The sequence below is a fragment of the Paenibacillus sp. PDC88 genome (assembly GCF_900106725.1).
GTDB classification, from domain to species: Bacteria; Bacillota; Bacilli; order Paenibacillales; family Paenibacillaceae; genus Paenibacillus; species Paenibacillus shunpengii.
Window position 1 is genome coordinate 1 of the sequence record NZ_FNNT01000013.1, and the last position, 57,671, is coordinate 57,671.

General features: G+C 37.9%; 47 protein-coding genes and 4 pseudogenes (1 of these 51 running past the window's edge). 16 read left to right on the top strand and 35 right to left on the bottom strand.

Annotated elements, in window-relative coordinates:
• Positions 1 to 46: 46 nt before the first annotated feature.
• Positions 47 to 262, bottom strand: a complete 216-nt coding sequence (locus BLW49_RS25360; protein ID WP_090727719.1) for a DUF3238 domain-containing protein — start codon at positions 260 to 262, stop codon at positions 47 to 49.
• A 485-nt stretch (positions 263 to 747) separates the two neighbouring features.
• On the opposite strand from BLW49_RS25360, the gene BLW49_RS25365 reads away from it, so the two are divergent.
• Positions 748 to 993, top strand: a complete 246-nt coding sequence (locus BLW49_RS25365; RefSeq protein WP_090727720.1) for a hypothetical protein — start codon at positions 748 to 750, stop codon at positions 991 to 993.
• Positions 994 to 1,803: 810 nt separating this feature from the next.
• Here the strand turns inward: BLW49_RS25365 and BLW49_RS25370 are convergent.
• From BLW49_RS25370 to BLW49_RS25380, 3 genes and pseudogenes are all read right to left on the bottom strand, one after another.
• Entirely contained in the window at positions 1,804 to 2,364 is a 561-nt protein-coding gene (locus BLW49_RS25370; protein WP_090727722.1) for a hypothetical protein, read from the bottom strand.
• 79 nt (positions 2,365 to 2,443) lie between these two features.
• Positions 2,444 to 2,714, bottom strand: a pseudogene (locus BLW49_RS25375) (DUF2243 domain-containing protein); the annotation flags it as partial.
• Between the two features lie 367 nt (positions 2,715 to 3,081).
• A complete protein-coding gene (locus BLW49_RS25380) occupies positions 3,082 to 3,906 on the bottom strand; it encodes an AbrB/MazE/SpoVT family DNA-binding domain-containing protein (protein WP_090727724.1) in 825 nt (274 codons plus the stop codon).
• Between the two features lie 214 nt (positions 3,907 to 4,120).
• On the opposite strand from BLW49_RS25380, the gene BLW49_RS25385 reads away from it, so the two are divergent.
• Entirely contained in the window at positions 4,121 to 5,362 is a 1,242-nt protein-coding gene (locus tag BLW49_RS25385; RefSeq protein WP_090727726.1) for an IS256 family transposase, read from the top strand.
• Positions 5,363 to 5,583: 221 nt separating this feature from the next.
• Here the strand turns inward: BLW49_RS25385 and BLW49_RS25390 are convergent, their stop codons facing one another.
• Entirely contained in the window at positions 5,584 to 6,546 is a 963-nt protein-coding gene (locus tag BLW49_RS25390) for a PAS domain-containing sensor histidine kinase (RefSeq protein WP_177178843.1), read from the bottom strand.
• Positions 6,547 to 6,910: 364 nt separating this feature from the next.
• Between BLW49_RS25390 and BLW49_RS29350 the strand changes: the two genes are divergently transcribed.
• A complete protein-coding gene (locus BLW49_RS29350; protein ID WP_249436106.1) occupies positions 6,911 to 7,108 on the top strand; it encodes a hypothetical protein in 198 nt (65 codons plus the stop codon).
• Positions 7,109 to 7,617: 509 nt separating this feature from the next.
• On the opposite strand, the gene BLW49_RS25400 is transcribed toward BLW49_RS29350, so the two are convergent.
• Entirely contained in the window at positions 7,618 to 8,193 is a 576-nt protein-coding gene (locus BLW49_RS25400) for a recombinase family protein (RefSeq protein ID WP_063385374.1), read from the bottom strand.
• 146 nt (positions 8,194 to 8,339) lie between these two features.
• On the opposite strand from BLW49_RS25400, the gene BLW49_RS25405 reads away from it, so the two are divergent.
• Both BLW49_RS25405 and BLW49_RS25410 read left to right on the top strand, forming a co-directional pair.
• On the top strand, positions 8,340 to 11,288 hold the full coding sequence (locus BLW49_RS25405; protein WP_090727729.1) for a Tn3 family transposase: 2,949 nt from the start codon (positions 8,340 to 8,342) through the stop codon (positions 11,286 to 11,288).
• Positions 11,289 to 11,367: 79 nt separating this feature from the next.
• Positions 11,368 to 11,901: pseudogene (locus BLW49_RS25410) on the top strand (Tn3 family transposase); the annotation flags it as partial.
• 604 nt (positions 11,902 to 12,505) lie between these two features.
• On the opposite strand, the gene BLW49_RS25415 reads toward BLW49_RS25410, so the two are convergent.
• Positions 12,506 to 13,654, bottom strand: a complete 1,149-nt coding sequence (locus BLW49_RS25415) for a zinc-dependent alcohol dehydrogenase (RefSeq protein WP_090727731.1) — start codon at positions 13,652 to 13,654, stop codon at positions 12,506 to 12,508.
• A 556-nt stretch (positions 13,655 to 14,210) separates the two neighbouring features.
• Here BLW49_RS25415 and BLW49_RS28605 point away from each other — a divergent pair.
• From BLW49_RS28605 to BLW49_RS25430, 4 genes and pseudogenes are all read left to right on the top strand, one after another.
• Positions 14,211 to 14,333: pseudogene (locus BLW49_RS28605) on the top strand (6-phosphogluconate dehydrogenase (decarboxylating)); the annotation flags it as partial.
• Between the two features lie 85 nt (positions 14,334 to 14,418).
• Positions 14,419 to 14,910: a hypothetical protein gene (locus tag BLW49_RS25420; RefSeq protein WP_090727733.1), complete on the top strand. Its 492-nt coding sequence runs from the start codon at positions 14,419 to 14,421 to the stop codon at positions 14,908 to 14,910.
• Between the two features lie 152 nt (positions 14,911 to 15,062).
• Positions 15,063 to 16,227: pseudogene (locus BLW49_RS25425) on the top strand (iron-containing alcohol dehydrogenase).
• 868 nt (positions 16,228 to 17,095) lie between these two features.
• Entirely contained in the window at positions 17,096 to 17,533 is a 438-nt protein-coding gene (locus tag BLW49_RS25430; protein ID WP_072526550.1) for an ATP-dependent DNA ligase, read from the top strand.
• Between the two features lie 138 nt (positions 17,534 to 17,671).
• Here BLW49_RS25430 and BLW49_RS25435 read toward each other — a convergent pair whose 3' ends face one another.
• From BLW49_RS25435 to BLW49_RS25455, 5 genes are all read right to left on the bottom strand, one after another.
• Positions 17,672 to 19,009 (bottom strand): glucose-6-phosphate isomerase, encoded by a 1,338-nt coding sequence (locus BLW49_RS25435; protein WP_031538331.1) that lies wholly within the window; start codon positions 19,007 to 19,009, stop codon positions 17,672 to 17,674.
• 240 nt (positions 19,010 to 19,249) lie between these two features.
• On the bottom strand, positions 19,250 to 19,741 hold the full coding sequence (locus tag BLW49_RS25440; protein WP_031538332.1) for a hypothetical protein: 492 nt from the start codon (positions 19,739 to 19,741) through the stop codon (positions 19,250 to 19,252).
• A gap of 346 nt (positions 19,742 to 20,087) precedes the next feature.
• Positions 20,088 to 20,981, bottom strand: coding sequence for a phosphogluconate dehydrogenase (NAD(+)-dependent, decarboxylating) (gene gnd / locus BLW49_RS25445; RefSeq protein WP_031538333.1), 894 nt, complete (start codon positions 20,979 to 20,981; stop codon positions 20,088 to 20,090).
• A 198-nt stretch (positions 20,982 to 21,179) separates the two neighbouring features.
• Entirely contained in the window at positions 21,180 to 22,652 is a 1,473-nt protein-coding gene (gene zwf, locus BLW49_RS25450; protein WP_072526551.1) for a glucose-6-phosphate dehydrogenase, read from the bottom strand.
• Between the two features lie 735 nt (positions 22,653 to 23,387).
• Positions 23,388 to 23,753, bottom strand: coding sequence for a winged helix-turn-helix transcriptional regulator (locus BLW49_RS25455; protein ID WP_031538335.1), 366 nt, complete (start codon positions 23,751 to 23,753; stop codon positions 23,388 to 23,390).
• Between the two features lie 203 nt (positions 23,754 to 23,956).
• Here BLW49_RS25455 and hxlA point away from each other — a divergent pair, with 203 nt between their 5' ends.
• The 4 genes from hxlA (at position 23,957) to BLW49_RS25480 (ending at position 27,783) form a co-directional block, all read left to right on the top strand.
• On the top strand, positions 23,957 to 24,589 hold the full coding sequence (hxlA, locus tag BLW49_RS25460; protein WP_031538336.1) for a 3-hexulose-6-phosphate synthase: 633 nt from the start codon (positions 23,957 to 23,959) through the stop codon (positions 24,587 to 24,589).
• An 8-nt stretch (positions 24,590 to 24,597) separates the two neighbouring features.
• On the top strand, positions 24,598 to 25,155 hold the full coding sequence (gene hxlB / locus BLW49_RS25465; protein WP_031538337.1) for a 6-phospho-3-hexuloisomerase: 558 nt from the start codon (positions 24,598 to 24,600) through the stop codon (positions 25,153 to 25,155).
• Positions 25,156 to 25,513: 358 nt separating this feature from the next.
• Entirely contained in the window at positions 25,514 to 26,500 is a 987-nt protein-coding gene (locus BLW49_RS25470) for a Gfo/Idh/MocA family protein (RefSeq protein ID WP_072526549.1), read from the top strand.
• Positions 26,501 to 27,006: 506 nt separating this feature from the next.
• Complete coding sequence (locus tag BLW49_RS25480) at positions 27,007 to 27,783, top strand: LytR/AlgR family response regulator transcription factor (RefSeq protein ID WP_079180142.1); 777 nt, start codon at positions 27,007 to 27,009, stop codon at positions 27,781 to 27,783.
• Here BLW49_RS25480 and BLW49_RS25485 read toward each other — a convergent pair.
• Positions 27,780 to 28,190, bottom strand: a complete 411-nt coding sequence (locus tag BLW49_RS25485; protein WP_090727736.1) for a hypothetical protein — start codon at positions 28,188 to 28,190, stop codon at positions 27,780 to 27,782. The two genes, BLW49_RS25480 and BLW49_RS25485, sit on opposite strands and share 4 nt — an antisense overlap.
• A 916-nt stretch (positions 28,191 to 29,106) precedes the next feature.
• A complete protein-coding gene (locus BLW49_RS25490) occupies positions 29,107 to 29,445 on the bottom strand; it encodes a hypothetical protein (protein WP_090727739.1) in 339 nt (112 codons plus the stop codon).
• Positions 29,446 to 29,990: 545 nt separating this feature from the next.
• Between BLW49_RS25490 and BLW49_RS25495 the strand changes: the two genes are divergently transcribed.
• Positions 29,991 to 31,001, top strand: coding sequence for an HD-GYP domain-containing protein (locus BLW49_RS25495; protein ID WP_170862574.1), 1,011 nt, complete (start codon positions 29,991 to 29,993; stop codon positions 30,999 to 31,001).
• Positions 31,002 to 31,022: 21 nt separating this feature from the next.
• On the opposite strand, the gene BLW49_RS29355 is transcribed toward BLW49_RS25495, so the two are convergent.
• From BLW49_RS29355 to BLW49_RS25570, 16 genes are all read right to left on the bottom strand, one after another.
• Entirely contained in the window at positions 31,023 to 31,706 is a 684-nt protein-coding gene (locus BLW49_RS29355) for a restriction endonuclease (RefSeq protein WP_244533619.1), read from the bottom strand.
• A gap of 13 nt (positions 31,707 to 31,719) precedes the next feature.
• Positions 31,720 to 32,055 (bottom strand): hypothetical protein, encoded by a 336-nt coding sequence (locus BLW49_RS25505; protein ID WP_090727743.1) that lies wholly within the window; start codon positions 32,053 to 32,055, stop codon positions 31,720 to 31,722.
• Positions 32,056 to 32,157: 102 nt separating this feature from the next.
• Positions 32,158 to 36,066, bottom strand: a complete 3,909-nt coding sequence (locus BLW49_RS25510; protein ID WP_090727744.1) for a DNA topoisomerase 3 — start codon at positions 36,064 to 36,066, stop codon at positions 32,158 to 32,160.
• Positions 36,067 to 36,203: 137 nt separating this feature from the next.
• Positions 36,204 to 36,533 (bottom strand): hypothetical protein, encoded by a 330-nt coding sequence (locus BLW49_RS25515; RefSeq protein ID WP_090727746.1) that lies wholly within the window; start codon positions 36,531 to 36,533, stop codon positions 36,204 to 36,206.
• A 224-nt stretch (positions 36,534 to 36,757) separates the two neighbouring features.
• Positions 36,758 to 37,360, bottom strand: coding sequence for a hypothetical protein (locus tag BLW49_RS25520; RefSeq protein WP_090727748.1), 603 nt, complete (start codon positions 37,358 to 37,360; stop codon positions 36,758 to 36,760).
• A gap of 26 nt (positions 37,361 to 37,386) precedes the next feature.
• The gene (locus BLW49_RS25525; RefSeq protein ID WP_090727749.1) at positions 37,387 to 38,184 is read right to left on the bottom strand and encodes a helix-turn-helix transcriptional regulator; all 798 of its coding nucleotides are present in this window, start codon (positions 38,182 to 38,184) and stop codon (positions 37,387 to 37,389) included.
• 16 nt (positions 38,185 to 38,200) lie between these two features.
• Positions 38,201 to 38,665 (bottom strand): hypothetical protein, encoded by a 465-nt coding sequence (locus BLW49_RS25530; RefSeq protein ID WP_139237040.1) that lies wholly within the window; start codon positions 38,663 to 38,665, stop codon positions 38,201 to 38,203.
• Between the two features lie 230 nt (positions 38,666 to 38,895).
• Positions 38,896 to 39,069, bottom strand: a complete 174-nt coding sequence (locus BLW49_RS28980; RefSeq protein WP_170862575.1) for a hypothetical protein — start codon at positions 39,067 to 39,069, stop codon at positions 38,896 to 38,898.
• Between the two features lie 353 nt (positions 39,070 to 39,422).
• Entirely contained in the window at positions 39,423 to 40,502 is a 1,080-nt protein-coding gene (gene nusA / locus BLW49_RS25535) for a transcription termination factor NusA (protein WP_090727753.1), read from the bottom strand.
• Positions 40,503 to 40,572: 70 nt separating this feature from the next.
• Entirely contained in the window at positions 40,573 to 40,833 is a 261-nt protein-coding gene (locus tag BLW49_RS25540; protein WP_139237041.1) for a hypothetical protein, read from the bottom strand.
• Positions 40,834 to 42,448: 1,615 nt separating this feature from the next.
• Complete coding sequence (locus BLW49_RS25545) at positions 42,449 to 43,378, bottom strand: hypothetical protein (protein WP_090727757.1); 930 nt, start codon at positions 43,376 to 43,378, stop codon at positions 42,449 to 42,451.
• The gene (locus BLW49_RS25550; protein WP_090727759.1) at positions 43,371 to 45,239 is read right to left on the bottom strand and encodes an AAA family ATPase; all 1,869 of its coding nucleotides are present in this window, start codon (positions 45,237 to 45,239) and stop codon (positions 43,371 to 43,373) included. The genes BLW49_RS25545 and BLW49_RS25550 overlap by 8 nt, the downstream gene beginning before the upstream one ends.
• An 866-nt stretch (positions 45,240 to 46,105) precedes the next feature.
• Positions 46,106 to 46,450, bottom strand: a complete 345-nt coding sequence (locus BLW49_RS25555) for a hypothetical protein (RefSeq protein ID WP_090727761.1) — start codon at positions 46,448 to 46,450, stop codon at positions 46,106 to 46,108.
• Between the two features lie 219 nt (positions 46,451 to 46,669).
• Positions 46,670 to 47,080 (bottom strand): hypothetical protein, encoded by a 411-nt coding sequence (locus tag BLW49_RS25560; RefSeq protein WP_090727763.1) that lies wholly within the window; start codon positions 47,078 to 47,080, stop codon positions 46,670 to 46,672.
• A 40-nt stretch (positions 47,081 to 47,120) separates the two neighbouring features.
• A complete protein-coding gene (locus BLW49_RS25565; protein ID WP_090727765.1) occupies positions 47,121 to 47,378 on the bottom strand; it encodes a hypothetical protein in 258 nt (85 codons plus the stop codon).
• A 191-nt stretch (positions 47,379 to 47,569) separates the two neighbouring features.
• Positions 47,570 to 48,067, bottom strand: coding sequence for a hypothetical protein (locus tag BLW49_RS25570; protein WP_090727766.1), 498 nt, complete (start codon positions 48,065 to 48,067; stop codon positions 47,570 to 47,572).
• A 483-nt stretch (positions 48,068 to 48,550) separates the two neighbouring features.
• Between BLW49_RS25570 and BLW49_RS25575 the strand changes: the two genes are divergently transcribed.
• Positions 48,551 to 49,153 (top strand): hypothetical protein, encoded by a 603-nt coding sequence (locus BLW49_RS25575; RefSeq protein WP_090727768.1) that lies wholly within the window; start codon positions 48,551 to 48,553, stop codon positions 49,151 to 49,153.
• A gap of 588 nt (positions 49,154 to 49,741) precedes the next feature.
• On the opposite strand, the gene BLW49_RS25580 is transcribed toward BLW49_RS25575, so the two are convergent.
• On the bottom strand, positions 49,742 to 50,872 hold the full coding sequence (locus BLW49_RS25580; protein ID WP_090727770.1) for a replication initiator protein A: 1,131 nt from the start codon (positions 50,870 to 50,872) through the stop codon (positions 49,742 to 49,744).
• Between the two features lie 909 nt (positions 50,873 to 51,781).
• Between BLW49_RS25580 and BLW49_RS25585 the strand changes: the two genes are divergently transcribed.
• The gene (locus BLW49_RS25585; RefSeq protein ID WP_090727771.1) at positions 51,782 to 52,618 is read left to right on the top strand and encodes a helix-turn-helix domain-containing protein; all 837 of its coding nucleotides are present in this window, start codon (positions 51,782 to 51,784) and stop codon (positions 52,616 to 52,618) included.
• A gap of 598 nt (positions 52,619 to 53,216) precedes the next feature.
• Here the strand turns inward: BLW49_RS25585 and BLW49_RS25590 are convergent.
• The 4 genes from BLW49_RS25590 to BLW49_RS25610 all read right to left on the bottom strand — a co-directional run.
• On the bottom strand, positions 53,217 to 53,414 hold the full coding sequence (locus tag BLW49_RS25590; protein WP_090727773.1) for a hypothetical protein: 198 nt from the start codon (positions 53,412 to 53,414) through the stop codon (positions 53,217 to 53,219).
• Between the two features lie 356 nt (positions 53,415 to 53,770).
• Positions 53,771 to 54,916: a GGDEF domain-containing protein gene (locus BLW49_RS25595; RefSeq protein WP_090727774.1), complete on the bottom strand. Its 1,146-nt coding sequence runs from the start codon at positions 54,914 to 54,916 to the stop codon at positions 53,771 to 53,773.
• Positions 54,917 to 55,629: 713 nt separating this feature from the next.
• Entirely contained in the window at positions 55,630 to 57,243 is a 1,614-nt protein-coding gene (locus BLW49_RS25605; RefSeq protein ID WP_143042163.1) for a stalk domain-containing protein, read from the bottom strand.
• A gap of 129 nt (positions 57,244 to 57,372) precedes the next feature.
• Positions 57,373 to 57,671, bottom strand: the 3' portion of a protein-coding gene (locus BLW49_RS25610) for a hypothetical protein (protein ID WP_090727778.1). Its footprint extends 286 nt past the window's final position; the window shows 299 of its 585 coding nt (coding positions 287–585); its start codon lies beyond the right edge, outside the window — the gene reads right to left on this strand; its stop codon occupies positions 57,373 to 57,375.

Here is a 57,671-nt window from a genome sequence, read left to right on the forward strand (position 1 = left end):
TCGAAGCCGGTAATCCTTAGCGTACAGGATACCGGCCTTTTTTCGATCAAACGGGGCTTAGCGTACAAAATCCGCACTTTGTTGGCGGTACCCCAACTACAACGTGCTGAGTCATTTTCGAGAGTTCGGGCTGATTCTCCGTATAGTATGTGAACCCCCTGTTATTACCGTTGAATTGAACAACAACCTCAGACGTTCGCATGTAATCGATCCATGCTTGTGGAATAAATGCTGCCAAACGTACCTCAACAATATTAGCCATATATATTACCTCCTTAAATTGTTGAAGACGGTTCTTCAATTTTCCCGGGAGTTGAAGTTTTTCGCGTCTTCACAATGAAGGAAAGATAATCGGTAGTTATACAACCATGCAGTTCATACTTTTTGTTATGTTAAGAATAAGAATATATTATTTAATTCTTTCTTCTTTGCAACGACTATTTTTCTTCTGGGTACTGAGTATCCAGGTTTTTATTGAGTTCATTAATCGCAGATTTAGGGGGTCTGGTTAAGAGTTTAAGCCAGACACAACCTAATAAGTATATAGTGAAGTTTGCAAAAGGATTGCGGGTAATCGTAGAAGGGGTTCGATGAAATTTAGAACTATCTCTGTTTCGGAGCTAATAGGGGGAATTTTGTGTCAATTAACATCATGGGCGGATGCTATAAATCGCATTAAATGACTGTTTAAATTGAACTAACAAGGGAATACTATTCTTCGAAGCACTATATTATGGGGGAATAGTAATGCATGATTTAAAGTATCTTTCAGAACTTGAAAACCTTGCCCGAAAAAGGGTTAACTCAATCAGAGCAACATTTGATAAAGAGGAAGAATTGCTTAAGCTACTTGAGGACGTTCCTTTTAACAATAATGAACATCTGGAAGACAAAATTATAGTTATGCTTTGGAGACTTCGATCACATTACGAAGTTTGGGAAAAAGTATTGAGTGAATCCAAGAAACGGTCATATATAAGAAGAATTAAATAACTTAGGTGGTAACAACATAGTAATTAGACTTAGTTTAAGTCTTAGAACATCTTCACAAACGTTGGATTTTGTACATATGTCTATGACAACAAGAAAGAGCCATCCGTTATGGATGGCTCTTCTCTTCATATAGCGTTTCTTCTATTATATGTAAAGTCGTACTAAGAGTCAATTTGTCTTTATCAGTTGTTGCTCGTGTAGTCTAAGGTTTAAGCAATCGATTCTCTAGATCAGACGATTTCATTGCTTCACCTCAATTCAGACTGTGGCCAATCGAATTTAAAGTACCGCCCTCATTTGAAGGCGGCATCTATGTTATGGTAATTCTCACGGATGTCTTATTATACTATCCATTAATGTACAATCATATACATAATAAGCTTATTAATCAGCAATCGGACTAAGTTCTTGTCCCTCAACCATTCAACATCCCCATGGTAAAGTTTACGATGGCTGAACAAAAAAATAGATCACTGCACCTTTGGCCGGCGCACAGTGATCCATTCTCATGGTTTTGCTTCTAAAGTAAATTTAGCACATTTCTAGGTATCTGTGAAGCAGACTCTTGTCAGTTTAAAAGATGTTATTATACTAAATTGAAATTAAGGTAATGCTCCCAGCTATAACACCGCAACTTAAAATTGCAATATAATCAGCATATTTTTTGTCTGCTTTACTACTAGACCTACGGAGTACAACTGATAAACAAAAACCGATTATTCCGAATATAATTCCTAACATGTAATCACAAACCTTTCCAGTTTGACATTATTACCTTCACTTTGAATTACAACTTCCCAGCATTTTCGGTTATTCATTGAGAAAATTACGATATGAATCTTCCGACATTCTCAAGCGTACACCATGAAGATTTTTTTCGTACCGCTCTATTGTTCTTTTCTTTTTTTGATCCCAATAAGAAACAAAGTCGTATGTAAATTTTGGTATAAGATACCTTACTTCAATCAGATCGTTCAAAGATGAATCAATCTCAACATTTACATATTGTGGACTAACTGACTCACCGGTAATACATTGAAATTCGACTGTAACTTTACCGGTATTATCAATACTTACACTGTTTGTTGTTACTATAACTTCCTCAAGTACTCTTACTTCATCAATTCGGAAACATCTGCTGTGAATCCATAGTTCAAGTTTCTTTAATCTAGCAAATTTATTCAATTTCAGACGATAAGCATAAGTATTTAAGTAAGTAAGAAATGAATCTCTTTTTTCAATTCTCACAACACTAAAATGACCTGATTGAATATCAAGATCAAAAAGATCTTGTACTTCATCTATCGGCTTTTGATCTAAGATTTCCAAGTACTCTGGAACTACAATGTCAAGCCAACTGACGCTTTTCAAGGGTAAATCATCCTTTCACAAAATCTGAGTATGAACCTTCGATCAATTACTAAATCTTCACGAAAATCATCTACAATATTCACGATAAAGGTAGGAAGTGAATGCTGGACTCAGGGAATATGAATATGACATCGACATAGGTGGAAGCTGCTCCTGTATGCTTTGTTTTGGTAATCAGCAATACTCCACCGATGATCAGCAGTATGGTAAAAAAGGTTCCAGATGATATCGTAGACGATTACATTCTCTACATACCTGATCTGATGGAGCTGTATCAATTTATGTTGAATCGTTCCATCATATAACTGAAATAAACCCCCGCCTAATAGAACGCCTCCCCACCAGGTTCTTCAATTTTCCCTGGATTTTCGCGTCTTCACAATGAAGGAAAGATAACCGGTAGTTATACAACCATGCAGTTCATACTTTTTGTTATATTAAGAATAAGAATATATTATTTAATTCTTTCTTCTTTGCAACGACTATTTTTCTTCTGGGTACTGAGTATCCAGGTTTTTATTGAGTTCATTAATCGCAGATTTAGGAGGTCTGGCTAAGAGTTTAAGCCAACGGAAATTATTTGTAAAATTTATATATATATGATTTTTATTATAAGTGATAGATTGGTTAGTTGTTTTAATTATCACGTTTTATCCAATGGCGAATCTGATCTATAGAACATCAACCGATTAAAAAGAGACGCTGCAGAATCAGCGTCTAATCCAAATCTACATCAGTTACGATTTTCTTTTCTTCCTTCAATAACTGCATTATTTGCCATACTCTACCCGCTGTTATATTAAGACGTTTTCCTATCTGTTTTTGCGTAAGCCACGGTTCCTTTCGCTTCATTTCTTTGATTATGTACATAAGTTTTTTTCGAGGAGTTCTTTTCTTAATTTTTGTTTCATCATTTACAGATTGGATTTTTATACAAGGTTTTACGATGCCCTTATCTGTTAGTTCATATCCTCCAAAAAGATCAAATTCTATGGTATTTCTGCCCGATCCTTCTGTTTCTTGGATCTCCTCCTTCTTATGAATCTTATCCTCATTATTCTGAATGTAGTCTGCAGCAATCTTCTTCAACTGGGATACTCTTGCCTGTTTAACACCTAAAATATCTGCTATTTCAATCTGCTTGAGATGAGGCATCGCATTATTTAATTCTATATATTTTTCGACCATTATTAATGTGCTCGGACGTATTTTACTTTTTTTTTCTTGCTTGTTTGTAGCGACTGCTATATCACTCTCAATCTCCAGTGAAGTAACAAGTTCATTTGTCCCTTTTAATTCTTTTACGCTTTGAAGTTCAAAAGCGCATTCTCTACAAATGAACTTTTTCTTATAATAAAATTCTTTTATGACGTTCCCACAAAATTCACAACCTGGATTATATTTTTTTATTGATATTATCCCACCTTCAATAAAGAGCTCTAAAGGATCACCAATACTGATATCAAGAGTATCCCGAATTTCAGATGGTATCACTATTCTCCCCATGTTATCTAAAGGTCGCTTCATTCCAGTACGTATCATATAAAAATATCTCCTTATGAGTAATAACCTACTTAAATTTGGAAATAGTTTAACATTGTTAATGATTTAAATAAATAACTATTTACTAACTAAGATGTTTTAATTCTTTATTGGAGAGTATAAAATATTATGTGTAAATGAATAAATGCAAAAGGAAGACCTTTTCTTGTAGAATTGAGTTACCACACAAAATTCACAGAGAGAGGTCTTCCCTATGAATCATTTTACAACAGATTTAGTCCAAGCTCTAGTTACAAAACAAGATGTGACTGAAATTTTTCGTATTCACCTCGAAAGAGCGATGAATCACTTGTTAACAACCGAGTTAACCGCCTTCCTAGATTACGAAAAGTATGATCGTGCAGGCTTCAATACAGGCAATTCTCGTAACGGCAGCTATACACGTACGCTCCATACGGAATACGGCGATCTGCACCTTCAAATCCCTCGTGATCGTAATGGAGAGTTCAAGCAGCAGACCGTAGCGCCCTACAAGCGATCCAACGACACGTTAGAATCGTTTGTCATTCATATGTTCCAAAAGGGCGTAACCATGACTGAAATCGCTGATCTGATCGAGAAAATGTATGGGCATCATTACACACCACAAACCATATCTAACATGACGCAAGTGATGGTAGAGCATGTTGATGCGTTCCTAAAGCGCCCATTAGCCCAGCGCTATGTCTGTGTCTATTTGGATGCAACCTACATTGCTGTAAAGCGTGAGACTGTTTCGAAAGAAGCCGTTTACCTAGCTGTAGGCATTCGTGAAGACGGTTCTAAGGAGGTGCTTAGCTATGCCATCGCTCCAACTGAGTCTGCCTACGTATGGAAAGAGCTTCTGCAAGACCTTCGAGAAAGAGGCACAGAAGAAGTGCTACTCTTTATTTCTGATGGGTTAAAAGGTATGGTTGATGCCATTTTCGAGGTCTTTCCAGGTGCCAAATACCAAACCTGCTGTGTTCATCTTGCTCGCAATCTTGCTCATAAAGTGCGTGTGTCTGATCGTGCTGAGATCTGTGATGATTTCAAAACAATATACCGCGCAAAGGATGAGCAAGCTGGTCGTGAAGCGCTAGAACGTTTCTGTGATAAGTGGAAAACTGCTTATCCTAAAGCAACGAAAGCTTTAGTGGAGAATCCGTATATCTTCACGTTTTACAGCTTTCCACAGTCGATTTGGAGAAGCATTTACTCTACGAATCTTATTGAATCTTTTAACAAGCAGATCAAGAAATACACGAAACGGAAAGAACAATTTCCTCACGAAGAAGCACTAGAGAAATTTTTAGTTTCACAGTTCGAAGGCTATAACCAACGCTTTAGTATGCAAGTTTATAGAAACAAGCTTCATAGTACCAATCAGTATTTAATTGGGCAGTTGCTACATCTTCAATATTTCAAGACACCAGATGGAAGACAGTTATATGAATTGACAAAATCAGAGTTATAAGGGATTTTCAAACAATTTAAGGGAGAAGGGAGAAGGTTTGAAAAATAATAAATTAAAGAGGGAACTTATATAAATGATAGTTTGTACTTTTTTCAAAAAACTTAATTATATTAATTGCCCTTGCTAGATCTATGATGTCTTTTTGGTGGTTGTTGCAAGGGCTTAATACTTATTATTGCCAGTTTTACTTAATATAAGTGTGAATATTTTATGACATTTACTTAAAGAGTAGAGCAAGCTAGCACTATTGTAAATGTTGTTCCTACACCCTCTGTACTATCTATATGTATGTTACCTTTGTGGTTTTGAATAATTTTAAAACTAACCATCATACCTAATCCATTTCCACTTTCTTTTGTTGTGAAAAAGGGTTGACCAATTTTAATTAATTTTTCTTTAGGTATGCCCATCCCAGAATCGATAAAAATAATATGTATTTTGTCGCTCTTTCTTGCAAGTTTAATTTCTAAGGTTCCCCCGGTGGGCATCGCTTCGATAGCATTCTTAATAATATTGAGAAAAACTTGTTTTATTTGATTTTCATCACATTCTATATAAATATCTTGAGAACCAAAATCTAGTGTAGTTAAAACATTGTGTAAGTTCATCTCAGATTGAAGAAATTTGATGACACTGGTGATAATCGGAATTAGTGGCTTCGTTTTCAATGTTATGGACTGAGGTTTTGCTAACAGCATAAACTCTCCCACAATATAATTAATTCGTTCAATTTCATCTAATAAAATCTTAAAATATTCCTTCTTTTTGTCTTCTTTTTCTTCTGCATTTAAAAATTCGGTAAAACCCTTTATAGTTGTTAATGGATTTCGTATTTCATGTGCAACGCCAGCGGCTAGTTCTCCGATAGCTGATAATTTCTCTAACTTAATTAATGATTCTTCAGCCCTTTTTTGATCCGTAATATCGTTGCGAATCGCAACAAATTGATACGGCTTCCCATCCTCATTTAGGAAAGGAACAATCGTAGTATGTACCCAATAAAAAGAACCATCTTTTGCTTTGTTTTTCACATCTCCTTTCCAAATATTACCTTGTCGGACAGTTTTTCGTAATTCTTTAATAGTTTTATTAGATTGATCGTCTGAATATAAAAATCTGTGGTCTTTACCTCTCAAATCCTGGTCCACTCCCCCGTGACCAGGATCTAAATATAATTTAAACATTTTACACCACCTCGTACAAATACAATATGATCGAAGAGTAACGGAGGTATAGGTATTCGTCTGAGGTACATATAAAAATAGGTGATGATAGGCATTACATTTCATTGAATCAGATGATTTATTTTAAAGCTAAGAAATTTTCCAAATGCGAGACCATATCTATGAGCAGCAGGAATTAATGTTCCATATTTTTCGTGGGTCAGGCAAACTCTTGTTCATCTAGACAGTAGGCTGATTGATTATTGATGCTTCTTTCTTAACAAAACACCTAAGTGATTCTCTGTGCATATACTGTATCATTACTACAGGATTATGATTAAATACAACTCAATCCATACATAAAATAATCAAGGAGAGGTTAATTTTGAAAATTCCAAAGACAGCCAAAGTTAGTATCCCCTTTCCATCCGTATGGGGGATTGATGCTTCTATTGCGGGGAGATCCATTATTAGAGGTATACTTACCATTGATTCCATTGTAGACAACAAAGTAGTAGGTACAGTTAATTTTCGTGGTATACCTATTCCGATTAATGGGTATTGGGACGAAAGCGCTAAATAAATAAGTTTCGATTCACCATATGCCTCCTTTTTTGGCAACTTGACAATATTTGATGAGACCGCTATAAGCATTCGGCATTTCGTTTTAAGTGGACGGTTTATAATGAAACCTCCCTCTTTGCTGGCTGGTGAATATGGAAATTGGATTGCTACAACCTTTACACCCCGTTTGGGACCTCCCATATATACTAATGTTTTACCACCTGCTGGTGCCTTTTCAGTCTCAAGTATGCTCTTGGGACAGCAATTGTTTTAATTAGACCATGACTTTATAAAAACAACCTTCGTTTGTGAATGACTAAGGTTGTTTTTTATAAAGTGTTCTCGGAAAATACAGCCTTGCTTTAAATCTGAGTTTAGCGTATATCTCCGTTAAAATGTACTCGGAATCCTTTGATGATCGTGCCTAGTTAGATAAACAAATATTGATACTTCATTATAGAAATAGCCTGCTTGGTTAGGTACGTTGTTTCACAATCCCCGGAAATTTTTAATATAAGTAATGAATGCTTATTTTTTTCCTTCCGATAGCTTTCTATATAAAGAAGCTCTAGATACATTTGTAATTTCACAAATTTGATTTACAGTCATATTTCCTTCTTTATATAGCTTTACTGCATAATTCATTCCTGCGTGATTTTTATGATATTTCTTTAACCGTCCTTTAAACTTCCCTTCTTTCTTTGCGAGCTCAATTCCTTCACGCTGACGCATACGAATAAGGTCTCGCTCTAATTGGTTAACACCAGCCATTACCGTAATTAAGAATTGGCTATATGGATTATCTTCTGATAAATCTAGCCATGTATCCTTAAGTGATTTTAAGCTTGCCTTTTTATTTCGTATTAAATCAATCAATTCAAATAAATCTTGCGTACTTCGAGTGATCCGAGTTAAATCTGTAACATAAATAATGTCACCTTCCTGTAAATCCTCTAACATTTTTTGAAGTTGTTCACGATCTTTTGTGGCTCCTGAAGTTTTTTCTTCATAAATAATATCCATTCCAATTTCGTTCAATTGCCGAAATTGTCTTGAAGGATTTTGGCTAGTCGAACTGACGCGTACATAACCGATTTTCTGCAAAATTTCACCTCGTTTTTGAGACAAGTCTTATGAGACACTCTTAACTATGATTTTATCAGTCTACTATACTTGTATCAATAGAGTACACTCTATTGATATATAATTGAGCTAATAAATTGAAAAATACAGAAATGGGCTGATACTGAATGAAAATTGCTAGAGGTAGAGAATTGCTTACACCGGAACAGAGACAGGCTTTTATGCAAATTCCTGAAGATGAATGGATATTGGGGACCTACTTCACCTTTTCCAAACGTGATTTAGAAATCATTAATAAGAGAAGGAGGGAAGAAAACCGTTTAGGGTTTTCCGTTCAATTAGCTATTCTTCGGTATTCCGGTTGGCCATACACTCATATTAAAAGCATCCCAGATTCGGTTATACAATATATATCGAAACAAATCAGTGCTAGTCCATCCTCGCTTAGCTATTATCCTCAAAGGGAAAATACACTTTGGGATCATTTGAAAGAAATTCGAAGTGAATACGACTTTGTAACTTTTACCTTGAGTGAATATCGAATGACATTTAAGCACCTTCATCAATTAGCTTTGGAAAATGGTGATGCCATTCATCTACTGCATGAATGCATAGATTTTCTAAGAAAAAACAAAATCATACTGCCTGCTATCACTACACTTGAAAGAATAGTGTGGGAGGCGAGAGAAATGGCTGAAAAGAAGCTGTTTAATACAGTTAGTCAATCTCTAACAAGTGAGCAAAAAGAAAAGCTTGAAGAAATCATTACTTCGCAACATTCATCCGATTCCAATAAAACGATATTGGGTTGGTTAAAGGAACCACCGGGTCATCCTTCATCCGAAACATTTCTAAAAGTAATAGAACGACTCGAATACATACGAGGTATGGAATTAGAAACGGTACAAATTAATCATTTGCATCGCAATCGCTTGTTACAGCTATCTCGCTTAGGTTCAAGATATGAGCCTTATGCGTTCCGTGACTTTCAAGAAAATAAACGATACTCGATTTTAACCGTCTATTTATTACACCTTACTCAGGATTTAACGGATAAAGCCTTTGAAATTCATGACAGACAAATACTCAGTCTGTTATCAAAAGGCCGTAAGGCTCAAGAAGAAATTCAGAAACAAAACGGGAAAAAGCTGAATGAGAAGGTTATACACTATACGAACATCGGACAAGCTTTAATCAAAGCAAAACGGGAAAAACTAGACGTTTTTGAGGTTTTAGAATCGGTTATTGAATGGAATTCTTTTGTTTCTTCAGTGGAAGAAGCTCAAGAGCTTGCACGTCCTGCCGACTATGACTATTTAGACTTACTGCAAAAACGATTTTATTCTCTTAGAAAATATACGCCAACCCTATTAAGGGTATTGGAATTTCATTCCACAAAGGCGAATGAGCCACTTATACGAGGAATGAACGAATCTGGGAAGCGAAAAGTACCTGATAACTCACCTTTGGATTTTATTTCAAAACGGTGGAAAAAGCATTTATACGAGGATGATGGTACAACAATCAATCGGCATTACTATGAAATGGCTGTTTTAACAGAACTTCGGGAGCATATTCGGGCTGGTGATGTTTCTATTGTGGGCAGTAGACAATATAGAGATTTTGAGGAATATTTGTTTTCCGAAGATACATGGAATCAAACGAAGGAGAATACAAGATTATCGGTTAGTTTATCATTCAAGGATTATATTACAGAGAGAACTAGCAGCCTTAATGGGAGGTTACACTGGTTAGCTGGTAATTCCAACAAGTTAGATGGAGTTTCTCTTGAAAAAGGAAAGCTGTCGATTTCACGATTAGAAAAAGATGTTCCAGAAGAAGCAAAGAAATTTAGTGCAAGCCTGTATCAGATGCTACCAAGAATAAAATTAACCGATTTACTTATGGATGTTGCCCATATAACAGGATTTCATGAGCAATTTACACATGCTTCTAACAAACGAAAACCAGATAAAGAAGAAACAATCATTATTATGGCTGCTCTTTTAGGAATGGGAATGAATATTGGCTTGAGCAAAATGGCTCAAGCAACACCCGGGCTTACATATAAGCAACTAGCCAATGTGTCTCAATGGCGCATGTATGAAGACGCAATGAATAAAGCCCAAGCTGTATTAGTAAATTTTCATCACAAGCTACAATTGTCTTCTTATTGGGGAGACGGCACAACATCCTCGTCAGATGGTATGAGAATGCAGCTAGGAGTTTCATCACTACATGCAGATGCAAATCCACATTATGGAACGGGGAAAGGAGCCACCATCTACCGTTTCACTAGTGATCAATTTTCTTCTTACTACACAAAGATCATTCATACTAATTCAAGGGATGCGATTCATGTTTTGGATGGTTTGTTGCACCATGAGACGGATTTAAACATAGAAGAGCATTATACAGATACTGCGGGTTACACAGACCAAATTTTCGGATTGACTCATTTATTAGGATTTAAATTTGCTCCAAGAATAAGAGATTTATCAGATTCAAAATTATTTACAATAGATAAAGCAAGCGAATCTCCAAAATTAGAAGCCATTTTACGTGGACAAATAAATACAAAGGTCATTAAAGAAAATTATGAAGATGTTTTGCGATTAGCTCATTCTATAAGGGAAGGAACAGTTTCAGCATCCCTTATTATGGGGAAACTAGGTTCCTATTCAAGACAAAACAGCTTAGCTACCGCCTTACGTGAGATGGGCCGAATAGAAAAAACGATCTTTATTTTGAATTATATATCGGATGAATCATTAAGAAGAAAAATACAACGAGGATTGAATAAAGGAGAAGCCATGAATGGATTGGCAAGGGCTATTTTCTTTGGAAAACAAGGTGAGCTTAGGGAACGAACCATACAGCATCAATTGCAAAGGGCCAGTGCCTTAAATATAATCATTAATGCCATCAGTATCTGGAATACTTTACATCTAACAAAGGCAGTTGAATATCAAAAACGGTCAGGTAGTTTTAATGAAGAATTATTGCACCATATGTCACCTCTAGGTTGGGAACATATTAATTTACTTGGAGAATACCATTTTAATTCGGAGAAAATGGTCTCGTTAGATTCTTTAAGACCCTTGAAACTTTCTTAACGTTGTTAAAACTGGGGGAATAGTCGGGGAAATGGGCTTAGCGTTGTAAATCCGCATTTTCCTGACTGTACCCCATATGAAGGTTATACGTAAAAATTATGATGATGTTTTGCGTCTGGCACATTCTATTCGGGAGGGGCAAGCCTCTGGTGCCCTCATTATGGGTAAACTTGGTTCTTATGCTCGGCAAAATAAGGTTGCTAAGGCACTTAGAGAAATGGGAAGAATCGAAAAGACGATTTTTATACTAGATTACATCTCAAACGAATCGATGCGCCGCCGTATCCAACGTGGGTTAAACAAAGGAGAAGCCATGAATGCTCTGGCTCGATCCATCTTCTTTGGAAAACATGGAGAACTGAGAGAACGTGCTCTGCAGGATCAATTGCAACGCGCAAGTGCTTTGAACATCTTGATTAATGCAATTAGTGTATGGAATACAGTTTATCTAGGCAAAGCTACCGAATTACTTCAAAGTAAAGGAATGTTACGGGAGGATTTATTAAAGCATATATAACCATTAGGATGGGAACATATCAACTTCCTTGGAGAGTATCGCTTCGATCCAAAAGGAGTTACCAACTTAGAATCATTGCGGTCTTTAAATCAATAATAGTTCTAAAGCCGATTACATCCTTAACGTGGTGAAAATTGGCTATTTTTGTATCCAGATCCCCTTAACGTTGTAAATCCGCGTTTTGCTGACGGTACCCCTATTCCAAGTTAAACCAGAATTCAAGCCTGTTGAGTTTTGACACCATTTATTCGCCGTAATTGGGGTCCTACCAACGAAAAGCGAAAAACATACGCTAAGGAATTTGTTCAGATAACCTTGAGTTCCTTAACACCTTCTAACAAAAGGGTTTATGAGGATTTTCCTCATTTGTTGATGTTCAATAACTCATTCACTTATCTATGTTCAGTTAATAGGTCGAAAATAAGTTTCATTACATTCTTGATGGGCTTAGCGTATAGAAAATGAGTTTTTTCTATGTCGAAATGTGCTTAACGTATGTTTTATGCGAAATGTTGGCTGTACCCCTAATTAAAAAAATCGATTCCCTAATTAGAGAATCCGTAAAATGATTTTAGACTTAAACGAAAGTTAAAATAGCTGTTTTTGCATAAAAAAGCCCCGTTCGTAAAATTACACTTTTACCAACGGGGCTTTTAATGTTCTTCATTGTTAAAAACATGGTTATAACTTTTTGGGAAGGTCAGGGTTTGAGAACAACTTTGACACACCCATCTTCGTGATCATTAAAGATTTGATAGGCTTCACTCGCCTGGTCTAGACGCAATTTATGAGAGACGATTTCTGTTGGATCCAGTTCTCCTTCCGTAATCATTTTAAAGAGCATTGGCATGTAATGGATGACTGGTGCCTGACCCATTTTTATTTTTACATTTCTTTCAAATATGTTTCCTAAAGGGAACTGGTTATATTTAGAGCCGTAGACCCCCGTCAGCTGCAGCGTTCCAAATTTTCTCACAGCACTCATACCGATTTCGATCGGGCTGATGGTTCCGCCAATAAGCTTCATCTTTTGTTCGACAGCTTCGATTGGTGTTTTTTTCCCATCCATCCCTACGCAATCAATGACGGCATCTACACCGCCACTTGTAATTTCTTTAATATGGGAACCCATAGAAATCATATCATCAAATTCATCAAAATTAAAAATCTCAACATTGTTCATTTTTTTGGCACGTTCAAGCCTATAGGGAAGATTATCGACGGCAATGACTCTTTTTGCGCCTTTCATCCAGGCAAACTTTTGCGCCATCAAACCAATGGGTCCACAGCCGAGCACGGCAACTGTATCCCCTTTTTTCACTCCTGCACTTTCAATGCTCCAATAAGCAGTTGGCAGTACATCAGACATAAACAGTAATGCTTCATCTTCAAGTTCAACAGATTCAGGAATCACGAAAGGCATAAAATTTCCATAGGGAACACGCAAATATTCAGCCTGTCCACCCGGATGATTCCCGTAACGCTCCGTAAATCCAAAATATCCGCCTGTATCAACTTCTGGATTTGGGTTAGAATTATCACATTGGCTCTCCAAATCATGCTGGCAATAGTAACAGCTTCCACATGAAATGTTAAATGGGATGACCACTCTATCCCCTTTTTTCACTTTTGTTACCTCTGGTCCGACCTCTTCTACAATACCCATGGGCTCGTGGCCAACTACATAATCTTTTTCAGCTGGCAAGGCACCTTGATAAATATGTAAATCAGACCCACATATCGCTGTTGATGTAATGCGCACAACAATATCGTCTTTTTGTTGAAGCTTCGCATCTGGAACTTCTTTCACCTGCATATCCTTGGAACCTTGAAAAGTAACTGCTTTCACAAGTAAAACCTCCTATTATAAATTCATATAACTCTTATAATACCCATTGAAGAAATTAATATACTTTTTTTTTATTTTTAGTTCTATTTAACTAAATAGGGCGTTTACTCCAGTTCAACTCCCGATTTGACATTAAAAATGAGATGGAAAAAGCGTACTAATCTGTTATCAGATGTACGCCTTTTCAACTACCTAAATCGTGCGCAATAGCCACAATCTTTGAGAGAACAGTTAAAATAAATCTAAAAATCTGCGCTTTTAAAATTTGTAAATTCTAGACGTTGGAATAAAAAAATGAAGATGGCACTTGTTTTTTCGCTATTGATCAAATGCAACATAATTTCCTTACTTAGTTTGTTGGTCCGCAGGATCCTACTATCAAGGACTTATTCCTTTAGGTTTTAATAGTATACAATTTGATACTATATTCCTTTTTTGTTACTAGGTGAAATTAAAGTGTGAACTTTCAATATTGGAATATACTTATTATACTAACGTATCACCAGTAAACTGAGAGTAGCACAAATCATTACTCGTGCAAGTTCTGAAAAAAGAACAAAGTACTACTCAAGTCATCGCCATGTCTCTTTTTATGCGGTACCGGTCTTTAGATAGGGATACCTTTACCGGTAAAGTCATAGCTATCCTTCGGAACGAGTTTGGTGGACATGCAGTGTAAAAAAGCAACTAGGCTAATTTGTGTGAATTCGGTAAATGTATCCGATATCATAACAATTTCCGGATGGTGAAAAGGGAGTGAAATCATGAATGTAATGGATGCAAAAATAATTAATACTCATTATGGATTGGAAACCTATTTAGACTTTGTGAAAAATCTTGACGTAAAAAAGCTTCATTATCCTACAGAGATAGACCCTTATTACGAAATAATTTTAGGGATAGAGTATTTTTTGCTAAGGGAAGAAAAATATTATGACAGTCAAAAGAATTATTTTCGCATTCGTATGAATTCTGAATTTAGTTCAATAATACTGAGAGAAACAAAAACGAAAAGCTTATTTGCTGTCAAAAACGAATACGAGAGAGACGCAACTAAGGAACTAGTTGGAGAATGGCTTATAAAAACAAATGCTTTCAAAGAAGTTATAAATGAACTGATTCAAAAAAAGAAAATGGAAAACGTTCAAACAGAGGAAGACATTCAAATAGTTTTAGGAACGACAAGGTTCTTGGAAAAATTACTTAAGATTAAAACAGAAGAGATATTAAGTGCCGTTGTAGAGAGGGATAACTGAGGTTTCTTAATAATAACTACCTTTTTAATAAAATACTATTGATAACGTTACATGGTTCCACTAATGTTTTAAAAAAATTGATAAGGGAAATTTACACTGAATGTTTTTTGAACGCTTGCCTACTTTAATGCAGAAAAGGAGAATTTACACACATGAACCGTTTTACTATTCCGAGGGATGTTTATTATGGAGAAGGATCTTTAGAAGTTTTGAAAACCCTTGAAGGGAAAAAGGCAACTATTGTTATCGGAGGCCAGTCCATTAAAAAATCAGGCTATCTTGATAAAATAGATGCTTATTTACGTGAATCTGGATTTGAAACACAGCTCATTGATGGTGTTGAAAATGACCCATCTGCAAAAACCGCTTTAGAGGGTGCAAAAAAGATGGAGGAATTCCAGCCGGATTGGATCATTTCCGCAGGCGGCGGTTCACCGATCGACGCAGCTAAATTAATGTGGATTTTTTATGAGAATCCGGAGCTCGCATTTGATAAAGTTAAAGCACCGAACCCACTACCGGCTTTACGGAAAAAAGCACGCTTTGCGGCGATTCCTACAACGAGTGGCACAGGTACTGACGTATCACCTTTTTCTGTTATCACGGATCATGAAACAGGAACGAAATATCCGGTATTTGGTTATGAGATCACGCCGGATATTGCCATTATCGATCCGGAGCTGACATATTCGATGCCGGCTGACATTGTCGCCTATACGGGAATGGACGCATTAACGCACGGAATCGAGGCCTACGTATCAACGATGCATAACGCATTTAGTGATCCGTTGGCGATACAATCGGTTAAAATGGCAGTGGATAATATTGAAAAATCAGTAGTTGGAGATAAAGCAGCGAGAGCAGAGATGCATTATGCCCAGGCTATTGCGGGAATGGCTTTCTCGAACGGGTTTTGGTATTGTACACAGCCTATCACATAAGAGTGGCGCGATTTTTAACATTCCGCACGGCCTTGCGAATGCTCTTTATTTGCCATACGTGATTGATTTTAATAAAAAGGCGGACGGTTCCCGGTTTGCTGATATCGCTAAGATGCTTGACCTTTCTGGAAACACAGAAGACGAGTTAATCGATTCCTTAACGGATTTGCTTCGCCGTTTAAATAAATCGCTAAACCTTCCGTTATCGCTGCAGGAATTCGGTGTAAATGAGAGTGAATTTGAAAAACAGCTGGATCGAATGGCAGCGGGAGCGATTGAAGATCCGTGTACATCATCCAATCCCCGGGAAGTATCTGTAGAAGAAATGAAAAAACTTTATATTGCTGCATTTAAAGGTGAAAAAGTAACTTTTTGATGGAATCAAAACGGAACTGCCCGGGCAGTTCCGTTTTTGTTCGTTTCAATCATTTTAAAACCTCTCTTAAATCTAAGCTTTATTAATCTTTCAGTAAGGTGTTTGGCTCTCATAACAAATCTTGCGTAAAAGTGTACTTATCTACAAGATATGCGAAGAGAAAATACACCAAAAAAGAAAAGACAAATTTAGTAAAAGGGCATTCACTTTTATTCACCGAACTTAACACATAAGTGAAAAACATACTTGGAAACCTTATTGAAACCCGTCGCACACCTTTAGAAAAGTGCTGCATTAAGCTTTTTATCAGGCACATATGCTGAAGCTTATCTTGAAAGGATGAGGAAAATCATGACTCAAACGGAGGATCAACGTGTTGAAAACCTATACTGTATAAAGGATGCACTGTTCTGTTTGTGGCACTTAAAAAATGCTGTTCGTGGCAGTATATTTTTTGAATACGCTGCGCTTTACATGGAGTGGCGGATGGGTTAGGCTAATTGCCCAGAAAAGCTTGTTGCTCTGGTCTTTTCAAAAAAATCTGTCCGCAGAGGCTCCATGTCAAGCGACAAAATCAGAATGAATAAATTTTATTAATAACGAATAAATATACTGCTATTTGGTACATCAGTTAAATGCCAAATACACTGTTCCTATCTACTGTCGAACAATAATTGAATAAGTAAGAAAGAGGCTCATGATTACCACCGAGATAATCATGAGCCTCTTATGTTTCTATGGCGCAAATTAATGCTTAAAAACTGCGCAAAATAAAATTAAAATTCACAATACTTTCATTTGTTCTCATAGAGTCTACCCAAAATAAACAAAAGAAGGGGATTGCAATATAAGACTACGTCTTATTAGTATGCAACTTTTTGTTGACAAAAAATGTTACGTACAGCATATAGAAGGCCACGGCAGCGAATACTTTGAGTTAATTAAGGAACAAGGACTTGAAGGCATTGTCTTAAAGAAAGCAGACTCTATCTATCGCCCTGGCACTCGCTCCGAAAATTGGCTCAAAGTCATTAATTATCAGTATGAAAATGTCCTGATTACCGGCTTACGTAAAAAGGAATTTGGCGTGCTGCTTTCCTTTGAAGATGGATCACCAGCTGGCTTAATGGAATTTATGAAACCCTCTGATCGGAAGAAATTGTATGCAGAATACAAAAAATTCATCCGGACAGAAACCGATGATTTTATTTATTTAGATCCTAAACTAAAAGGCATTGTAAAATATCGGAACCTAACGAAAAAAGGTTATTTACGCATCCCCTCATTCGAGAAATGGACCACTTGATAAAAAGCGCTGAAATTTTCCTACAGCGCTTTTTCTTTGAATTTTAACCTGCGCGAAAACCTTACTGAAAGTAAAAACACAACTTTTTATGGTTTTTGGTAACAATCTTTTTATTAATACAAAACCAATCAGATATAATTATTTTGATAAACGCTCCATGAGAGTAGCTTTTTCTGCTTCAAAACCAGGTTTGTCAAGTAAAGCAAACATATTCTTCTTGTATGCTTCGACTCCAGGCTGGTCAAATGGGTTAACTCCTAATAGATGGCCACTAATCCCACATGCCTTCTCAAAAAAGTAAACCATCTCACCGTAAGTGTATTCATTCATTTCATCCAGTTCAATCACGAGATTAGGTACTTCTCCATCTATATGGGCCATAAGGGTACCCTGAAATGCACTTTTGTTGACTTCATCCATCGTCTTACCTGCCAGGAAGTTTAATCCATCAATATTTTCTGGATCCTCCTGAATAGTCACTTCAATTCGAGGTTTCTTAATCTGTAAAACCGTTTCTAAAAGGTTTCGTCGACCTTCTTGTACATATTGCCCCATGGAATGCAAATCCGTTGAAAAATCAACGGAAGCAGGGAATAGCCCCTTTTGATCTTTTCCTTCACTTTCCCCAAACAGCTGCTTCCACCATTCCGATACGTAGTGAAGGGAGGGCTCATAGTTAACAAGCACTTCAATTGCTTTTCCCTTATTGTAGAGTACATTTCGGACCGCAGCATACTGATAGCTCTCATTTGTCAATAAATCAGGATTGTTGTATTTACGGGCTGCTGCTGCTGCCCCTTCCATCATATGATCAATATCAAGTCCTGCTACGGCAATTGGTAAGAGACCAACTGCTGTTAGCACAGAATACCTTCCACCAACATCATCCGGAATAACGAACGTTTCATATCCTTCTTCGTCCGCAAGCTTTTTTAATGCGCCTTTTTTCTGATCTGTAGTAGCAAAAATACGTTTTCTCGCCTCTTCTTTTCCGTATTTTTTCTCCATATAGTCACGGAAAATACGGAAAGCAAGGGCTGGCTCTGTCGTTGTTCCTGATTTAGAAATGACGTTAACAGAGATATCTTTCCCCTCTAATAGTTCAAATAAATGAGATATATAAGTAGAACTGATATTCTGACCGGCAAAATAAACATGTGTCTTATTGTTCATCTGGTTATGAAAGCTATGGGACAGAGATTCTATAGCCGATCTTGCCCCCAGGTACGAACCACCAATACCAATTACAACCATTGCGTCTGAATGTTTCTTGATTCTTTCAGCAGCTTGTTTAATTCTTTCAAATTCACTCTTATCATAGTTTAGTGGCAAATCGACCCAACCAAGATAATCAGAGCCGGGGCCTGTTTTTTCATGTAGCATTTTATGAGCCACTTTTACAAATTCACTTAGATTATCTACTTCACTCTTTTTCATAAATGCTAATGCATTGGAGTAATCAAACGAAATAGTCATACATTACTTCCCCTTTCAATCAAATTTAGCTTAGCTGCTTCAATCGGAGATCCTTCTCCGTAAAAAAGATCTCTCGGCATAGTAAAACGTTTCATGTTAGTGCATTCTCCTTTTCTACAGTATATAAGGGAAGTTTTTAAAAACACATTTAAACTCCCCCTTTTCAATTTTGAAAAATCCTTAGTGGGACCGTGTAATTATCAATAGCGTACATTAAAAGATAGTTAGTATTAAGAAAACTCAATGGTCCCTCTCTACATCGGCACTTAGTATGTCTTCTGTTTTGATTTCAAGTAATATTTCCAAGAATCTTATCGTTCCTAATACTTTTCGAGTGTCTCCCTCATTTTGAACATTCTCCATTTTCTTTTGTTGGATCAGTTCACTTATTACTTGCTTGAAAGCATTGGTTTTTATAAGCCATTCTCCAACCAGTAGCTTAGTTGAGTCTCTCTCGTGTTCGGTTTTGACAGCAAATAAACTTTCGGTATCTGTCTCTCTTAACGTGATTGAATTAAAATCTTCGCTCATTTGAATCCGAAAATAATTCCTTTCACTATCATAATATTTTCCGTCCCTTAGAAGAAAATACTCTATCCCTAATACTATTTCATAAAAGGGCTCATTATCTGATGGAGAATGGAGTTCTTTTACTTCGATATTCTTCACCATGTCTAAATAGGTTTCTAAACCATATTGTGTGTTAATGATTTTTGCATCCAATACGTTCATGATGTCACACCTCAATATTGTTTTATTTTTTTGGCTCTGTTAAACTTGTCTGTTGGCTCCAGGTGCTCGCTTTCCGCGGGCGAGCCGGGAGCCTCCTCGGCGCTGTGCGGCTGCGGGGTCTCCCTTGTCCTGTTTTTCCCACAGGACGTTGAATCATCATCCGTGAATAGGCACCGCACGAGAAAATGTGAATGCATTTTCGAGGAGTCTCGCTCCTTCCGCTTCAATCAACATAGTTAGCACTATCAACGACTTAAGTAAATCTACCAATTTTTGGGATATACCAAACTAAAAATCCAATGAATTTCCGGCTCATTTTAACGAAAGACATATACAGCAGATGACTTTATGATTTTTCCACAGCATGTCCGCCAAATTCATTACGAAGGGAAGCTACCACTTTACCTGTAAATGTATCATTGTCTAATGAACGGTAACGCATTAGTAAAGACATAGCGATAACAGGGGTAGCTGTTTGAAGATCCAAAGCGGTTTCAACTGTCCATTTCCCTTCCCCAGAAGAATGCATAATGCCCTTAATTTCATCTAATTTTGCATCTTTAGAAAATGCGCGTTCTGTCAATTCCATGAGCCATGAGCGGATGACAGAACCGTTATTCCACACCCGTGCCACTTTTTCATAGTCAAAATCGAAATCGCTTTTTTCCAGGACTTCGAATCCTTCACCAATGGCGGCCATCATTCCGTATTCTATTCCATTGTGGACCATTTTTAAGAAGTGGCCACTACCAGATTTCCCAGCATATAAATACCCATTATCTACAGCTGTATCTCTAAAAATCGGCTCGACAATGCTCCATGCTTCAGGATCTCCACCAATCATATAACAAGCACCATAGCGAGCACCTTCCATCCCCCCAGAAGTACCGGCATCCATAAAGCTCACTCCAACTTTCTTCAACTGTTCGTAACGACGAATGGATTCCTTATAATGCGAATTACCAGCTTCAATGACGATATCTCCTTCACTTAGAAATGGTGTGATTTCACTAATAACTGAATCAACGACGGAGTGTGGGACCATTATCCAAACAACTCGTGGCTTTTCTAATGATTGAACAAGATCTTGTAAACTGGATGCTCCTTCAACTCCGTATTTTTTAATTTCTTCAATAGTATTTGTATTTAGATCAAACGCCATTACACGGTGTTTATTGTCAATTAAGTTTTTTCCTAAGTTCATACCCATTTTCCCTAATCCAATTAATCCTACTTTCACTTGAGTTTCCTCCTTTAAATTACAAAAAATAGCCTGTATTATTATGCTACCCATTTGTTGTTCTTCATGGTCTCCTTATGGAACCATAAGGATTCAACAAATACTTTAAGTTCCTTGGGTAAATCGCGTAACAATTATCTGTCAAATCCAACCTCGGTTTGCTCTCTTCATACCAATAGCCTTCCAGGGAGGTGCGGATTAAACTCCCCCCCTAGTTTCCCACCATTTAAAACCATCCTCCTCCAATAATTGCGAAGCAGCTTGTGGCCCCATCGAACCGGCTTGATATAGGTGGAGTGGAAGGGCATTTTCCTCAAACGCCTCTAAAACGGGCTGTACCCATTTCCAAGATAATTCAACTTCGTCCCAATGAGCAAAGAAGGTAGAGTCCCCACGCAGAGCATCGAATATTAAGAGTTCATAAGCTTCTGGTATGTCTCTTGTACTTGCTGAGAAGTCAACAATTATCGGCTCCAAATTTCCATTTGTTAAATTTTTGCTATTTAATTGCATCGACACACCCTCATTTGGACTTACTTTGATAACTAATAGATTGGGTTCTGCAAATTGATTCTCGTTAGTATACACATTTTTCGTTGGATTCTTGAATTCAATCACAATCCGCGTCGACTTTTCCTTCATTCTTTTTCCTGTCCGGATATAAAATGGCACCCCATCCCAGAATGAACTATCAATCCATAAACGAGCAGCCACAAATGTATCGTTTGTGGAAGAAGCATTCACTCCAGGTTCTTCTAAATATCCGACTACAGGTTTACCCTTTATTTCCCCCGGTCCATATTGACCACGAACAACGTGGATACCTACAGTATCTTTCTGTACAGGCCGAAGAGAGTCCATAACTTTTCTTTTCACTGTACGGATATCGTTCGTGCTCATCTGTTTTGGCTGATGCATGGCCGTCATCATCAACAGCTGCATCATATGATTTTGGACCATATCACGAATAGCCCCTGCTTTTTCATAATAACTAGCTCTCTCTTCTACACCAACCGTTTCACTAGCCGTTATTTGCACATTGGCAATATACCGATTGTTCCATAGTGATTGCAGCACAGGGTTGGCAAATTCTAAAGCTTCAAGGTTTTGAACCATCGGTTTTCCAAGATAATGGTCAATCCTGAAAATTTCGTCTTCTTCAAAAGCTTTGCTTAGTTTTTCATTTAAATCTTGAGCAGATTTTAAATCACGCCCAAATGGTTTTTCGATCATTAATCGTTTCCATCCTTTTGTCGAGCCTAATCCACTCTCCTTGATGTTCAAAGCAATTACATCAAAGAATTCAGGAGCAACAGAAAGATAAAACATTCGATTCTCTTCAATACTCTGGTCTTTTTCATTTTGTTGAACGACTTCAACTAACTTCTTATACCCTTCAGCATTCGTGAAATCTAACTGGCAATAACGAAATGCCTTTACAAACTCTTGTTTTTCGGATTTATCATTTATCAAGTGTCTAGAAAAAGTGTATAGCGAGTCTGTTACATGGTTTTGAAAATCAACATCAGACATTTCGTCTATTCCTACACCAATGATCAAAAAAGAATCTGGTAATTTTTGATTCAAATATAAATTAAACAAGGCAGGGTAGATTTTTCGCTTAGCTAAATCCCCAGTTGCCCCAAATAAGACAAACGTCATAGAATCCACTTTTCATTCCTCCACTTTTTCAAAGCATTTTCAAATAGAAAAATGTCTGATTTTCTTCGTTTCCCCTACAAAACAACAAGGATTTTCGCTATTGCGTTATCCTACTTTTGGATGTAAGTTTCGTTTATTTCTCCCAGCTTGTCCGGTAATAATGATATCTCTTAATTGAGAATGTCCACATTTTGGACAGGTTTCATTATTTATGGTGATGATTAGACATCTTTCACAAACTTTTCGCTGCTTAGTTTTGAACCTTTCCATGCGGATCTCTCCTTTCGTAAAAAGCAACAACATGTATAAATTATTAAATGAAGTTTCACTTCATCTCACCATGCTTGTAGCAGTATTCCCTTAAGGTTTGGTAGTATTCTTTAAGCTCGCTATTACTTGAGCAAAATCAGTATATTACGTATGTTATACTTTTGAAAGTACGCACTTTATTAACATATAGATACATTTGTATAACATAGTGTTAAAAATAATACTATAAACTTGAATCCAATACCAAGAGTGAAAAGCCGAGGACAGCGATTATACAAGATTCGCTGCCCTTGGCTTTTTAGTAACTGATTCTTTTATTAAATGTTGTGTTTAAATGTTGTGTTTTTTCAACCTTTTAAATACGTAGAGATATAAAAAAACACGGACAGCATCTTTATTAAGATAGCTAACCGTGGTTTGTTAGTATATGAACTTTTTTACACTTTTTCGAACCCCTAGGAGAAACTCTTTTTTCTACTGAATAGACGATTTGTTTTCTGTTTCTTTTTCCAATACATTCTCAATATAATCTTTACCCCAGTCATACATAGCATCCAGAATAGGCATCAGACTTCTTCCATACTCAGTGAGTGAGTATTCAACTTTTGGTGGAACGACAGGATAGACTTCACGATGAACAATCAAATGGTCTTCAAGTTCGCGCAATTGATTAACAAGCATTCTTTGAGTGATACCCGGCATGAGGGCCTTTAGTTCACCAAAACGTTTGGTTCCTTCTTTTCCTAGATGCCACAATACCAACATTTTCCATTTTCCACCAATAATCGAAAGAGTCAATTCTTTTTCACAATTAAACACTTTTTCCCCAAGATTCGGCATTCATTTCACCTCCAACCCTTATTATGTCCAATAGTATACTTTTTGTTACTATATGATAAAAAAGTGCATACTTTTAATTTAGTAACATACCCAGTATACTGAGTATCATACCGTTAGTAAATAGCTATCAATTGGATACAATAACACTGTGCAAAAGAAAGCTATACGGCACAATATACTATTATATAAGGAGCGAGTAATAAATGAAATTACAATTAGCATTAGATCTTGTAGATATTCCAGGAGCCATTGAATTGGTGAAAGAAGTAGAAAATCATATAGATGTTGTAGAAATCGGCACGCCGGTTGTGATTAATGAAGGCCTTAAAGCAGTAAAGGAAGTGAAAGCTGCCTTCCCTAACTTAACTGTATTAGCTGACCTTAAAATCATGGATGCAGCTGGATATGAAGTTAGCCAAGCATCTGCAGCAGGCGCTGACATCATCACCATTCTTGGTACAGCTGAAGACGAGTCCATTAAAGGTGCTGTAGAAGAAGCAAAAAAACAAGGTAAACAAATCCTTGCTGATATGATCGCAGTTAAAGACATTGAAGGTCGTGCGAAAGAACTGGATGAACTAGGAGTAGATTATATCTGCGTTCACACAGGTTATGACCTTCAAGCTGTAGGAAAAAATTCTTTCGAAGACCTTGCAACCATTAAGAGCGTTGTAAAAAATGCGAAAACTGCTATTGCAGGCGGAATCAAATTAGAAACACTTCCAGATGTGATTAAAGTACAACCAGATCTTGTCATCGTAGGTGGCGGTATCACAAGCAAAGACGATAAAAAAGCAGTTGCAGCTAAAATGCAAGAATTAATTAAACAAGGTTAATTATAACTATGAAAACTACTCAATATTTAGCTGAAGTCGTTCAAGAATTAAGTCGGACAGTCGACTTAATCTCTGACGAAGAAGCAGAGAAGTTGGTTAATAAGATTCTGGAATCCAAAAAAATCTTTGTTGCAGGTGCGGGCAGATCTGGATTTATGGGCAAATCTTTCGTGATGAGAATGATGCACATGGGGATCGATGCTTATGTAGTCGGTGAAACTGTAACAGCAAATTTAGAAAAAGGTGATTTGTTGATCATCGGTTCAGGTTCAGGTGAAACGAAAACCTTGGTTTCAATCGCTGAAAAAGCAAAAAGTTTAGGTGGGACGGTCGCAGCTGTAACGATTTCCCCTGACTCCACGATTGGAAAATTAGCTGATATTATCATTAAATTGCCTGGATCACCGAAAGATCAATCTGAAAGTGAATATAAGACCATACAACCAATGGGGTCACTTTTTGAGCAAACGATGTTATTATTTTATGATGCATTGATCTTGCGTTTTATGGAAAAAAAAGGCTTAGACTCTACTAAAATGTACGGCAAACATGCCAATCTCGAATAGAGTACACTTTAAAAAATATGGAAACATCGTAAAGACCGCATTTATTTCTTTTATGAATTGCGGTCTTTACTGCATATTACAAATAACACAGTCCATACAGGAAAGAAAAAATAGCCTCTGATTCAGTCCCTTCTATGGCCGGATCAGAGATCATTATTGGGTGGGGCACAGCCAAGAATTTAGCCATCACTCACAGTATGAGCCCTATTTGGGTTATCACCAATATTTCACTGGTAGGCCCCATGTCTATATAAGTTTTTTTATGGGAAAATAAAATCCTATTGGCGATGAAAAACGCTTCATAAGTGTAGTAAACAAAACTCTTCGTTTTATAAAACAAAGGAATGAGGTTGAATAAATGGTTCGATTCGGCGTAATCGGTACTAATTGGATTACAGAAAGATTACTTGAAGCAGCAAATGATGTAGAAGATTTTAAACTAACTGCTGTTTATTCTCGCACGATTAGTAGAGCAGAAGAATTTGCAAGTAAATATGGAGTAACAAAAATATTTACAAACCTAAAAGAAATGGCAGTTAGTCAAGAAATTGACGCGGTGTACATTGCTACTCCCAATTCATATCACGCAGAACAAGCTATTTTATTTTTGCAAAATGGCAAACATGTGTTATGTGAAAAGCCACTGGCTGTTAATGCAACCGAAGTAGCGAGGATGATTCAAGCCGCAAAAGATCATAACGCCCTATTAATGGAAGCAATGAAATCAACATTACTTCCAAACTTCAAGGTCATTCAAGATAATTTACATAAAATTGGTCCTATCCGTAGATACTTTGCAAGCTATTGTCAGTATTCATCTCGTTATGATAAATACAAAGAAGGAATTGTCCTTAATGCCTTCAATCCAGAGTTTGCGAACGGTTCATTAATGGACCTTGGTGTCTATTGTTTGTATCCACTTATTACATTATTTGGTGAACCAAAAGAAGTGAAGGCAACTGGCATTATGCTTGATTCGGGTGTGGATGGTGAAGGTAGCGTCATCTTAAAATATGATGATAAAGATGCGATTGTGATGTATTCCAAAATAACGAACTCTTATTTACCAAGCGAAATTCAAGGCGAAAAAGGAAGTATCATGATTGATAAGATTCATACGGCTGAAAAAGTAGAAATTCACTACACTGACGGCACGGTTGAACAATTAACAGTCGACCAATCTCATCCAGCTATGTATTACGAAGTGAAAGAATTTATTGAATTAATCAACCGAGGAAAAACAGAGTCTGATACTAACTCATATAAAAATTCATACACCACGATACAAGTGTTGGATAAAGTGAGAGATGAAATAGGTCTTGTATATCAAAGTGATCATAAGTGAAAAAACACAAAAACCCCTACAGCGACTTGTATTATTCTCTTGAGAAATTACGAATCTGGCCTGTTTGTCGAAGAATAAAAGAAATCGTTTTAGAACTTACCTAAACTATTTTGCATCCATTCTTTTTTATAAGAGCATTATAGCATTTTCTACCCGGCTAACAAATTTTAAAGGACTTTTGCTTATTATGCAAAGGTTCAATGCTCATTTTTTAAGATGTGTTTCTTCTTTAATTTGTGATTTAGTTTAAGTATTCCTTAATAGGAGTAGCGACAATGACACTACCCCTATTAGGATCCTACCAACAACCGCACTTTTCTGACCCCACCCTACCCTACAGAGTAAAAAGGGTTGTAAATGTAAAAAAAATCCATGCTATGACCCTTTTTTACAAGTACCTCGGTCGTACCCCAATTCAAGGAGCTGGACTTTTGGTTAAATATCACAGGATGTTATAATGACGAGACAGAAAATAACCAAGTCTAAAAAGGTAAGGAGGGACATTAGTGGAACAACAAAGATATAAGGTTATCATTGCAGAAGACGATATGCATCAGCTGTCTTTGTTGAAAATGTATGCTATAGAGTTAGATTTAGTGATTATATCAACGGTTTCCTCCGGTGTGCGGCTGGTTGATGAAGTTAAATTGCATAGGCCTGATATTGTCCTATTAGATATCGGCCTTAAAAAGAAAGATGGAATATCCGCATTTAAGGAAATACTTGAGGCCGGCATACGTCCTCAAATAATTTTTGTTACTGGTTCGTTAAACCCTCAACATATACTTACCGGTTACGAATTTGAATCAGTGGATTACCTCACGAAGCCGATTAGGAAAGACCGATTTAAAAGAGCAATTATTAAAGCTAAGGAAGTAATTCATTCTCGAAAGCTCTTAAATGCGGTTGTTGAACTAGAGAACACGAATTGGATTATATTAAAGGCGAATTATCGCGATCATGAAATTGCGGAAAATCAGATTGTTTTTGTGGAGAAGGATAAGATGGCCCGGAACAGATGCATAGTTAACCTGAAGAGTGGAGAGCAGCTAGAAACAACCACTCAACTTAAAGAAATTAAGGAGATGTGCTCGAATCTTACTTACTCTCACAGGAGTTACTTGGTTAATCCACTTTACATCACATCAATCCAACCGGATGGGTTGCTTCAAAAGAGTTATATTATCTCTTTGGAACATACCAACAAAAAAGTTCCCCTGACTAAGAAGAATTATCTCGAAGCAAGTCATGTCTTTTCAAAAATCCGGACGCAGCATACCTAACGACGACGATGATTTACTTGTTGTCTAAACTTCATTTTTGCTTTGAAATTTCCTTTATTATTCATTTCATATGTAATGATGATGCTTCCATAGTCAATTGGTGTGAATGACGTAATTTGCTCTTCAATCATCATTAGAAAAGTAATTAAGTGGCTTCGCTTCATTCCACAACCGTGGGGTTGTTGGATTGGTGTTCCTAGCATTACTTCAATTTCGTGATAGTGGATGGCGAGTTCTCCATCCCTAACGAAAAATTCCATGGTTCCCTCCCGCTCCTTTGAAAGAAGGTTTGGAAAATAGTCCGAAATGATGCAGAGCTTTATTTGATCATATAAGTTCACATTATTTCTAGGAACGAAACCGTCGTTACCACCGTTTTCGTCATTTGCGTTTTTTGTTGTATCCATGGAACTAACACCTTTCGTTCAGTTAATCCTAAAGAACTAACCGTATTTATTTTATATGCGACAAATATACCAGTATATTGAACCCTCTGAAAGAGGATTTGATTGAAATGGTTGAATTTCTGTCTGAAATGACCAAGATTATCCAATGGATAAATATTCATGTTTTTGGTAAATTGTTTCTGGAGATGGCAGCTATCTTTGTTGATTTGTTGCAAAATAAGCGATTAATATAGAAACATTGAACCGCGATGTCGAAAGATATATGAAGACAAACGGGAGGGTAGTTACCTCCTTTCGTCTATAATTAGAGTAATTGAGAAAATCAAGTTCTAATTATGTGATTCAGACGCATGGCTAACTTTCTGTCCTCAAACAAAACTCTGATATTCGTTATACACCTTTTACCTTGAACTTTCTCTAGCCAGTAGATTACTTCATAGCGTCACATAGAACTGTCACGGATCTAAATGGGACGATATCATGGAAGTAAGGGCAGGCCTGCGAGCTTTTTGACACTATCATGCCTTCATCTAGCTTACGTTTACCATCCACCTGTCGCCAGACATCCTCCATTTACAAAATAAAGGAATTCGGTTTAGGGGATTCCTTATCAGATATACTAATCAGCGGTTTTCGTCCTTTATCTTTGTGGATGTGATAATAGCCAAGCTATCCCCCCTATAACACAAAAAACGCTTTTCCAAGTGGGAAAAGCGTTCTTCGCTTATTAAGTATTTGATTACGCTTATTATAGCTTAATACTTGGTATTTCGTAAATAATTTGCAATCTAATTTTCAGAAGTTAAAATTTCTTGAGTTGTCCAAAAAATGCTATCCCTCATTGCTGTATAAATCAAATATATAACTCTTAATCACAATAATCAGCTATTAAAGCACAAGCCATCCTCTTAAAGTTCTAAACTAGACTATGAAAAAAATCAACGAAGTACGGAATAACATTATATCCTATAAGAAGAACAATCAAGGTAGAAAGGAACTTAGTAAGTTTGCCCTTTTGGGTAGCATCAGTTATAGTGGCCATGCGGAATAAAACAACAATGAAACAACCTATGCTTGCAGTATAAAAAAACACGGGATGAAAGAAAGCTCCCAGTACATAATCCAATATAGACATTGATTGTATATCGGTCATAGAGACAAAGGTAGGTAATTGTCTTACTTCAAAGGCTTCCATACATAGTTTAACAAAAAGTATAATACACAACAGCTCAATTACTTTCTTTATATGTTTCATGCTGCTATCCTCCTAAATATGTACTGATCCTAATTTATCAATCTTTAATCGTTTTACACTCCATTCCCGGAATCCACCTAACAATCGTTTAGTGTATTTACGTACTCACCTCCTCTGGTCTGCACTTTTCAGTCGTCGCTAACTCAATTATTGGTGTAGAGAACCCAACTCATCATTATTAGCTTAAGATCAATGGATCTATACAACAATTTAATTCGTAACAACACTCACTTCTTTTATGTCGGCTCTTCACTCATATAATAGGATAGGCGAGAATATTGTAAGGGGGAGTTTGCCATAATTAAGTATAATACTTCTCAAGATATGTGTTAAGTTTACTAGGGGGATAATTCTAGAATATAGATTCTCAATCCTTGTGCCTTCTGCTATAATGTAAATTAATTAAATATTTATAAACGTGGAAGCACCACGGTAGGCCAACACAGCCTACTGTGGTGTTTTTTGGTTTAAGCACTAGTTTTTTACCGCTGTGAGCCGTTTTGTAGTGTGAGAGAATTTCATGAGAGGAGAAAATGAAGAATAACATGGCTATTCGAATCAAATTCGCAACCATATTTGGCTTAATGGCGACACTTGTTCTCCTAGTATCAAGATTTTTATTTCATAACTTAAGTGGTGACTTTATGGACGGTGCGTGGTTCATAAATGTTGCAGCTGAGATTACGTTGCTGATTTCATTCTTTATCGTGCTTACAATTATCAACTATCTTAGTGCCGGTCCTATTCTGAAGCCACTCTTAAATGTTATTGAGCATGTTGGGTCGTTCGCTAAAAATAAACTCGAATCAGAGATGAATAAAGATGAATTCGGTTTGTTGGAACTCAGTGTTGCGGGAATTGCAGAAACAATTCAAAAGCAGGATAATGAAATTCACAAAATCAACTTAGAACTCAGCCAGCGTAATGCGGACCTGGAATTGCTCATTACAGCAACGATCGCTTCATTGTCAAAGGCTGTAAACGCTCGAGACCCTTACACGGCATCTCACTCCGAAAATGTAAAACGATATGCAAGTGCTGTGGCCAAAAAGTTACAGTTGGACGCAGATCAAATATACAATATCGAAATAGGTGCATTGCTTCACGATATAGGAAAAATCGGTGTGCCGGAGAATGTGCTGATGAAAGCTGGAAAACTCACTGATGCTGAGTTCGATGCTATTAAGAAACATCCGGAGTACGGATTCCATATTGTCAGCGAAATTGCTGAACTAAAATGTCGTGGAGTAGACGAAATTGTGTTATATCACCATGAACGGGTTGACGGTAAGGGGTATCCTCGGGGATTAAAGGGAGATGCCATCCCCTTAAATGCAAAGATTATTTCCGTATGTGATGCTTTCGATGCCATGACAACAAGCCGATCATATAGGCCTGCACTTGATACTGAAACTGCAATTGTTCAACTCAAGAAGCATGCAGGAAAGCAATTTGACGACATGATTGTGTTAACCTTGATTGAGTGTCTTCAGGAAAACCCTGGATTGCTAAATAAAAATCAAACGAATGAAGAAAAAAGACTCGTGAGCCTCTAGGCCCAGCGAGTCTTTTACTTACTAATCCGTAACGGTACGGTTATGTTTATTCATATTGATCTTGGAAAGTTCACTGATCAAACGGTCCCTATCCCACAGCTGCACATTATTAACTCGAGCTAATTCCTTTGCTGGTTCAGTGTAGTATGAGTTGGTTACGACCCACGCATCAGTCGCCTGATAAAAGGCCTTGGAAGCAACTACTTCTTGTACAGCAGAGTTAGAGATTTTGTTTCGTACTCTCTTTGCTTGAACAACAACTCTTACTCCATCGATATTCAGGATGACATCAGCGCCTTGATCGCGGGACTTCTTCGTCTTTTTAGCAGAATAGCCAAGCAAACGAAAAAACAATACTAGGAATTCTTCAAACTGATCACCTGTCATCTGGTCAATGGCACGGATATCGGAACGTTTAATTCGTTGCATCTTCCGGTGATATGGAATTGCTTTGAATAACACAATTATGATAATAGTGAAGGCGACAACTAATAATCCCCAAGACTTAATCCAACTAAAGACGGTTTGGATCCAAAAAGCAGCAACTTCAAAATTTATGTTGATATGTTGTACTAAAGGCTGATTGTTAGAATTATCAGTATTCCGATTCATAACTGTAATGATTATCATGAGTGTAAATAATAGAATAACAATCTTAAACAGGTTGCTGAAGACTCGTTTGGCTTTGCGACGTATACGCCACATGGCTATCCCCCGATCAATTAACGTTTAACTTAGGTCTTTTATGCGAGTATAGTTTCGATAAATCCTTTTCCGTCATACCTAGATCTGATAGTGCTTGGTTAGCAGCAAAGACGTGGACCTTGCTATTGATAGTGGAATGGTAATAATTTGAGCTTACTTTGGAGCGCAGTCGCAGCGGTATGCTGTCGCTTAGAGCTGCTTTGCACATCAGATGCATCTCAGCGAGGAGCACCGCAGCTTCTGTTTGCGTTTCATTCAGCCAAAGAATATGCTCCCGGTCGATATCCATGTCGCATGTCTTGATTAAGTCATTGACGATTGGGTATTGTGAAAAATCAACACCACACATATGCAGTCACCTTCCCGAAATACGAATAGTTGTTAATACATACCCCCATTATGCTATGACCAGGGAATGTCTGCAAAAAACGGGAGCTGTTATTTTGAGAGATTATCGGCTTGCAGAGGCTGCTGATGTAGTGCTATTTGTAATGTGGTTTGTTACTCGTTCGATCTCCTCATCAGAGACATAAGCTGATACGAGACGTCTCTTAGCTCCATCCTTCGGAAGGTAGTACATATCCCCCTTACCGAGCAATGCTTCTGCACCAGGTGCGTCAAGGATAACCTGAGAGTCATGATGGTTTGCTACAGCAAATGAGATCCGTACCGGGAGATTTGCTTTAATAACCGGTGACAAAACAGTTTTAGATGGCCGTTGAGTTGCAATTACCATGTGAATGCCGGCAGCTCGTGCGAGTTGAGCAAGACGTTGGATACAATCCTCAACTTCAGGACCTGTCGTCATCATTAGATCTGCTAACTCATCAATTACTAGTACGATGTATGGCATACCAGGCGCATTAGGATCGTTCCGGGTTTTATCGTTGTACGAATGAATATTCCTGACACCGTAGTTCCTTAGAATTTCGTAGCGTTTCTCCATCTCAATGACAAGCTTCTTCAGTGCAATTCCTGCCCGTCTGACATCAGTTACGATAGGACCAAACAAATGAGGTATCGTCTCATAGACTGAAAGTTCCACCATTTTAGGATCAATGAACAGAAATTTGAGTTTATCTGGTGTCTGGCCATAGAGAAGGCTGACAATTAATTCGTTTAAGAACACGGATTTCCCTGAACCGGTAGCACCAGCTACAAGCAAATGTGGCATTTCCGCTAGGTCCGCATAAACAGGTTCTCCAGACATATCCATTCCCAGGGGAAAAGAAAGTGCCTTTTTCGATGCTAAAAATTCTTTGTTTTCAAGCAATGATCGAAGATTTACGGTATATGGTGTCTTACTCGGTATCTCGATGCCCACCACATTCTTACCGGGAATCGGAGCATCAATAATAATTGTTTCCGCTCGTAGCGCAAGTTGAAAATTCGCTTTATAACGCTTGAAGTTTGCTACGTTGAGACCTGGCTCAGGAGCAAGTTCATAACGTGTTGCCCGTGGTCCATATGTTGCCCTTAATACCTTGGAAGGAAGTTTAAGTGTAGCAGCCTCCTTCTCAATTTCGGTAAACTCCCTTTTCTGTTCTTGTTCAGAGGGTGGAGCAACGGTTGGTACTTTGAGTAAATACGTTGGCAGCTTCAGCACATCCAAACTTGGATATGTCCAGCACAATTTACCTTCTTTATCAAAAACAAGAACTGCATCAAATGTTGAATCAGGCTTATTCGGGTCTTTTGATTTTTGAATAAAGCCACGGATTAACCCGCTTGAACCTTTTTCGAGAAGACGTTTAATTATCTCTCTCTGGATCACCACTCCTTTGATCGTTTTACTGATTTTGAAATCACAGCGAGTATCCTCCCAGGCGCTACAGCCATATAGGACACCCTTATCAATGACCGGCCTTCCACATTTTTTACATGGTCCCAAGTCTTGCTCTGCTGCTATCTGACGTATTGGACGGTGATTTTCTTCCGGAACGTTCGGGCCAGCATACTCACTCCCCGGACCTTCAACTGGGCTGAGTTTCTTTTCCGATTCAGCATACGATTGACTAGAACGATGTGCCGTTGTAGTTTCTGTTGGTGCTTTTTTATCAGTAGTTAGGGTGGGTTTACTTAATGCCTTCTGGCCGGAATTAGCTCGGAATTGATCCATTGTCATTAAGACTTGTCTTGGCGTATTTCCGGCATAGGCTGAGATGATCCCTTCTCTTTCCATTTGATCGATTATACGGGCACAAAGTGTGTAATTCTGCCCCAATTTTTGCTGTAACATTGATACAGATGCTTGGCTTGACTCGATAACGAACTTAACGGCCGCATCAAACAGATCGTGATTAATCTTGTTATCGACTCCTACTTGGGCAGGATATTGATTTACCGGAGGGGAGACAGGTGTAGTGTTTGAGTTGTTCGATGGATTCGACAAGGCCGATTCTCCGTTAGTTTCTAAACGTCCGTTACCTGAAGAGTGTTCTGATTGTAGCGAACCTCCTTCTATACTCTTTTCAATTGTAGATATGGCAGGAGGTAATATTGGCACAACAGTTTTCAAATCCATCATTCTTACTGATTCACCAGCGTCCGTAACGAGTTTGGTTGCCAGCTTACGAGCTTGATCGATGAAACTTGTGTGAGTATAACGTCCGTCACCAATTTCACTCAATTTTTGCTCCCATTTTGCTGTTAAGACAGCAGACGAAAGAGCTGATAACCCGATCGCTTTAATCAGCGTACGTCCTTTTGTTGTAGGATACACGAGGTTCTTTCTAATTTCGATGTAACCCTGATCCTTCAGGCGTTTGATGATTCCCGCGCGCGTGGCTTCTGTTCCTAGTCCATGTGTTTTTCTCATAATACTTTCGAGCTCTTTATCTCCCAAAGTACTACCGGCGGATTTCATTAAAGGGATGAGATCACCTTGAGTAAGACGCTTAGGAGCTGATGTCCAGCCTTCTTTTGCTTCACAACTCGATGTAATGCCTTCTTCCCCTTTCCTTACATCTGGTATCATTGGGTCTGCTTCTTTCTTTTCGTCCGGATCTTCTATCTGCATTACCTTGTGCCAGCCCTCTCGGATCAAACGCTTTCCCTTGGTTGAGAAAGAAAATTGATCTCCGATGTATGTCAAAATAGTCGTGTGTTGAAAGATCGCCGTTTCATAATGCGCTGCAATAACAGATTTGACCACAAGATCATAAATAAGTCTTTCATTCTCGCTAAGGGAATTTAGCTCTGGTATCGTTTCAGTCGGGATAATAGCGTAGTGATCTGAAACCTTCGACGGGTCAACGTACCTTTTATTTCCAATGACCGATTGTATAGGTGTTGGAAACAAATGTGCATATGGACCAAGCTTGCTTATTTCATCTAAGAAGGTTGGGAATTGCTTAGCTTCTTCTTCTGTGATGTATTCGCTGTCGGTACGTGGATAGCTTTGATACCCTTCATCGTAAAGGCTCTGACAAGCAGCCAGCACCTCTTGTGGGCTTAATTTATAGAGTTTATTGGCAAGCGTTTGAAGTGCTGAAAGGCTGTAAAAATGAGGAGCCTTGATTTCCTTGTCTTCAACTACTATTTCTTCAATGCTTGCTGCTTTACCTGAGCACCAACTAGCCAATTTTTCTGCTTTAGTCCTATCTGTAAGACGATTATGATCACCGGCGAACCACCGACCAGTGTACTTCCGGCCGCCAAAATTAAACTCAGCAACAACTTCCCAAAACGGGGTAGAAACAAAGGTTTCTATTGCTTCTTCTCGTTCAACTATCAAAGCTAGTACCGGAGTTTGTACACGCCCAGTGGAGAACCCCTCCCCCTTTATTCCCTTCTCTCGAAGAAGGATCGAGTAGGCACGCGAGGTGTTCATACCAACAAGCCAGTCGGCACATGAGCGTGCGAATGCTTCGTAAAAGAGGTTTTTCTTTTCAGACTCTGGTAGCAGTTTCTGAAACGCAGCTGTGACAGCATCTTTTGTGAGAGAGGAAGTCCATAGCCGTTTAACAGGTTTTGTGCTTCCGCTAAGCTGATAAATCAGTGTAAAGATTGCCTCACCTTCACGTCCGGGGTCGCAAGCATTGATAATCTCAGTGAAACTCTTATTCTGAATTAGTTTTTTCAGGTGAGTAAATAGTCGTTCCTTTCCCTTAGCAGGCTTCAGTTTGAATTGTTCAGGAAGTATGGGGAGATGTTCCAACTTCCACTCTTTAAATTTTGGATCATAATCCTCCGGTTCCTTTAAAGAAACTAAATGTCCTGCTGCCCATGCAAAATAAGCTCCTTTAGGAAAAGTAGGACAGGGCAGAACTTCGATATAGCCGAACCCTTCAGCTTTTGTGGGGAATGGCGCGGCTAGGCGTTTAGCCTGGTCTTTTTTCTCTGCTATAATAAGTTTCATTTTGCCCTCCTATGTTAAAACAAAAAAAGCACACCACTCCCAATTGGGAGAAGCGTGCTTCGCTCTTAAGAGTATTTGATTACATCTATTATACCTGAAAACGGATAAATGGTCACCTTATGATAGTTAACAGATGATTAACCCTTCGGTTTGGTATACTCTGAATATAAATATTTAATCAACATGTACTCTTCTTCATTTATTATTGAAAGTTCATAGTAAAACTCTACTTCATCCATATTGATACTCGAAGGCACAGCTTCCCATTTATCTTTCTTTAGGGCAAACATGTAGTCATAGAGCAGCATGTATTGTATTTCTTTATGACGAAGTTCCTCTATTTTTATATCATATTCGCTATCGGTTAAGAGAATTCGCTGTTTACTACCAGGTAGATAATAAGTCTTCCCAGCTTCAAAATAAAAGATTTCATATGCTAATATCATGGGATGTGTTGGTGTTGTCATATTCATAGTCCTTCCGATTAGATTTATAGTGAGGATCCGTTAATTATGGCCAATTTCTATAACATGTTAACTGGCCAAAGTTTTTGTTTAGCTGGTTCAAGATGTCTAGCTGCAGCGTCACATATCACATTTCTTTACTACCTACCATATTGTACACTAAGTTAAGTGCCTAAACAGAAATAAAGCCGCGCAATTTGCGCGGCTTTAGAAGGTTCCTTAAACGATTAACTGCTTTTTGCCTTTTGATTAGCAAGGTGCTGCTCGTACTGGGTGTTGTCTAGTAGTGCCATACAGATGTCCATTAACTCTTCAGGATTATGTTTTAACTTCTTAGCATACAAAAATGTACTTTCCGTAACTTTACGGATCGCTGGGGTAACATCTGCACCATTCAATATGAGGTCTGAAGAGGCCGCAATGTACCTCTGCATCGCTTTGGGAACAGTAAGCGCTTCAGGTTTTACTAGACAAAGTACCATGTCGTGGATGTAGTTTTCATTCATATTGACTAGCATATAGAATAGATTCGGTTTGTTTCTAAACATACGCTCCACCCATGCTTTAATTTCCGGTACATGATACATATGGCGTGGCTCCTGCTCGTATCCCTTGAAAAGGAATATAAGAGAGTTCCTGCCCTTTTGTTTCTTCTTTTCTAATGTTTCTACAATTTTAAGATACTTTTGTACGTGCCCCTTAAGGATGTGTTCTTGGGAAACTGAAATACGGGTCACTTTCAGTTCTCTCTCAGATTTCTCTTCACTACTTAGCTTGAAGGGCACATCGTTTTTCCGGAAGAGTTCTAGGGTATAATTTAGTGCTTGCATGTTATACCTCCTTGCAATGTGACGTACTATTCAAGAGGAAACGCATTTGTCTTTTTATGATGTTCAGGAAATAACTTCAGTATGAAATGAGTATACTTCTGCAGCTGCCTGATAAAGTACATTGCAGACTCAGCTTCCTTTTCAATCGAGGTTACTCCTAGTTCTGTTATACGGTATACATAGGAATTACGGCGAGATGTAGTCCATTCTCCACAAATATAGCCTTGTTCAGTTTCCATTTCGCGTGCCAACTCGTAGAAGTACCCTTCAGCAGGCTGCCATTGGTATCTTTCTTTGAAGAGGCGGTATATGTTCTTTCCAGTTTCCTCTCTATGGTCTTTCTCTGATAAGGTTTTTAGTACCAAGAAACGAATCAGATGACGAACATTGATCAGTCGACTAAACATCTTTCTTTGTTCAGGGGAGAGCTGGTTAGGCTCTGAATTACCTATTCCAGTAATATGATATGCAAAGTGATCTGCCGTCTTTTTAAGATTCATAATTGAATTCATGCAAGAGTCACGAAGACTGTCAACTTTCTCTATACCGCTCTTAGTGACAGCGAAGTATTTTTTGTTGTTTTTCTTCTCGGAGCGAACTGTTTCAATCCAGCCAAAGGATTCCATTTGACTCACGACGCTATAAAAATATGAACGAGCTCGTCCGCGTTCAATGGTGGCCAACTCCTCACGGACAATCTCGAAAATATCTGCAGGCGAAGCGGAAGTGTTGCCCAGCTCTCGAAATACGAGCAAAAACATGACTTCCCGTTCGCTGAGACCGAAACGATCGGGTCCGAGCTGAATTTCATCCTTGGCAGGCATGATATCCCTCACTTTCTCATTCAGTTGTTGCTCTTGTGTAATCTGCTGGGACCATCATCTGGGCCTCTGAGCGAAGATGCATTGAAGTCTTACGTTGATGTAGATATCCTTTAACGGAACGTTGAACTACGATGAATGCGGCGAGATAGGAAATAATCCATACCCAACCGACAGCGATGTAATTCGGCAAATATAAAACGATAAGAATACCAAATGCGATGAATCCACCCTTTACTGCTGCGTTGATAAATAGACGTGTGTCATAATCGTCAACAATTACACCCTGGTTAATCATCTCTTGCATTCGGGCATTATACGTTTTCCACAAAACGTTGGACACAATAATTTGAAACAGGCCTACAGTAGCAATGATCCGGAAGAAATTGCTGATTATTCCGGTTTCCAAATGGTTTGCTGTAAAGAACAAAGTAATAATTACTAGGGTGATCCCCAGCCTGATTATTAACTGCAATGTCTTCATCCTCTCAATTCCCGGTTAAAACCTAAAGTTAGTGGTCTTTGCAATCGGCATTCATAACCGGAAGGTAATCAAAGGCATACTAATTGGACGAAGATAATTTCTTACGACAGAATGACGAAGAGCTTTTTACAATACTTAATAAGTACCTCATCAAACTGTCGAATATGGTAATCAAATTAGGATGCTTTCGTTATCCCGGAAGCGCCTTTTCTATTTTTAAGATTGTTTACTTAATGTTCTTCTGTTTCTTCCTTTGATACCATTTTCATTTTATCTGTATCTATATTTACAATTTGAGGTTTTGATGGTTTACGACCAAAAACAAGTAAAATCAAGATAGAAAACAATATAACAATGGAAATTACTAATATTATTCTACTTAGGATAACGTCAAATTCGTCCATTATCTTCCTTCTTTCTTGAGTCTTGTATAGATATCAAACGTAATGATCGGAATCTGCATAGATGCCTGGTAACTATCAAAGTCCAGCGGCTGAAAAAGATCCTTTATTTCGTGTGTGGGCTCTGTGAGCTAGTGTATACAACGTAGCATGCAGTTGCATATTTAGAACTTATTATACGCATTGAATTTCGTTATAAGTTTTTTCAAAATTTGCCGATTTCATTTTACCACTGAACTTGGCATTAGGCGAGGTGTTCTTAAGACACGCTACTACATCGACCCCTATTTAATACGATACTATCTTTTTTTCAAGAAGTCCGCTATGGCTTCCTCTGGATTACATTCTCTGATCATCTATTGTTGCAGAGTACGGGGACGATTGAACTGCTTGTATGCTTGATCTTCACTATATAAATCCATTTTATAACCCGTGAGTTTAGCAGCAAGCCTCGCGTTCTGTCCTTTAATTCCAATAGCCAGTGTAAGCTGATGGTCCGGAACGATGACACGAGCGATTGGCTCGTCCTCTTCTTCATCCTCAAATACTTTTACTTCAAGTGCGCTGGCTGGGGCGAGTGAATTAGCGATATACTCCTCAGGTGCCTCCGACCATTTGATGATGTCTACCTTCTCTCCACCCAGTTCGGCCATAATAGATTGAATGACCTGTCCTTTTATACCTACGCATGCTGCTACAGCATCCACTTCAGAACTGTCGGAAGTTACAGCGACTTTGGAACGTTGACCAGCCTCTCGTGCTATAGACTTAATAAGTACCTTACCCTCTTGAACTTCCGGAATCATTTTTTCAAACAGCTTCTTGAGATAACCAGGATGTGTACGGGTCAGATAGATTAACGTGCCTTTGGTCGAGGTTTCAACACTAGAAATATATGCTGTTACGCTATCTCCTAATTTATATCGTTCTTTAGGAAGCAACTCATTGAGTGGTAGTACAGCTTCGGTTCCTTCGAGGAGAATATATAGGTTCATGGAATCAAGGCCCTGCACCTTACCGGTAACGACCTCCTCTTCCTTACCGACATAGGCATCATAAACGATGCCACGCTCAGCTTCCTTTATGCGTTGCATAACGATAGCTTTAGCAGTTTGGGCTGCTAGTCGGCCAAATTCACGAGGCGTGACTTCTATTTCGATAAACTCATCGAGTTCAACTTCAGGGTGTGTCTTTCTTGCTTCATCAAAAAGGATTTCTAATCGTTCGTCAATGATATCCTCGACGACCATTTTGCGAGCAAGAACCTTCATCGCTCCGTTTTTTCGATCAATATCAACGCGGACGTTCATGGCGGTATTGAATTTCTTTTTATAACTAGATACTAAGGCTGCTTCGATAGCCTCAAGGAGCACCTCCTTAGGTATACCTTTATCCTTTTCGATTTCCGTAAGTGCCTTTACAAAATCTCTGTTCATATCAATTCTCCTTTTCATATCTGCAGATCTGCTAGAACTGCTCTCTATTACTATTTTTCGGTACTCATAGCTATTGTTTTGCATCAATTTGTGTCTCTGTTATCGTCTCAGGTTCTTTTAAGTAAAGGTGGAAAATCAATCTTGGATCGCGGTGCTCATCATATTGATCCGGAAGACGCCCAATATAAGATGTGTCAATAACTTCAAGCTTATAGACTTCATCCGCGTTGACTTCATCCCACAGAAGCCGCTTCTCAGGGTCACGTACTGCAACCTTTAACCGGTGATGACCAACACCGTAGGGCTCATAAGGCCATAACCAAACTCGCAACTTTCTTCCTACGTCCATGAACGATTCTATGTAATCCTCTGAAGTAACTTCTCCTGTACGCTTAGTGGTGGACGATGGCTTTACTCATCATCATTCTCGAAAGGTAAAGAGCCTCAAGAAAGAAACGAGTCAGCGAGAACTGTTGCAAGTACAGACGACTTTATAAACTTTAAATTGCTATTTCCCTTTTATTCGAGCCCAAAGATCCCCTTATTATTATTTTCGGCAATACCATGATTTTGACTGAGTACTTTCCATCAAATGACTTATAACGGAATAATAATTATTCAGTCTTATTACGATAATTGAGCATGTGTTTATAGATAGCAACTAATGATCTTCTGCTGAAGAGGAAGTAAACTTGTTCATTGCCTAATGTCTGATCAGTAGATGTTTGGCTTATGGACATACCGAGAGTGTACTAACGTGTAACTATCAATAGCAATCATTCTTCAAACTAGCATGAAACAAAACCGCCCCCCTTTTTGTATAGTTATGGACTGTAAACGCGGTAGGGAGGAGGGGAAACACCTCATAAAGACACATCCTGACAGCATTATCCCGTAAGCTCCTACCCTGGCCGGACTCAGTTGCCAGACACCTGTACACATTTACTTTCCATATATATCATTCTAACTCACAACTCGATCAAAGGACAATGACAACTATATCGCCTACATCTCAGGCTACTTACCTTTTCCTGCCCCTTTATACCCGATTTTCTACTCCTGGTCCTACTAAGTACGGATCTAGACTGCAGAATTTAAATCTGCAACTAAATACGAATCTAGTGTGCCTTTGTCTTGGTGGGGGTGGGGGCGCGCCGCGCGCCTGGGATCATATCTGAATCCAAAAAAAGCAGCAGATTTCTATAAACAGATCTAAAACCATGGTTGAAAGGCTGGAAATACAACAGGCAGGCCAAGTCGTCAAGCAAAAGTTTAGAGGGTATGAAGTAGAAGATGCGAGAAGGGGTAAAAGAGGTGTAGTCCTGTGAGCGAGTTGTAAGTTATAGGCTTATATATGGAATCAATAGATAAATCCATATGGAATAATTGTCGGCTAAAGAGGGGTTAGATTGGTCGGATATAAATGAGAATTAAAGAATTAGACCGCAAAAAACAGTCTATCCTGAGAGAGGACCAGGATAAATTTTCTGATTGGTTTAATGTCTTCAAAAAATAAAGTATTTTCTTAGTGCTTTGGTTAAGATAAGTCCCCCTGTTTAAGCACTGCATGCTACCCGCGTATGTTCTTTAATAGATAATTGGAAATGGAATATAATGAGGAGGACGTAGCCCAAGCGAAGGCGCGGGAGCGTACCGCTATGGGAGGCTCACCTTGGGCACTCGGTTTCCAAATAAACATTTTTCGGAACGTATGCAGGTTGGCACCTGCTTTTCGGAAGGATTTTCTCCTGCTTTATACATAATGAGTACATCCATAATTTCAAAACAGCCAATCTAAAAAAGGATCATTCTGCTCACCAGCAGAATGATCCTTTGAGTCTAATACTCAAATTTTTTTGACATATACAGCTTACTTGGCCATTAATGATCTTAATCAATCGATTATCCAAAAGTAGCATTTATTCATTTCAAGATATGAAGGAATATCAACTTAATACACTACTCTGACGGTATTTTTCAAGTTGTTCGTAGATGTCCTTTTTAAGCTTTGCTAAAGGCACAGATTTTAGTTTGTCTGTTAAACCAACATATTCACTAAATATCATATTCCACAACTGATCTTCATTGTCAAACAATTCCCTGAAATTCTCAATCATCAAGGTCCGACTTAATTCGTTATAATTTTTGAATGTATTTACCACTGAAAAAGCATCTTTATTATGATACTTAGTGTAACTATCTTGAAGACCTAACACGTCTATGTTCTTCTGGATGGAAGGATGATTGTCTAGCGATACCTTTACATGTTGCTCGTCATATATGTCTTCAATTTTGTTAAATGACACTTTGAATGTAATGAGGGGATCTAAATCAACTTCACCATATGGCGTCTGTTCAAGTTCAAATGAACTCTTTGTATGATTGCATCCGTAACAGGCGGGTACTAAATTAAAGAACGACATTGCAAGAAAGGGGTACGTTGCCTTGTCATGATAGTGATCAAGTTGTCCGGTACGCTTTAAATTTCGACCCTCAGGCTCTACGTTTGTTATATAGTTCCTGTTACAGAGTGGGCATACTTCAATCCCTAAGTTCTCCATAAGCTGTACTGCATTATACTTATTTTTAGCTTTACCGATGTATCCACTCGCTTTTGAAAATTTCATCTTATACATGTCATGAAGTTCCATAATATACCCAGGATATTTATCTAATTTGCATTTATTCATAATAACACGCAAATCTTTCGGTTTCGCTGTGATAACGTGCTTCAATGTATAATTTACATCAAAGCTTTTGAACCACTTATTAAGAGTTGAGGGCATACGTGTGTTTTTCTTTCTTAATTCCTGGACAACCGCATCGTAATGCTTCAGTGCAAGAGCGTCCTGTGACACTTCGTATATATTAATCATGTCTATCCTCTCCTAGATTATGTACTCTATCTCCCAACAACTCAAGCATTCGGCCAGCAATAATCGGTTCACCGACAAGCTGAATAATAGAACGAAGATAATCAATTTCCTCTCTGAGATTGCCGGACGAATCTTTAGATTCTTCACCTGTTTCATTGCGAAGCAACCTCAACCGTGAAATTGCATCGTTAACCTTTTGTAAGGCAAATTCACCAATGTTTGCTCGCATAAAAAAACCATTTGCAAGCAAATCATTGATATTAGCAGCTAGAGTGTGAAATTCTGTCGTTCCATCTCTAACTTTCGTCCCCCTCTCACTATGCTCGAGTAAAGAGACGCAATAGTTAGGTAAGTCAGACAATATGAACGGAGAATGGGATGTCAACAAGATCTGCACTCTCCGCTCAGGACCATAAACTACAGATAAAAATCGTATTAATGTATCGATAAATCGACGTTGCCATTCAGGATGGAAGTATAACTCTCCCTCGTCAATTAGTAGCAGTATATGTTTCGTTAACTTGACGTTACTGCCAAATACTTCTCCATCGTCCCTTGAATACAATCTAGAGAAAACGTTTAAAAATGCTCGTTCTCCCGAGCTGAGTTGCTGCCATTCGAAATCAAAGTAAGGAAAGGAACGGTAGGAGCGTCGATACGCTTGTACAAAAGCGTACGAGGGACTCTTCAATAACGTCTCTTGCATAATCGGTAATTTAAGATTAGGTTGTTCGGGTATGTTAGGCGATTTTGATACGAAAATAGAGTACTCATAGACATAATCGACCATATCGAGTAAATTCGTGAGCCACATTTGAATCATGGCGTCGTCAAAACGCCCAAGCGTAAATTCAAATAATTTTTTAACATAATCAGAGAACGCCTCATTATCGCTACGTACATTTATAAGAGATAGAATCGGATCATCTTTCTCTAATAATCTTAGGTTGGAGAATACAGTGACCTCTTTCAAGAAAGAGTACACCATTGCTCGATAAGTTATTAAGAGGAATACTCTCCTTCTCAATAAGGGCTTCTTGTTATATCTTCTTTCAGAGGTTATTTCATCAATTTTATTATTCACATAATCATTAAGATCATGGTAATAATCTGCGTGTTGCCCAAGGCTGCCAAAATCGCCCGTGTCGATGTTCCGGATTTTGACCAAGAGATTACCAGGAAGACGGAAAGGTAGTTCCTGCTCCGGAAAACGAATCGGATAATCATAGACGAAAAATACCTGACGGCTCAAATCCTCGTCTCGATGCACATCGATTGGACTCTGCTTAGAATCCCCGTGTTTGTAATCCAATCGTCTCAGGTGATCTCCTTTGATGAGATAGTTTGTCGAAAGATTGTAATAGTTATTGGCTGTCGTCTCTAGAGCATGATCGAAAATATTTGAAAAGTAGATGACCGAACTATCCGGCAGCTTCTGATGGGTATTTTGATCGTGATATATCTTTAGGGGGTGAAGTAAACCCTGATCCTCTACGGCCTCTAACTTGATATTCGATATATCATATAAAACAATCGTCTCACCTTTTTCATTCCGAAGTACCACCAATGCTTGTTTAATATTCATGCCCATAGCACGAACGAGATATTGTTTGATATAGTTTAGAAGAGTCGTCTTACCTGCACCGTTACTGCCAATCAGTGCTGTAATATTTGTTACGACGGCTGCCTCACCCTCGGGTGCCATACGATCATGGAAAAAACCCTTCACATAGTCGGGGTTTCTACTAACGGATAACACCCCGCTCTTTCGTTCAAAATTGAAACGAAGATCTCCGCACAATTGAAATCCTTGTTGATGGAATGGTCCATAAGCATTAAACCAAATATATAAGATTTCCATAAGTTCCCCTTTCTTGATCTTTTACTGTCCGCTTTATCATTTCTTCAATACATCAATTACTCAATATTATTGTTTCTGATTTATTTAACTTTCCTGCCTCCTTATGTCAAAGGTACATGTAACAAAATGTTTATATGCGCATACTTAAGCTGCTCAAGCTCTTCTCTAATTGCGTTGGCGGCGACGTTGCGCTTGTTTCTTCTTATCCTGACTCTTCTTCACCGTATAACCCGCAACAGAAATGGGGATCACCACATCGTAACTTACCCCTTCGCACGCGAAAGTTCCTGTTATTGAAGCTACTTAAAAAACTTCGTATCGGCTTCATGCAACTTCCCGTAGAAGACGCAAAGCAATAAATTGAAATCCGCCGGATTAAATTTCTTGATTCAACTGTCCGAGGAAAATTCCGACGTTCCATATCCGGACAAATCAACCAAGTAGAGTCCTCGTATTTAAATTCTTGGGCAAAGTAGTACTATTAACCTATAAGGTCATTGTAATGCGCAAAGGAAGATTACACCAGCTAACAGACTAAGCTAACGGAAAACTTTAGTTGAACAAAGACAGCGGCAGTCTAAGACTTTATTTTCAGTCTTGGTCTCCGCCGCTGTTGTCTAATACTTATATTTCGAAACCTGACGATTTTTCAAAGCATAAACCGCGTCAAATCAATCCCTTCAGTCTACTACATTATTTTCTCCGTACATTTAACATGATCAAAAAGTCACCCAAAGGTGACTTTTTGGTGACTTTCTCTTAATGATAGTCTGTTTTCACAAAAAAGCGTTAGCATGAGCTACGACCTTCGTCTGCTACACACTACGCTCTAGCAACGGGTACTTCCACTTAATACTTAATACTCATTAAATATGTTTCCTCCACCCATTTATATCTGCCCAAAAACGAAGGAGTTCAAGATTAACTGAGGCTCGAAACGATAGAGCAGGTTCAAAATCAAGGTTGGTTCGGTTGGCAATCCGATAGAGTGTCCTACTGTATTGTTCAAATGATCTGATTGTCGCTGGACCATCGATTACTAAAAGCAGTTCCTCCAGGTAGATAGTATTGTTTAAGCATTTTTCATGTTCATTGATATACCGGGCAAGACCGTTGATCTGTGACTGATCAAATTGAGAGTCTTTTCGCATCCGGATAATGTGACTTAAATGTGCTTGAGAATCATCACTATCAATTTGGGTTTGGTACATCGCGATCGTGCCCCTTTCCTTTGTAGTAATGAATCCGCTAAAGAAATAAAAACACGCGCAGACGATCTACGTGGCTCACAATGATGCTTATGCAACAAGCATGCTTGAGGTATACGTAGCATCTAAATCTGGCGTGTGCCTTATCCTCTTCTCACTCCATCATGTTACTTTCTACATATGAGTAGTTATACTCGTGGGTCGCCTTCTTTGTTCGACTAGCTAAATAATCTTTGTTATATGTAAATTTTGATTAAACTCTACTGTGACAACTTCTCCTTCAGAGAGCTGTAGCTGTTCCCATACCTGCTGATCTGCGGTAAGTTCCATCCCTTCCAGAAGAACGTAATAACGCTCTTCCGTATAGTCCGTCCATGTTATTGGTATAGTCATACTCCCGACTATCATCATGTTATAATTGCTGCTTTTCTTACCTTCCAACTTATAAGTCTTATTGATAATACCTGTCTTTTCAAACGTCTCATCTGTTTGAGACTCATAATTAGTGGGACTCGTTAAGACCAGAGATGTTTTCATCATTTCCGCTTTTGAATTAATTGTTATGAGGATGAAAACCAATAAGGATAAGATGAAAACTGATAGAACGGCTATCAAACTAAATAAACGCTTCATGAAGTAACCCCTTAATCCATTAAAGATGTTTATAAATAATTTACTCCTCATTTTCATCTTTCCAAGCTCTGACGGTTACTTTTCTATTCCCTTTAATGTAGACTTCCTCTATTACTCCATTTGTTTCTTCTCTTGATACCAGTTCCATATCATTTGTATCTATTACCTGTACACTCTGCCGGTTATGACTCAAAGCTTTACGAATACTCTCAGTTATTATCGATAAAATCATTAAAAAACATATGAACCATAAACCTATTGCAACTATATCTCCAAGTTCTGATATATAAGTCTCCATTCAACATTCCCCCTTAGTAAATGTCTGGTGTCAGTATCATCGACGACAATATGACTTCTGCCACTTAGGTAAATAACGCTAACCTCCGGCAATGTCCAATCAACATTATAAGTATAGCAATAAACTTTCAATAATGTCGGATTCCCGGAGTCTAAATTTCAAAGTATAATCTACTGAATATTTTTGTAAAACTACATCTTTTTTAAAAGATAGCCACGATTAAAAACTTGGTTTAGATGAGTTAAATATTTACTTTCTAATTTTTGGTTTCCAATAATACATGATCTAATTTCTTTCATTGTCTGCAGATTTTCAATAAAAAGGTTGTAGTCGTCACGCATACCTCTTTCTATAAAAGTATCGGCAGCTTGCTGAAGGAATGTAATCTCTTGATCGATATTCTCCATAAAGAACTCGCGATGTTCACTTATAACATCATTAGTGATAGGATAATATTTTCGAATCTTCTTTATGGCCATTAAGTTGTTAATTATCTGAGGGATAATATAAAAGACTAGTATGAATGAAAACCCCGAAATAATGATTTCCATAGGAGATAACGACCTAAGTCTAAACCACTGCCCCACTTGATCTATTCCATTCCCCACCAATAATGATCCTGGGAATATAATAATTGCCCTGAACAAATTTTTGATATTCTTCTCTATGTAGCGTAAATTGTTCACCATCTTGACCTCCGTTAGTAAATTAAACCTCTTATAGAGTCACCCAAGGGTCATTCAATAGTGACCTTATTAAATTCACTTGTATCAAATGGATGTTTTCTGTCACAAAAAACGCATCTAATCCAGAGAAGGAGTAGATGCGTACTTCGCATTTCGTGTATTCGATTACGTAAATCCTATCATTTTTTGCTTGTTCCTTCAATACATAAACTCGTTTTGTTTAGTACATAATTTGATTAGTTCGCTTTCCTCTTAAGGCTGCCTACGATTCCAAGTTCCCGCTTCGCCTGCTTCATGATTCGTGCTAATTCCTTCGCCTCGGACTTTGTAATCTCTTTATTCCTCTTATTCATGCTATTCCACCCTTTCCCGTTTTTCATTCTATCTTCAATCTTGCCAATCTTTTTGACTTTTAAACATGAGGCATATCTACTAATCGCAGACATAGAATGATAGAAAATCTAAGTCCGCTGGAGGTTGCCACTGATGAAGAAATATAGCCTAATTAGATCAGAGTTAGATAGTTTGCAAAGCCGTAGCAACATAAAAGGAATTCTAAGTACTATACTCACGCTCCCTTCACGATCAACTGCTGTGTTCATGAAGATTGATTTACCTGAGTACGAAGTGTTGCGTGCACAGGTCTTTTTAGAGGATATAGCTGATAAACTCGAAGATGATGCGGCACTAAGTATTGTCGATCTCATTGCTCTGCTTTTAAAAGATTTCCTTCATGTCACGACCACGACTAAGATGGAGGATCTGAAAACCTCATTATTGGAAATGAAGAAGAAGTACCTCTCTAAAACAGAAACTATAGAAGAATTAGTTGAACTTTCCCCTGGCCGCTCTTCTCTTCAATTGAAAGAGAAGCCACGTAGGGTTAAATATTATACTCTTGAACTCACGGTGCCACGTAAAACAGCTTTAAGACTAGAAATTGTTTTATATGATCTCGAACAAATGTTTAAATCGTTCAAAATTGGAATGGACGAGCTAGTTGCTATTGTATTTCTTGAATTCGTACATCATCTTAAGATCGGAAAACAAAAAGATATGATTAAACGATTTATTCAATGCTTTGGATAAACATATCCAACTCCATCATAGACAACGAGAAAAACTCTATGTATCGGGGGCGAATATACATTTCATCATACTAGTGTACTCCTCTTACCTCAGGGTCAGTGTGGTGTCATAATTAGTGAGAATAATTTCTAAATTAATGAGATGAAAATTATCGAGTACTGAATTATTATGCTTTGATTCGTATGAACAATTGCCCATGCATAGCTGCTCTATTTTTCCAATACTTCTGTTTGTTCAATGTATCTTATTTTATTTACAAGCGTCACTTGTCTTCTGGCTAGTGCTACCGTTGCTTTATTCAAACGGTAAGCATTTTTTGTTTGATTAAACGGTAAGAGGTCCTCAGAATGAAGTATATACGGCTATACATTCCGCGAATAATTATACAATTATACATCTAGCCTTTGGCGGATAATCTCATCAATAGTGAAAATCAGGCCAGTACAGCAACGTTTAAGGGAAGATCATTCTCACTAATTCTGAATACGGCCCTTGATAAATCGAGATTTTTAACCAATGTTTTCTCACTATTTCTAACACTACACACGTTTTTTTAGTATCGGGGGCGAATATACAAATAAACGCTCCCTATATAGGGAGCGACAGTTGTTGAACACCTGCTTGGTTTGCCATACTGGTGGAGTTCAGTAATAAATTGGTTGGTGTTACTTCAAGGTACGAAGTCCCTGTTTCATCTTCATGAATAGTAAATTCCTCAAGAAGAGAAATCTCTACCATGTTCTTACAAGCATCCTCAACAGCTTTTTTCTTGTAGACTGGACGTGTCGCCTTGGAACCCATGAGGTTTGATATTTCTTCCAGAGGCCAACGTGTAATCCCTTGTCCAACCTGCGCCGGAAGGAAAAGATACAAGTTCTGCGCAGTGTCTGTTTTAAGATCTTCTAAGATGGCTAGACTAAGATATGCAATAGCTCCGGATTGCAGCGAGCGATAGATCATATCCGAGAACATAATTTTGAATGTGCTGTGCCGGTCTTTACGTCCAATAGCTTGGAGAATATTGATACGATCTAAGGAATCAATAATCCCCTTCTCGTAGTAGTAGCAAAACTCGAATTTACTGTCCTGTAGTACCTCAAGGGACTGCCAAATTTCATTATACGTCTTACCACCTGTATCACGATTCATTGCTTTGGCCAACGAGTATATTGTAAATTCAAACTCTTTCTGCTTTCCGCTTTCCTCCCAGAGTTTGTGAATACCGATTAATACCTTTGCATCCTGCAATGTTAATTCTTTGTTGGCTGGATGATAGATACGCGTACGACGATTGTCTCGAACTAAAGTGTCACCATCTTCTGCTGCAGATAAGGCTTTTTGCCGCTTAGTAGAAATTGAGGAAATTGCACCTTCAGCAAATATATGGCCATATGGGTGTGAAGGCTTGTTGTAGTAGGTTGCTCTTCTAATTTCTTGAGATTTGTTCCAAATGATCTGCTTGATTTGGTGTTTAAATATTTCTTTGTTAATGGCATCTGCCTCTTCTTGTGTGTTCGTTTGTTGAAGGAGTAGTTTAGTTAACTCGAGTTCTTTCTGACCTTCATCCCGAATGTGTCTTTGAGCTTCTTCTTTTGATTTACTCTTTAGTTGATCTGCAGCTTTTATAATTAAGTCCTGGACTTTTGGGTCTTCTTTCGGGAGCTCAAGCACTACTATCTTAGAGACCCACTGATCGATATTTACTTTTCGACGTGGCATGGTAACAGCTCCTTTATTGTCAGGATATTCTGTACATATATTCAGTATATTTATACTTACTGCTTTAGAATAACACAGATCCGAATGATCTGATAAGATTCGAGTACCAATTGTATATCCGCCCCCGATACTATGTAGACTTAATACCGTTAATACGTATATTCAACCCCGATACTTAAAATATCTGTATTCTTATGATGTATATTCGCCCCCGATACCTTTTAGGAAAATTAAAAAGCACCACATGATTAACAATGTTGGTGCCCCATTGGACTACTTATATTCGAGTAATGTATATTCAGCCCCGATACTTTGAATCTCCAGCTAGAGTGATGTCAACGAACATATCAATACCTTTAAAAAATCGATTGTTCGTTTTCCCCCGTTGATATGTATATTCGCCCCCGATACCCTGCGAAATCTAAGAAAATATACCAAAAAAAATTTTCCGAACATTCAACCCCGTTAGAATGTATATTCGCCCCCGATATACTGTCTATTCAAACCCGATAATTTGTTTATTCGTCCCCGATAAATCTAAGATGTATATTCGCCCCCGATACCTTGACGCGAAAAATATCAAAAAATACAATGACGGTAGGCTAGATTAGAAGTATATGCCATGAGTAATATAAAAATACCTAGATAAGAAAAAAAGCCCCCGAAGTGGGGGCCGGGCCTTTAGGCCGATCGAATAAAAAAACCGCACACCGCTGAGTCGAGCCGCTAACTCAAATTCAGCAATGCTATTCCGCAGGATACTGTTTCCGCAAAAAAACAGTATGCCTGGGGCCGTGTTAAGGTCGCCCAAAAACAACTTTAACTTAGCCGGTGCCCTTCTATTATACGAGACAGTTCCAGTAAATTCAAGGGTTTCCGGCGTGAAAAACTCTATTAGGAGGCTTCTTCATGCCAAAAAGCATCAATCACTCTAACCAATTTTTGTTTGATGGTATTAAATCCATCCTTAATAACTCGGATCTTAAAACATATGAAAAAATAATTATGATTGTAATCAAGATGCATCAAGAGGAATACGGTGATGTATTTCCCGATTACGACACCATCGCTGCTGCAGGTGGGATGTCTAAACGTAAAGCACAGTACGTGGTTAAGGATCTCCAAGCACGTAACATGATTGAAAAGTTTAGTCGTTTCAAAGAAGTTGCAGATGGAACTCGTAAACAAACATCTAATCGTTACACAATCGTTGATGAACAGGTTGCTAAATCAAAAAATGATTCTGATGCACAGCATGCACAAAAAGCACAAGATGCACCTATAACGAATTCTCCATGTGCACAAGATGCACCCTATAATTCAGGTTTTGAGAATCAAGAATCTTTAGATCTTTATCCTTCTACTGATTTAAAAGATGAAGAAGAATATATAACGCGCGAGCGTGAGAAACAATCTAAAACTTATGCATGTTATGCACAAGTCTTTAACGAAATGATTAAAGACCACGGGACGGGGATATTAAGCTTTAAACAAGAAGAGTTTCTGGAAACCTGTAAAGTATACAACCTTCCTGTTAGATTGGTAAGTGAACTTTATCCTCAAATCAAAAAGGAGATTCAAAAGTTTCATTACGAAGCAATCCACCGCACCTTTGATAAGTTTATTACTTATTTGGTAAAGAGGAAAATTGCTAATCCGATCGCTTGGTTTGTTTCAACCTTTCGTAATGAAAATCTAAAAGTTCTAACAGAATTAGGGATCCGATTCGGAAAGATAGTTTCATAAATCTACAAATCAAAATGCTCAATAGATGTATACATCTTTGCAAGAAGACTCATTAAATTTGATTCGAGGAGAATAATTTATTCTTTTAAGAAGATAGAGGGGCTCTTTCTAGCAAAAACAAACCTAGCTCCAAGTACAATGAATGAACTGCTGATGCTTTATCATTATTTTTTGTATCAGTCAGCTTGTTTCATTAAGGCTTGAGCTTACATTTTCAATTCAGTTGTTCTGTGAGATTGCTCAACATGCCCTTCTGTTTGGAAAATATGGACAAAGGTACTTGATTGGATTGATTACAGGGGACTCTTGGTCTTATTAAGAGAACCAAAATTAATCTGAAATGTATCTTGTGGGCTAATAGCATTTTCTTTTACTATTGAAAAAGGCTATGGAACAAGCGAGCATGTATTTTCTACATATTCTTTTGTTTATGGTCTTAAGTATAATTTAATGTTTCATATGCACTATTCACCTTTTTCTGATGAGTGTATATAAGGGGAACCAGCTTCTGTATTTCAGCTTATCCCTAAATTTCTCCGGATTGGTTCTAAAAACAATCAAAAAACGCCCCTTAATAAGGAGCGTCGTTAGTGTATGATTAATGAATATAAGGTGTACTGTGATCAGATTCAATGAAATACGGTACCAAATTGATGGGATTGTCCCAATCCCCGATTTTAAATCCGATTGACAGTGTCTCTTGTGTTTGATTTGAAGTCGTTTGAGGCTTAAATGAAAGACCCACAACCTTAAAGACTCCATGCGCTTCTTTTAAAAACCGTTTAGGTGCTTTCATAATAGTTGGTCCCTTCTTACTCTGAATAAGTTTTTATCGCAATATTGATATTTTCCGTTTAATCTATAAGGGCCTTTAAATACCTATATAAAAAAAGTAGTGAGTCACATTGACTATAAACAACATTTTATTCCACATAAACAAAAAAGACAAGGCTTTGTAAGCTTTGTCTCTTCATAAAGTTTAATGTAATTATAATAATATGTTAAATTATCTGTCCTCTCTTCAAGCCACAATACTCACATTCTTCACCGTTAGACACGATCTTTGTGAAGTCCTCGCTGAAGCAATAAGCTTCACTCCAGGTATGTTCACAAAACTCTTTGTCGTTACGGAAATCTACATTTTGATCGTATTTATGCATTTGAAACAACCTTTAGTGCCTCTGGTTTAATCAGAGCCTGGCTTCCTCCTCCATACTCCATTACTTTGTTCTTTCCAGTTTGTTTAGCATTGTACATCGCTTCATCTGCTTGCTTTATTAACACTTCAGGTGGTAATCCACTTTCAAATATCTTGTAACCGATACTTGCAGTTACCATCGATTCTTGCTCAATACGTCTCCTCATTCTTTCGGTTAGTTCAACCATGTCTACATCCTCATTGAGAATTAACATCACCATTTCTTCTCCACCATAACGACCTGCGATTCCAAGGCCATCAACTTCTTCCATTAAAATGGTGGCCACTTCCTTCAGAACCCCATCCCCAACCTTATGCCCTTTTGTATCATTCAATTTCTTAAAATTGTCGATATCGGTGAAAATAATATGTACGGGTATATTTTGATCTACACATTTCGTAATGTATTTCATAAAATAGCGGCGGTTGAATAAACCAGTTAATGGATCTGTGATTGCGGATACGTAAGAGCTTTGCATTATGACAAGTGAATGATCCATTAAAGTTGCAAATAGAACTACGTATGCAGCAGGTGCTAAAAGAGAATAGATCAGGTTCATCCCCCCTGAAATTGCAGGAATCAGATCGGCCAATAAGGAACATAATAATGCAAATACAAAAATGCCAGTAGATAACCAAACACTTTTTCCTCGACTTATTCTTTTTCCAAAAAGGATGGTAATGCCCAATACAGAGATAGCGCTTAAGGCACTTCCTGCCCAAATGGAGAAAGTTCCCGTAAAGAAACATACAGCTGCAGGTAAGAAAAATAATATGTAAGTTTTAATGTCTGCCTTGTTGTGAATTCGATAAAATCCAAATAGAATCACTAATAAACTCGAATTGGATACTGCATTTATAGCTTTAACAAGCCATGAGAGTTCGGTACTTGTGACTGCAGCTATTAAAAGTAAAATAAAGCTTACTACATTAAAAATCATATATCCAAATGATATTTTGGAGAGCATCGCATATGATTTCTTTTTTCGTTTTGCATGTAACTGCAGAGATAATAACCACATTAAGACGCTTATTGGAATAATGAGTGCTACTCTTACAAATTCTCCATTAACTCCATTAAATAAATCTAGTAATGACATAATCAACCACTCCTTTTCATTGATAAAAATTATTGAACCAGTCACGGTGCATTTGCATCGGATTCTTTATATATTGCATCCAGGCATGCTTGCTGTCTCGCTTGAATTTTTCTTTCATCTCCAGGAATAGCGTTATTAAAACCGGCCCCCATAAAACTGAACCGCTCAGAAGGAAATAAAACATTCCTTTTGCTGAATTCAACACGTAGTACCAACCGTTGTAACTCTCATCTAGATTCTTCGCTTTTGCCCAACAAAAGAAAAATAGGTAAAAAAGAAATCCAGTCGATATATATGCAATGGGGAGGATGATTTGTAATCGAAATATAAACACTAAGACTAGTCCCAATGCCAACCAAAGATATCTGTATCTCTTGCGCATAATGAACCCCTTTGCAATCAAAGTTACTAAATATTTATTGAACTAGAATAAGTGACACTTATGGTGTGATTATTGTTTCATTAGTTAGTGGCAATATTCTTAATAACTTATCCTAAATTTCCCCTCTCACTATGAAATAAGAATAAAAAAAGCGAACGCCTATTAAATGGGCGTTCGCGTGCTTCGCGTTTCTGGTTATTCAGTTAAGTATTATTATACAACATTAGTGCCTCGTGCTCAATGAAAACCCTAATCATCATTTACATATATTCGTAAAATGATTGCTTTATCCATTAGAACCACTCGGAGTCAAACCGAGAATCTTAAAAATCTAGTTTAATAATTTTGCAGCCTCTAGTGCTTGTTCTGCTTTTTTTATGCTTTCGCTGGTTTGCTCGATCGCCGCATTGATCTTGTTAATATTCATTGCATCTTTCCAGCCGCTGAGGAGCGATGTTAAGTTGCCTATTAACTGTGATCCTCCTTCTGTAACCGTAGCAATTAATTCCGGATCTGATATAACGCCTTTCACGTTTGCTACATAGGACTTTAACTTCTCTGCTAGCTGTTTGTCAGCCAGTGTTGCCGATAGTTGTTCTACAATTTCTGAATTCTCCACGGCAACTGCCATATGTCTAAAATACTCCTTTAATGAATCATGAACACGGGCTGTCTTTTCAACCAATAAAATGGTGTCGCCTAATGTAAGTGAGGAGCTAGAATCAGTTTGATCAAAATTGATTCCAAAATCGAGTAAGGATAACTCTTGATCGATTTCTTCTAGTTGGAGTGCCCTACTAGTAATTTTTGCTGCAGATGAGAGTGTTAAGGGCTCATCAATATCTGAGATTTCATCTTTAAGGATCAAACCTGCCTCGATCGCATAGTCGATTGTTTTTTGGACCTTTTCATTTTGGCTAAGATCATAGAAAGACTTAGTTAGGAAAATCGCTTTAGCTTCTGGGAATAGAGCGATTATCAAAAATTTAAGCAGTTGCTCCTCGGTAACAACTTCTTTTGGATCAAACTCCCCATCGATAAAACCGTATTCAGAAGCCTTTTCCTTAAGATAGTTAATATTTGTTTGTGTGTTATTTTCAGATTCCTTTGAAGGCTTTGACCACAATCCTCTTGCTGAGGACTTAGCTTCTGCTTCTAGATGAGAGAATAAATCTTTCCATTTAGAATTTGGTTCAATTGTTAACTCTCGAGCATATCCACCGGCTACTAGATCCGCATTATACATCAACCCATTCTCTAAGAACACGTATGCCAGTGTCCGCCCATATGGATCATCTGACTTATCTTCAGCAATAAATACTGTTTGTTGGCTAAGACTTTTTTTCGTATAATTCGAAGCCTCAGGACCCCAGTACTCTACTGCGCTACCCTCCTTGACCGTCTCGGGAGTATCTACTCCGATTAGTCTTATAACATCTTTCTGGCCTTTTTTAGGACCATCCTTATAAATGCCCTCAAATGTATCTCCATCCCGTATGTGCTCGACTTTAAACTCTTGAAGTTTAGCAGAATTAATTATAACGGTGTTAGGTTCTTTAATCCAACCTACGTTAGTGCCTAATGACTCACTTACGAAACGAAGCGGTACGTATGTAGTACTATTTAAAATTGTTGGCTCGACAGAAACATTAAAAACATCTCCATTTTTCAATACTTCCTTTTTCCCGATGGTTAGCTTGATCGTTATATTTCCTTTTGTTGCTGTCACCGAGCTTGAATTGCTGTCCCATTTCACTTGGGCACCCAACTCCTCAAATATTGCTCGCATTGGTACCATCGTGCTTCCCTTAATCAACTGAGGATCTTGATCAAACTCCATGTTTTTTCCATCGAGATATACAGATATACCTTCGGCAGCTCTTGAGTTCGAAGGACTGGCTAAAAGCGTTATGACCGTAATCGCGCATATTGCTGTTTTCTTCAACAAAATAATTACCCCCTAACAACAAATAAGCGCACAATCTCCATAGGAGATGTGCGCGTGCTTCGTCGCTTAATGTTATTCAATTACATTAATTATACGAACTGTATTTATTCCCGGCAACCCTTTATATTAGATAATCTCACAGTGTAGTCCAGCCTCAATTGCTCGCTTCTGAGTTTCATGATCTAGAGTAACAAAGATAATGGAAATTAAGTCTGTTCTTTCTGCATACAAATATGCGCCAATAGCTCGATCACTAATATTGGCCAGGTCTAATCCGATTTTCTCAACGTAGGAGACGTTAGTACCAATTTGCATGAAAGCATGGCTAAATTCAATTTGTGAGTCATACTGGTAAATTCCAACTACCTTATTCTTCTTTTGAGCAGCAAAAACTTCTTCTGTAATGAGAATTGAGCCAGGAGTGT

Excerpts from the sequence above, each read along its gene's own strand:
- BLW49_RS25530 (WP_139237040.1), bottom strand. The coding sequence starts at position 38,665 with ATGAAGACATTGCAGTTAATAATCAGGCTGGGGATCACCCTAGTAATT.
- BLW49_RS25595 (WP_090727774.1), bottom strand. The coding sequence starts at position 54,916 with ATGTCATTACTAGATTTATTTAATGGAGTTAATGGAGAATTTGTAAGA.
- nusA (WP_090727753.1), bottom strand. The coding sequence starts at position 40,502 with ATGAACAGAGATTTTGTAAAGGCACTTACGGAAATCGAAAAGGATAAA.
- BLW49_RS25585 (WP_090727771.1), top strand. The coding sequence starts at position 51,782 with ATGCCAAAAAGCATCAATCACTCTAACCAATTTTTGTTTGATGGTATT.
- BLW49_RS25455 (WP_031538335.1), bottom strand. The coding sequence starts at position 23,753 with ATGCCGAATCTTGGGGAAAAAGTGTTTAATTGTGAAAAAGAATTGACT.
- BLW49_RS25435 (WP_031538331.1), bottom strand. The coding sequence starts at position 19,009 with ATGACTATTTCGTTTGATTACTCCAATGCATTAGCATTTATGAAAAAG.
- BLW49_RS25440 (WP_031538332.1), bottom strand. The coding sequence starts at position 19,741 with ATGAACGTATTGGATGCAAAAATCATTAACACACAATATGGTTTAGAA.
- BLW49_RS25360 (WP_090727719.1), bottom strand. The coding sequence starts at position 262 with ATGGCTAATATTGTTGAGGTACGTTTGGCAGCATTTATTCCACAAGCA.
- BLW49_RS25380 (WP_090727724.1), bottom strand. The coding sequence starts at position 3,906 with ATGATACGTACTGGAATGAAGCGACCTTTAGATAACATGGGGAGAATA.
- hxlA (WP_031538336.1), top strand. The coding sequence starts at position 23,957 with ATGAAATTACAATTAGCATTAGATCTTGTAGATATTCCAGGAGCCATT.
- BLW49_RS25470 (WP_072526549.1), top strand. The coding sequence starts at position 25,514 with ATGGTTCGATTCGGCGTAATCGGTACTAATTGGATTACAGAAAGATTA.
- BLW49_RS25420 (WP_090727733.1), top strand. The coding sequence starts at position 14,419 with ATGAATGTAATGGATGCAAAAATAATTAATACTCATTATGGATTGGAA.
- BLW49_RS25570 (WP_090727766.1), bottom strand. The coding sequence starts at position 48,067 with ATGGTGAACAATTTACGCTACATAGAGAAGAATATCAAAAATTTGTTC.
- BLW49_RS25545 (WP_090727757.1), bottom strand. The coding sequence starts at position 43,378 with ATGATTAATATATACGAAGTGTCACAGGACGCTCTTGCACTGAAGCAT.
- BLW49_RS25385 (WP_090727726.1), top strand. The coding sequence starts at position 4,121 with ATGAATCATTTTACAACAGATTTAGTCCAAGCTCTAGTTACAAAACAA.
- BLW49_RS25575 (WP_090727768.1), top strand. The coding sequence starts at position 48,551 with ATGAAGAAATATAGCCTAATTAGATCAGAGTTAGATAGTTTGCAAAGC.
- BLW49_RS25495 (WP_170862574.1), top strand. The coding sequence starts at position 29,991 with ATGGCTATTCGAATCAAATTCGCAACCATATTTGGCTTAATGGCGACA.
- BLW49_RS25405 (WP_090727729.1), top strand. The coding sequence starts at position 8,340 with ATGAAAATTGCTAGAGGTAGAGAATTGCTTACACCGGAACAGAGACAG.
- BLW49_RS25485 (WP_090727736.1), bottom strand. The coding sequence starts at position 28,190 with ATGGATACAACAAAAAACGCAAATGACGAAAACGGTGGTAACGACGGT.
- BLW49_RS25560 (WP_090727763.1), bottom strand. The coding sequence starts at position 47,080 with ATGAAGCGTTTATTTAGTTTGATAGCCGTTCTATCAGTTTTCATCTTA.
- BLW49_RS29355 (WP_244533619.1), bottom strand. The coding sequence starts at position 31,706 with ATGTGGCGTATACGTCGCAAAGCCAAACGAGTCTTCAGCAACCTGTTT.
- BLW49_RS25505 (WP_090727743.1), bottom strand. The coding sequence starts at position 32,055 with ATGTGTGGTGTTGATTTTTCACAATACCCAATCGTCAATGACTTAATC.
- BLW49_RS25520 (WP_090727748.1), bottom strand. The coding sequence starts at position 37,360 with ATGCAAGCACTAAATTATACCCTAGAACTCTTCCGGAAAAACGATGTG.
- BLW49_RS25525 (WP_090727749.1), bottom strand. The coding sequence starts at position 38,184 with ATGCCTGCCAAGGATGAAATTCAGCTCGGACCCGATCGTTTCGGTCTC.
- hxlB (WP_031538337.1), top strand. The coding sequence starts at position 24,598 with ATGAAAACTACTCAATATTTAGCTGAAGTCGTTCAAGAATTAAGTCGG.
- BLW49_RS25550 (WP_090727759.1), bottom strand. The coding sequence starts at position 45,239 with ATGGAAATCTTATATATTTGGTTTAATGCTTATGGACCATTCCATCAA.
- BLW49_RS28980 (WP_170862575.1), bottom strand. The coding sequence starts at position 39,069 with ATGGACGAATTTGACGTTATCCTAAGTAGAATAATATTAGTAATTTCC.
- BLW49_RS25580 (WP_090727770.1), bottom strand. The coding sequence starts at position 50,872 with ATGCCACGTCGAAAAGTAAATATCGATCAGTGGGTCTCTAAGATAGTA.
- BLW49_RS25365 (WP_090727720.1), top strand. The coding sequence starts at position 748 with ATGCATGATTTAAAGTATCTTTCAGAACTTGAAAACCTTGCCCGAAAA.
- BLW49_RS25490 (WP_090727739.1), bottom strand. The coding sequence starts at position 29,445 with ATGAAACATATAAAGAAAGTAATTGAGCTGTTGTGTATTATACTTTTT.
- BLW49_RS25515 (WP_090727746.1), bottom strand. The coding sequence starts at position 36,533 with ATGACAACACCAACACATCCCATGATATTAGCATATGAAATCTTTTAT.
- BLW49_RS25565 (WP_090727765.1), bottom strand. The coding sequence starts at position 47,378 with ATGGAGACTTATATATCAGAACTTGGAGATATAGTTGCAATAGGTTTA.
- BLW49_RS25510 (WP_090727744.1), bottom strand. The coding sequence starts at position 36,066 with ATGAAACTTATTATAGCAGAGAAAAAAGACCAGGCTAAACGCCTAGCC.
- BLW49_RS25555 (WP_090727761.1), bottom strand. The coding sequence starts at position 46,450 with ATGTACCAAACCCAAATTGATAGTGATGATTCTCAAGCACATTTAAGT.
- BLW49_RS25430 (WP_072526550.1), top strand. The coding sequence starts at position 17,096 with ATGCAACTTTTTGTTGACAAAAAATGTTACGTACAGCATATAGAAGGC.
- BLW49_RS25390 (WP_177178843.1), bottom strand. The coding sequence starts at position 6,546 with ATGTTTAAATTATATTTAGATCCTGGTCACGGGGGAGTGGACCAGGAT.
- BLW49_RS25590 (WP_090727773.1), bottom strand. The coding sequence starts at position 53,414 with ATGAAAGCACCTAAACGGTTTTTAAAAGAAGCGCATGGAGTCTTTAAG.